The following is a 57,341-nucleotide window of genomic DNA, read 5'->3' on the forward strand; positions in this document are numbered from 1 at the left end:
CCCAACCTCCAACGCCCCAGCACCAATCACCGAGACCGCATCACAACCCAAAGCGCGTGAATCGAGCCAGGCAGGTAGAACAGAATGCACAGCAGGATGTTCAGGAAGAACTGCACGCCAATCCCAACCGTCAGAAGCACTGCAATCGGCGGGAGAAAAATGGCAAGGAGAATACGGATAAGGCTCGACACGGTGCTTCCCTGATCAATGGAGTGCTTTTGCACTTCGATGAACCGTAACAGCCGCGCTTAAGTTCCAGCGAACTCCACTCCCATGGGTGTTCTTCCGCGAACAAACTCGATCCTTGGCCCAAGATGAGGTCCCTCGTCGAGCCGTGAGGCATCCATGCTGATCGAGGCCATCCACTATCTGACGACGCCGGCATCGCGCGCGCAGAGGAGGCTCGGATATCTGAGTGAGAGCGTTCGGCTGCTGTCACGTTCGCGCCGTTGCCGTCTGGCGTGGGCGGATCACCTCGCGGCCGCCCGATCCGCTATCATGCAGTCTTGTGCGGATCTCGTCCGCCGTCGCACCGCCGTGATCCTAGGCTCGGGCCTTCTCGACGATGTACCCTTGTCGTATTTGGCCGAACGCTTCGAGCGTGTGATCCTGGTGGACATGATCCATCCCTGGCCAGCCCGATGGATGGCGCGCCGCCATGCGAATGTCAGCCTGCAGATCGTGGATCTCAGCGGATGCGCGAACTGGCTGAGAGGGGAGGGGGAGCGGCATGCCGATCCTCTTGCCGTATTCAACAGCGACGATGTCGATCTCGTCGTCTCCGCCAATCTACTCTCACAACTGCCGATCCTGCCCGTGGACTGGTTCGAGTCCCGTGGCATTCCGCTTCCCCATGGGTTGGGAGCCGAGATCGTCGCCACGCATCTCCGGGGTTTGGCGGGTCTGCGGGCACATGTCTGCCTCATCACCGATACCGAGGAGCTGACAGAAGACCGCGACGGCCGCGTCATCGAGCGGTTCGATCTTCTCCACGGCGTCGCTTTACCGCCTTCCGATCATTCCTGGATTTGGGAGATAGCGCCATTCGGAGAGATTAGACGCCGCCGCAGGCAGCGCCATCACGTCCGTGCCTATTGCGATTGGCGTGGATGAAAGAGCAGCAAGACTTTTGTCTGCGGCAAGAAAAAAGCCGCCCCACATGAGAGGGCGGCTTTTGCAAAACTTCATCCGGTTGTCCGCGCCTGGAATAGGCCGCGGTTCTTCGCGAACTATTCGACGGTGGAGGGTGTATCGTCGGCGTTCGTGCTGCCGCCCTCTGAGCCTTCCGGTCCCTCGAAGCGAGGACGACGGCGACGACGCGGCTTCGGTGCTGCCGGAGCTGAATCGTCCTTCGTCACCTCTCCGGCGAGATCGCGTTTCGGCTCCGCTTCGCCAGCGGGTTCGACAAAGCGTTCTGCCACCGGTGCAGTGGCCGGACGAGGAGCTGCCGTCAGGAAAGCCGGCAAGGCACTGACATCGTCTTCAGCGCGAAGATCGGGTTCCTCGCGGCGGCGGGAACGGCGCGGAGCCGTCTCCGAACGCCGGCTGTCACTGCGCGAGGATTCCGGGCGCGGGCTCTCCTGGCGCTGGTTTTCCTGGCGCTGGTTTTCCTGACGCGGTGGATCCTGTCTCACAGGCTCGTTTCTAAGCGCAGGCTCCTGTCGAGGATTGTCCTGGCGATAGGCCTCCTGCCGGGGAGCTTCCTGGCGAGACACGTCCTGAGACACCTGGTCCGGCTTCGGCGCGGTGTCGTTGCCCTGGAACTCGCTGCGCTGGCTTTCGTAGCGGGAGCTGTCGTTGCGGTTCTGAGCGCGGTTGAAGTCCGTGCGCGGCTGATCCTGGCGGCCGTAATCCTGCCGCGGCTGCTCGTGCCGGGGATTGTCCTGCCTCGGATTATCCTGCCGGGCATTCTCGCCACGGAAGGAATCCTGCCGGTTATACTCCTGGCGGCCACCGTCGCTACGGTGTCCCTCATAGCGCGAACCGTCTTGGCGCGAACCGTCTTGTCGGTTCCCGTCCTGCCGGCCACCGTCCTGGCGCTGACCGTCCCGATTGTTCTCGAAACGTTGGGGGCGGTCGTTACGATTCTGGAAGCGGTCGCGCCGCGGGCCTCGCTGGTCGGACTGGGAGTCCTGGCGGTGATCGGGGCGGGAATCTTGCCGGGAATCCTGCCGCGAGTCTTGGCGTGGCGCCTCGTAGGATTGAGGCTGCGGCTGCTGCGCCGGATCGCCGTATTCCTCGCCGTAACTGTTGCCGTAACCGTTGGCGGCATAGCCCTGGCTCGTGCCCTGGCCCTCGTCTTCGCCATCCTCGTCGTCATCGTAGCCGTTGCGGGCGTAACCGCCATTCTGCTGGCGGTTCTGCTCCTGGGCACCGGAGATGATGCGGAAATAATGCTCGCCGTGCTGGAAGTAATTCTCGGCCGCCACCGGATCGCCGCTCGCTTGCGCATCACGCGCCAGCTGGGCGTATTTGTCCGCGATGTGCTGAGCCGTCCCGCGGATTTTTACATCCGGCCCGTTGGACTCGTAGGAACGCGTCAGCGGATTGGGACCTTTGGGGCGGTTGCGACCGCGCATCCGTCTATTCTGGTTTGGTCTCATCGGTCTCGATTGACCCTCGTTCAAATCGGAGCGTCTGATGATGCGGCGGGGCTACGAGCGAAGGAGAATGAACCCGCTCGGGCTCTTTCCTGTCCTCGTAAGATCCGGTCGATGGTTCCGCGATCGATTGTGCCGTGCTCGCCGTATGTCCGGCCAACCGATTCCCACGCTCGCATCTCGGCGTCGATCGGATGTCTGGAACTCAGTTCATCAAGCTTCCACACGGAATCTCGTGCGTATCGGCTCGATGGTGGGGAGATCGTCTAAAAACATCGCGTGCTAGACGCCGCCGACATTTCTACCTCGATCCGCCTTAACGGACCGTTCGCGACCTGACTGTGACATTAGCGGCTCCCCAAGCCCACAACAAGCTTTTTTTCCGAGCCTTCTCGCGGTTTCCGGTGGTCAAAGGCCCGATAATATGACGACGCGGGCGTGACCGGCCAGATCGTGCCGGATCGAACCTTGCGCGAATCCCGCCTCATGGCCGATCCGGACGACGTCCTCCGCCTGATCGTAACCGACCTCGAACACCAGGGCCCCATCCCGCGCGAGCAGGCGCCGGCCATCCGCCGCCCCGCTCACCTCCGCGGTGATCTTCCTGTAGGCGGACAAGCCATCTTCCCCGCCATCGAGGGCGCCAATGGGATCATGGCAGCGAACTTCGCGGGAGAGCATCGGAATGGTGGCGCTCGGGATGTAGGGCGGGTTGGAGAGAATGACGTCGAACGGCTTGCCGAGAGCGGAGCACCAATCGCCGGCAAGGAAAGCGGCACGCCGTCCCACACCGTTCATCCGGGCGTTGCTACGGGCGCAACCGAGCGCTTCGTGCGAGCGGTCGACACCCACGCCGAATGCCTGTGTCCATTCGCTCAAGAGCGCAATGAGGATGCAGCCGGATCCGGTTCCGAGATCCAGGAGGCGTAGGGGCCGGTCGCGGGTAGCATGAAGCGACAGTGCGGCATCCACCATCGTCTCGGTATCGGGCCTGGGAACCAGGGTCGCGGCGTTCAGGATGAAGGGAAGACCCCAAAACTCCCACTCGCCGAGGATGCGGGCGACGGGCTCACCCGCGAGGCGCCGTTGCATTGCCTCGCCGAGCCGCTTGGCGCCCTGCTCGCCCAGAGTCTCCGCGCCGGAAAGGACGAGCTCGGTCTGAGTGATGCCTAGGACGTGAAGGAAGAGGAATCGGGCATCGCTGGCCCCGCCATCGATCCCGGCCTCGCGGAAAGCCGCCGTGATCCGGCTGAGCGCCTGCGAGCGAGACAGCCATGGGTCGATGCCTGTTCCATCCGCCCCGCCCCCGGTCACGCGAGAGTCACTCAGACCATCTTCCGTCACGCCATGCCTTCGGCGGCCATGAGTTCGGCCTGGTGCTCAGTGATGAGGGCATCCACGAGTTCGTCCAGCGCTTCACCCGCGAGAACCTCTTCCAGTTTGTAGAGGGTGAGGTTGATGCGGTGGTCGGTCACCCGCGCCTGTGGGAAATTGTAGGTGCGGATACGCTCCGACCGGTCTCCCGAACCGACCTGTGACTTGCGGTCTGCTGCGCGAACGGCATCTTTTGCCGTCCGTTCGGCATCGTAGAGCTTGGCCCGCAGGAGCGACATGGCGCGCGCGCGGTTCTTGTGCTGCGAGCGCTCTTCCTGGACGAAGATGACGATGCCGCTCGGCATATGGGTGATGCGGATCGCCGATTCCGTCTTGTTGACGTGCTGGCCGCCGGCACCCTGGGAGCGCATCGTGTCGATCTTCAGATCGGCATCGTTGACGACGATATCGACCTCCTCGGCCTCGGGTAGGACCGCTACGGTGGCGGCGGAGGTGTGAATGCGTCCCTGGGCCTCGGTATCGGGCACACGCTGGACCCGGTGGGCTCCGCTCTCGAATTTCAGCTTGGCGAAGACGCCCTTGCCCTTCACCTCGGCGATGACTTCGCGATAGCCGCCGACCGTGCCTTCGCTCTCGGAGATGACATCGACCTTCCAGCCCTTCAGATCCGCGTATTTCGCGTACATCCGGAACAGATCGCCGGCGAAGAGCGCGGCTTCGTCGCCACCGGTCCCGGCACGGATTTCGAGAATGGCGCTCTTCTCGTCGGCGGCGTCCTTGGGCAGCAGGATGACCTGGAGCGCCTTGTGTGCCGCCTCGAGCCCCGCTTCCGCATCGGGCTTTTCGGCGGCGGCGAGCGCACGCATCTCGGCATCGCCCCCCGGCTCGTCGATGAGAGCCTCGATTTCGGCAAGGTTCGTCGCGGCCGCGCGGTAGGCATGGATGGCCGCCACCACGCCGTCGAGTTCGGCGAGTTCCCGGGACAGCTGGACGAAGCTGTCGGAATCGGCCGAACCTGCGCTGAGCGTGGCGGTGACGATGTCATGCCGCGTCAGAATGGCGTCGAGACGGTCTGAAGGAATTGGGGTCATCGCCCGGAGGATACTCTCAACTGTGGAAAGGGAATGTCGAACGGACGTGCGAAAAGCTCAGCTGCCGGCGTAAGCGCCGTCACGCTCGCTAGATAGGCACGCCGTGGGCCTTGGCGAAGGCCGTCAGGACCGGCCGCAGGGAAGCGCTGTCGCTGGAACGCTCCATCTCGGCATCGATCACCGCCGCCACGGCGGACGCATCGATTCCGAGAACCATGGCCTTCACCGGGCCGATGGCGGCGGGCGACATCGACAGGTTGCGGAAGCCGAGGCCGATCAGGGCCATCGCCTCCAAGGGCTTGCCGCCGATCTCGCCGCAGATGGTGACGGGGCAGCCGGCGGCAGCCGCCCGCTCGGCGATGAGGCGGAACGCACGCAGGGCCGGCACGCTGAGCGTGTCGAACCGGTCGGCGACGCGGCGGTTTTCGCGGTCCACCGCGAAGAGGAACTGCATCAGGTCGTTCGAGCCCACCGACAGGAAGTCGGCGACCTTGGCGATCTCGTCGATCTGGAAGAGGAGTGAGGGCACCTCGACCATCACGCCGAGGCGGCAATCGCTCGGAAGGATATGGCCGTGGCGGCGCAGATGCGCCTTCTCCCGGTCGACGATGGCCTTGGCGCGGACGAACTCGTCCACCGTCGCCACCATCGGAAACATGATCTTGAGAGGCCGGCCGGACGCCGCCCGCAGCAGCGCGCGCAACTGCACCCGCAACAGGGCGGGGCGGTCGAGGCCGATGCGGATGGCGCGCCAGCCGAGAGCCGGGTTTTCCTCCTCGAGGGCCGGCATGTAGGGCAGGATCTTGTCGCCGCCGATATCCAGGGTACGGATCGTCACGGGCAGGTCGCCGGTGGCGGCGAACACCGCTTCGTAGAGCGATTGCTGCTCGGCGGCCGAGGGCATCCGCTGCGCCACCATGAACTGCAATTCCGTGCGGAACAGGCCGATGCCCTCCGCGCCGGTCTCATGGAGATGGGTGAGGTCGACCAGCAGTCCGGCATTCAGCTGCAGGCCGATGGCGACCCCGTCCCTGGTGACGGCGGGGAGGTCGCGGAGCGCCCGGTACTGTTCCTGACGGCGCGCGCGCAGGCGGACCTGCTCGGCATAAGCCGCCTCGATCTCAGGCCCGGGACGGACCTGGATCTCGCCGGTGACACCATCGACGATGATGGCGTCGCCTGCATCGCAGAGGGCCGTGGCATTGGCGATCTCGCCCACCGCCGGGATGCCGAGCGCCCGGGCGACGATGGCGATGTGGCTCGTCGGGCCACCTTCCTCCAGCACCACGCCGCGCAGGGAGGCGCGATCGTAGTCGAGGAGGGCGGCCGGGCCCATGGAGCGGGCGACGAGAATCGCGTTTTCGGGAAGCTCGCGATGCGTGCCGTTGCTCTCCGTTCCGATCAGCGTGCGCAGAAGACGGTTGGCGAGATCGTCGAGGTCGTGCAGGCGGTCGCGCAGATACGGATCGCTCTGACGCATCATCCGGGCGCGGTTGTCCGACTGGACGCGCTCCACGGCGGCTTCCGCGGTGAGGCCGGAATGGACCGCCTCGCGCATCCGGCGCAGCCAGCCCTTGTCGTGCGCGAACATGCGCACCGTCTCCAGCACCTCACGCGATTCGCCGGTGCCGATGCTGTCGCCGCGCTCCACGAGATCGTCGATGGCCGAGCGGACTTCTCCGATGGCCTCCTCCAGGCGCTCGACCTCGCGCTCCAGGTTTTCGGCGATGAGCTGCTTCACGATGATGCGCGGCTCATGCAGCACCACGTGGCCAAGGCCGATGCCATCGGCGAGCGCGACACCGCGCTGGCTCACGGCGCGGCGCGCGGCCGAGCCCGCACCTGGGGCCAGGGATTGCAATTCACCCGAAGCGATCATCTCGGACAGCACCATCGCCGTCGTCTGGAGCGCCTCGATCTCCTCCTCCGAATAGACCCGGTAAGTGAGGTTCTGCACCACGAGGACGCCGAGCGTATTCCCCGCCCGCAACAGCGGCACGCCGAGGAAGGCGTGATAGGCCTCTTCCCCGGTCTCGGGGCGATACGAGAAAGCGGGGTGGGACTGGGCGTCCGATAGCGAGAGCGGCTCGGCGGTCTTGGCGATGAGGCCGACGAGGCCTTCATCGGCCCGCATCCGGGTCAGGTGGACGGCCGAACGGTTCAGTCCCTCGGTGGCAAACAGTTCGAGGGTGTTGTCATCGCTCAGGACATAGACCGAGCAGACCTCGGCGATGACGTTCGCCGCGATGAGGGTGACGATGCGGTCGAGGCGAGCTTGTGGACTGACCGGCTCCGCCATCGCTTCGCGGAGGCGGCGCAGCAGCAGGCGCGGTCCTCCGGGCGCAGCAGGCATGGTCTCCTCGATCCGAATTCAGTCCCCGGTTCCGCACGCGCAAGTTTCATGCGCGGCGGAGAGGGCAGGCGCTCAAGCCTGATCGAGGCCGTATAGCGAGTGGAGCGTACGCACGGCAAGCTCCGTATAGGCCGCGTCGATCAGGACCGAGAACTTGATCTCCGATGTGGTGATCGCGCGGATGTTGATTCCCTTCTGCGCCAGGGCCCTGAATGCCTTGGCGGCGACACCCGCATGGCTGCGCATGCCAACGCCGATGGCCGAAACCTTGACGACATCGGTGGCGCCCTCGATCTGGGCGAACTCGATGATACCGCTCTGGGCATCGAGAATCGTGCGGGCGCGATCGTAATCGGCCGAGGGCACCGTGAAGGTCATGTCGGTGGTCGACTGGTCGCCGGACACGGTCTGGATGATCATGTCGACGTTGATGTTGGCATCCGCCAGCGGTCCGAAGATCGCGGCCGCGATCCCGGGGCTGTCCTTGACGCGGCGAAGGGTGATCTGCGCCTCGTCCTTCGAGAAGGCGATCCCGGTGATGATCTGCTGTTCCACGATGTCGTCCTCGTCGCAGATGAGGGTGCCTGTGCGGGCGTTGTCGGGCGGGTCGAAGCTGGAGCGCACCGTGGTCGGCACGCGATGGACCATGGCGAGCTCGACGGAGCGGACCTGGAGCACCTTGGCCCCGAGAGAGGCCATCTCCAGCATCTCTTCGAAGGTCACGCGCTCCATGCGCTTGGCCTTCTGCACCACGCGCGGGTCGGTGGTGTAGACGCCGTCGACGTCGGTATAGATGTCGCAACGCTCCGCGCCGATGGCGGCGGCGATGGCGACCGCGCTGGTATCCGAGCCGCCCCGGCCGAGCGTCGTCACGCGGCCGGTCTCGGTATGGATGCCCTGGAAGCCGGCGATCACGGCGACTTCGCCGCGTTGGAAGCCTGCCTCGAGATTCTTGGGATCGATGGCGGTGATACGGGCCGAGCCGTGGGCGTCCGAGGTCTCGATCGGGATCTGCCAGCCTTGCCAGGACCGGGCCTTGATCCCGTTCTTCTGAAGCGCCGCGGCGAGGAGACCAGCGGTGACGAGCTCGCCAGATGCGACGATGGCGTCGTATTCCGCCTCGTCGTAGAGCGGGTTGGCGTCCTTGACCCAGGCCACGAGTTCGTTGGTCTTGCCGGACATGGCCGAGACCACGACGGCGACGTCGTAGCCGGCCTCGATCTCGCGCGCCACGTGGAGCGCCACGTTGCGGATACGGTCCACGGTCGCCACCGATGTGCCGCCGAACTTCATTACCAAACGGGGCATGTCGGGTCCGCGTCGATCCATTCCAGGCTGGCCGCCCGCTGCGGGCACGACGTTGTCGGCAATCGCCGCAGCCGTGTCCCGCCGCTATACCGGCCGGTGCCTGGGCGGGTACAAGGGCCCTTCGGACGTGTCAACAATCGGGCATGCGGGCGGGATGGCTCGCATCCGAGTCGGAAGGTCAGGCGAATGAATCCAGCGGCACCCTCTTCCATCGACGCCGAGGAAGTCGCGCGCTTCGAAGGGATCGCCGCGACCTGGTGGGCCGAGGACGGGCCGATGAAGGTGCTTCACCGCTTCAACCCGGTGCGTCTCGCCTATATCCGCGACGCGATCTGCAGAACCTTCGGCCGAGACCCGCGCGCGCCCTATCCGCTGAAGGGGCTGACCATCGTCGATGTCGGCTGCGGCGGCGGCGTCCTGTCCGAGCCCCTGGCGCGGCTCGGCGCCAGCGTCACCGGGCTCGATCCGGCCCCCACCAACATCGCCGTGGCGCGATCCCATGCGGAGGCCGAGGGCGTGGCGGTGGATTACCGCTCACAGACCATCGAGGAGGTGGTAGCGGCGGGCGAGCTTTTCGACGTCGTCCTGATCATGGAGGTGGTGGAGCACGTGGTCGACATGCCGGCCTTCGTCGCGAGTGCCTGCCAGGCGGTCAAGCCGGGCGGTCTCCTGTTCGCCGCCACCCTCAACCGCACGATGCGCTCTTTCGCGCTGGCCATCGTCGGAGCGGAATACGTTCTCGGCTGGCTGCCGCGCGGAACCCATGACTGGAACAAGTTCGTGAAGCCGGAGGAATTGTCCCGCGCCATCGCGCGCGGCGGCCTCGCCGTCACCGATACGACCGGCGTCGTGTTCAATCCCCTCGACGGGAGTTGGCGACCGGCCCGCGACACGGCAGTGAACTACATGGTCGCGGCCTCGCGTCCGGCCTGAACCGGGCTCTACGAGCGCCGCTGACGACGAACGCTTGCGCTGCTGCCGCCAATCGGTGCAAGCGCGCTCAAGCAAAAGGCGCTGCGGCTCAAGGGAGGATCGGCATGAAGGCTTTGCTCTGCACCAGGCTCGGCGGCCCCGAGGATCTCGCGATCGCCGACTTGCCGGATCCAATGCCCGGACCCGGCGAGGCCGTGGTGCGGGTGACGCTGGCGGCACTGAACTTCTTCGATACGCTCATCATCGCAGGGCGCTACCAAGTGAAGCCCGATCTGCCGTTTTCACCCGGCGGTGAGGCCGTGGGAATCATCGAGGCCCTCGGGGAGGGCGTCGAGGGTTTCAGGATCGGCGACCGCGTCATCGTCCACCGCACCTACGGCACCTGCGCCGAGCGCATCGCGGTGGGCACCCGGCATCTCACCGCCGTCCCCGATGCGGTGAGCGACGAGCAGGCCGCCGGCCTCACCATCACCTATGGCACCTCGCTCCACGCCCTGCGGGATCGCGCGCGGCTCCAGCCCGGCGAGACCTTGGCGGTCCTCGGTGCCTCGGGCGGCGTCGGTCTCGCCGCGGTGGAACTCGGCGTAATTATGGGGGCCAAGGTGATCGCCTGCGCCTCCTCGCCTGAGAAACTCGCGGTGGCGCAGGCGCACGGCGCCGAGATGAGCCTCGATTACAGCGCGGACAATCTGCGCGAGGGGTTGAAGAAGCTCACCGAGGGACGGGGCGTCGACGTGATCTACGATCCGATCGGCGGCGAATACGCCGAGCCTGCGCTACGCTCGCTCGGCTGGAAGGGACGCTACCTCGTCGTCGGATTCGCGGCCGGCGATATCCCACGCATCCCCCTCAACCTCGCCCTCCTGAAGGGCATCGATATCCAGGGCGTGCATTGGGGCGTGTTCGTGGAGCGCGAGCCCGAGGCTCACCGGGCGAACCAGGAACAGCTCCTCGCCTGGGTGGCGGAGGGGCGCCTCAAGGCCAAGATCCACGGCACCTACCCAATGAGCGAGTACGAGAACGCGCTCGGCATCCTCAAGCGCCGCGAGGCCGTGGGCAAGGTCCTGCTGCGGCCCTGAGGGGGCAAGCCCTCCTCCCCAGCGGATCTCGTGCCTGCTCAAGATCCGTCGAGCTTGTGGGGAGGAGTTGGAGGTGGGGGTGGTGGGGTGACCCTCAGCTTGCGGAGGCTGGCGGAGCCACCCCTACTCCTGACCTCTCCCCACAAGGAGGAGAGGGACGCGCTCTGCCTGCAAAAGCAGATGGGTGAATCCGGTAGCCGCCAGCGGGGAGAGGGGATGTGTACCGCCCCTCAATGGAAATCCCGACTGCGGTAGACGCGCCGGTCGGGCGGGGCGCCGAAATCCGTGGTTTCCGGCGGGAGGGTGAGGCCGCCCTCCCGTAGGGTCCGCAATTCCTCCGTCAGGTCGCGAAACTGCTCGGCCAGGAGATGGACCACCAGCCCTGAGCGCTGGATGCGGCCGCGCACGGCAAGGAAGCGCGCACTCATGGCGATGCGCCGGTTGGCGTCGAACACCTTCTTCCAGACGATGACGTTGCAGATGCCGGTCTCGTCCTCCAGCGTCAGGAACACCACGCCCTTGGCGGTGCCGGGGCGCTGCCGGGTGAGGACGAGGCCCGCCACCGTGACGCGGGCATTCTGCGCCCATGAAGGGTCGTGGTGGGCCGCCGCCGGGATCGCGCCGATGCGGGCGAGGCGCGCACGGAAGAATGCCACCGGATGGCCTTTGAGCGAGAGGCCGGTGGAGACGTAATCCTCCGCCACATGCTCGGAGAGTGCCATGGCGGGCAGCTCCACCGCGGGCTCGGCCCGGAACAGCCCATCGTCGGCATGAAAGGCGAAGAGCGGCATCGGCGCATCGAGGAGATGGGTGCGCCGGTCGGTGGGGACGCCCCGCCCGGCGCTGGCCCGCATCGACGTTCCTTCCAGCGCTCGCACCGCCCAGAGCGCGGCGCGGCGGTCGAGGTCGAGGGAGCGGAAGGCATCCGCTTCCGCCAGGCGCTCGAGGGCGTTGCGGGGCAGCGTCAGGGCGGCCTGGAGGCCCTCGACGCTGGCATAGCCGTTGCCGCGCAGGGCCACGAGCCGGGCCATGGCGGCTTTCGGCAGGCCGCTCACCTGCCGCAGGCCGATGCGGACGGCGAAGCGGCGCTCCGGCCCACGCTGCTCCGAGGCCGGTTCCAGGGTGCAGTCCCATTCGCTGGCATTGACGTCGGGCCCGCGCACCTCGACCCCATGGGCGCGGGCATCCCGCACCAACTGGGCCGGCTGGTAGAATCCCATGGGCTGCGAATTCAGGATCGCGGCGAGGAAGACGTCCGGGTGCCGGCATTTCATCCAGGCCGAGGCGTAGACCAGCAGGGCGAAGCTCGCCGCGTGGCTCTCGGGAAAGCCGTAGGTTGAGAATCCCTCGATCTGCTTGAAGCAGCGCTCGGCAAAGTCGCGTGGATAGCCGCGCCCGACCATGCCCTCGATGAACTTGGTCCTGAAATTCACGATCAGCCCGTTATGCCGGAAGGTCGCCATGGCCCGGCGCAATCCGTCGGCTTCAGACGGCGTGAATCCGGCCGCCGTGATCGCGATCTGCATGGCGTGTTCCTGGAACAGCGGCACGCCGAAGGTCCGCTTCAACACCTCCTCGAGTTCGTCCTTCCGTCCATGCTCGGGAGAGGGGGATGGGAAGACCACTTCCTCCTCCCCAGAGCGCCGCCGCAGGTAGGGATGGACCATGTCGCCCTGGATCGGGCCGGGGCGCACGATGGCGACCTGCACCACGAGATCGTAGAATTCCTTCGGCTTCAGGCGCGGCAGCATCGACATCTGCGCCCGGCTCTCGACCTGGAACACGCCGACGGAATCGGCCTTCGAGAGCATCGCGTAGACGTCCGGCTGCTCCGGCGGGATGTCGGCCAGGGTCTCGTAGGCGACGCCGAAATCCTCGCGCAGGAAGTCGAGGCCGCGCCGGAGGCAGGTCAGCATGCCGAGCGCCAGCACGTCGACCTTGAGAAGGCCGATCGTGTCGATGTCGTCCTTGTCCCATTCGATGAAGGTGCGGTCCGGCATCGCCGCATTGCCGATGGGTACGGTCTCGTCGAGACGCCCCCGCGTCAGCACGAAGCCGCCCACATGCTGGGACAGGTGGCGCGGGAAGCCGATGAGCTGGATCGCGAGGTCCACCGCCTGCCGGATCGCCGGGTTGGCGGGGTCGAGCCCGGCTTGCACGATATGCTGGTCGGGCAGGCCGTCTCCCCATGAGCCCCACACCGTATCGGCCATCATGCCGGTGATGTCGGGGGTGAGGCCCAGCACCTTGCCGACCTCGCGGATCGCGCTGCGGGGCCGGTAATGGATCACCGTCGCGCAGATGGCCGCGCGCTCCCGCCCGTAGCGATCGTAGAGGTGCTGGATCACCTCCTCACGGCGCTCATGCTCGAAATCGACGTCAATATCGGGCGGTTCGTCGCGGCTTTCGGAAATGAAGCGGGCGAAGAGCAGCCGGATCTTGGTCGGGTCCACCGAGGTGATGCCGAGGCAGTAGCAGACCACGGAATTGGCCGCCGAGCCGCGGCCCTGGCACAGGATTCCCCGGTTCCGGGCGAATTCGACGATGTCGTGGATGGTGAGGAAGTAGCGGGCGTAATCGAGCTGGCGGATCAGGTCGAATTCGTGGGCGAGGGCAGTCTCGACCGTCTCCGGGATACCGTCCGGGTAGCGTAGCTCCGCCCGTTGCCGGGTCAGGTATTCGAGATGCCCCTGGGCCGTCCTGCCGGGGGGGACGGTCTCGTCGGGATACTCGTATTTCAGCTCTTCCAGCGAGAACTCGCAGGCTTGCGCGATCTCGACACTGCGCGCGATCGCCTCCGGGTGGTCCGCGAAGAGCCGGGCCATCTCCTCCGGTGGCTTCAGATGGCGCTCGGCATTGGCCTCCAGCCGGTAGCCGGCCTCGACCAGGGTGCAGCCCTCGCGGATGCAGGTGGCGACATCCTGCAGGGGGCGCCGGTCGGGATGGTGGTAGAGCGCATCCGACACCGCCACCATCGGCGCGCCGAGGCGTTTCCCGAACCCGGCCAGCCGGCCGAGGCGGCGGCGCTCGTCGCCACGGTAGCGGTGGCTGACGCCGAGGAAGACGCGGCCTGGCGCCGCCTCCGCCAGATCGGCGAGGTGACGGGCGAAGGCCTCGTCCGCCATGTCCGGCGGCGAGCCGTTTTCCGAAGGCAGAAAATCCTCGGGAGGCAGAAAATCCTCCGGAGAAATGGCGATGAAGATCTGGCCCCTTGCCGCCGCGAGCACCTCCGCGATGCCGAACCGGCACGCGCCCTTCTCCGAGCGGCGGTTGCCGTCCGTGAGCAACCGGCAGAGCCGTCCGTAACCGTCGCGGTCCATCGGATAGGCCACGGCCTCGAACCCCTCCTCGGTGACGAGGCGGACCCCCGGCAGGTAGCGGATCGTCGGTTCGCCCGCCTTCTCCCGGCGCTTGGCCTCGGCATGGCCGCGCACCACGCCCGACAGCGTGTTGCGGTCGGCGATGCCGATGGCGTGGAACCCGAATTCGGCACCCTGCGCCACCATTTCCTGCGGATGCGAGGCTCCGCGCAGGAACGAGAAATTCGTGGTCACCGCCAATTCGGCATAGGCGAGTCTTGCATAGATTAGAGATGTCATATGTCTCCAACCCTCCCCCCTTTGCGGGGGAGGGTGCCTGCGGAGCAGGCGGGAGAGGGGGCGACCTCTCCGGATACGGCGCTCCCCTCTCCCGACCCTCGCTGACGCGAGGGCCACCCTCCCCCGCAGAGGGGGGAGGGGAGGCGGCGCCGAACCCTCACGCGAACAATCCCTGCACGAACCAGCGTGCGGCCTGCTGCGCCGTGTGGAAGCCTTCCCGGTAGACCCAGAGCCTCCGGCCGGATTCGTCCTCGACCACGTAATAGTCCCGGGCTGGTGCGGGGGCGTGCCACCAGGCGTCGGCGATGCGCTCCGGTCCTTCGGCATGGGCGATTCGGTGCAGACGTCGGCGCCAGCGGAAACGCTGGGGCGGCCCGTCGGGGGCCAGCGAGAACACCTCGTCGGCTATTTCGCTGCGAGGGAAGAGGACGAGGGGACGGGACGGCACGGGGCCGCCCGGGCGCGCATTCCCCCGCCCGGCCCAGTCGAGGGCCACATGGTTCACCCGCCACGGTTCCAGGGCGTCGGCGCGTTCGGGGATATGGCTCGCTCGTGGGCTCACCCTTATCACCCTGGCCCTGATGCGCTGGCGCAGGGCATCGGCGAGGCGGGCGGTTCCGTTGCCTTCCGCGCGTCGATCGAGGCCCGTATCAGCGAGGGAGTCCTGGCGCGCTTCCAGCCGGCCGATGCCGGTCACGTCGAGCCGCACGGTCTCGAAGCCGAAACCGGCATCGAGGGCCGGGCCGAGCCGGTCGAGGCGCAGGTCCAGCAGCCGACCGATCTGGATGGGGCACAGGGTCGGTTCCGACAGGCCGAGATCGAGGGTCTTCTCGATGCCGTCGACCCGATGCAGGCTCAAGCGCAGGGATTGCGCGCCCATGCCCGATGCGGCGAGACGGGGGGCGATCTCCCGCATCAGCCGGATGGCAGTGGCGACGATGCCGGCCTGATGTCCGATCGGGTCCAGGAAGCCCTGGCTCGCGCCGAAGGCGGCAGGCTCGGCCAGGGAGACCAGCGGTTCGGGCCTCCTCCCCAATGCCTGATCGAGGCGCAGGAGCAGGGTCTCGCCGAAGCGTCGGGCGAGGGGAGGGCGGGGCGCGTCGGCCAACGCTCCGATCCGGCGCAGGCCGAGGCGACGCAGCGAGTCCGAGATGGACGACTCGATCCGCAATGCGGCGACGAAAAGCTCGCGCAGGGACGGTGCATTGTCTCCGGGCGGCACGATGACGGGCCTCGCCGAACCGCCGTGGCGGGCATGGGCGAAAGCGCAGGCGGGTGTGTCGGCCAGGGCCAGCCGGGCGGGAATCGCATTGGCCGACAGGCGACCGGAAAGGTCGGCCATCAGGCCTTCCTCACCGCCGAACAGATGGCTCGCCCCCTCCACGTCGAGGAAGAAGCCGGCAGCACCCTCTGCCGGTCCGAACGGCGCGACCACGGGCGTGTAGCGACGGGCCCAGAGGCAGAGCCGCGCGAGGGCGGCGGCATCGGCCTCCGGGTCGGCGGGGTGGACGGCGATGCCGGGGCCGATCCTCGCTCGGGCTCGCGCCAGGGGCTCTCCTGGGCGCAGGCCCAGGGCCCAGGCAGCGGCATCCACTGCCGTGATGCGCAGGCCCCCCGGGCCGATGGCGGCCACGACGGAGGGCGCGGCCGCTTCTGGCGCCGCGTGTTCAAGCCGTGTTCGAGCGCGCCTGAGGCGCGTCAGCGGCCACTGCTCCAGCCAGACCGAAACGATGCGCGGCATGATCCCACTCCAGAAGCCAATCCCCGGTCCGTCCGTTGCGGCAGCGGTCGAGCCGCGCCCGCCAGCAGGGCCGCTCGATGCAGCCGAAGCGGTCCCGCAGGGCCGCCCCCGACCCGATCCGCCAGCGGGTCGCGGCCATGTTCGGGTTTTCCGCCTGCGGCGGCCGCAGGACGAGGAGGAGGCGGGAGGCCGCCTCGCCCGCCAGATGCAGCCGCCGGCTCTGTTTCAGCGGCAGGCCGGCATCCACCAGCCCCGCCACTGCCCTCAGGCCCTGAGACCGCAGGGCTTCCTCCACGGCGCGGTAGGCATCCGCGTCGTTCTCCACCTCTAGGATCAGCAGGCGGCCCGGATCGAGGCCGAGCCCGGCGAGACCATGGCCGTAGGGCGTCGGATGGCCCTTGCCGATGACGAGGAGCGCCTCTCCCTCCACCCGCGCCAGGTGACGCGCCACGAGGGCGAGGGTGAAGCCCAGGGCCGCCGCCTCGTCGCCCTCGGCTTCCGGCGCGATCTCGTGCGGTCGCCCGAGAGTGAGGCCGTTGCCGGGAAGCCCCGAATCGATATGCGCGATTCCCAGGGGCAACGACTCGACGCGGAGGGCGTCGGAATGTCCTCCCCCGTGATCGCGCAGGGCGGCCATCGCAACCTTTCGGCGCCGCGCGAACTCGTCCGTGTTCGTCTCGCCCTCATCGCGCATTGTCCGTTGAGCCAAAGCCATCCTGTCCGCACCGTCGCCAGACGATAAGAACAAAACAAGAACACACTCAACAGGTTTCAGGGGTCTGAAAAATTTCCCAATGCAAACAGCCGTTTCCCCTGTGGACGGCTGTGGATGAATGTGGACGGCCGAGAATCGGAAGGGCGTTCGAGCCCCTCGTTGTGGACTTGACCCCATGGCCGGACCCGGCATTGTCCCTCCGCCGTGCCGGACCCCCGGCGCATCAGCCGGGAGAGAATGCCCATGCGCCTCGACCAAGCCGCCCAGTGCCAGGCCCTCCATCGCCCGACCGGAAACAGCCAGAAGGCCAACTCCCTGTTCGGCAAATCGCTGATTGGCCTGATGCTGCTCGTGGGCTCCTTCTCTGGGGCCGCCTTCGCGCAGGCGCCAGGCCAGGTCAGCCCCGGCCAGCCAGGCCGTGGGATGAGCGCCGCCCCGGCGACAGATGCCGCAGCGGCTCCGGGGCCCAGGGCCAGGACCAGGCGGGTCGTGACGCCGTCGCAGCCGATCCAGGTTTACGATGCGCGGATCGAGGGGGGAGACCTGCGGATCTCGGGCAGCGTGCGCAAGGCCGGCACCGTCGTCATTCTCGACGAAGACATCTCGGTGATGGCCGATTCGCGCGGGCGTTTCCTGTTCCGCCTTCCCTACCGGCCGGCTACCTGCGTCGCGGCGCTGAAGGCCGGTGAAGACGAGAGGGAGGCGGTGGTGGCCAATTGCGCACCCACGGGCGAGCCCGGCCCCAAGGGCGATGCGGGCCCCGCAGGCGAAACCGGGCCCCAGGGCATGGCAGGGCTTGTCGGACCGCAGGGGATTGCGGGCCCCGCGGGCGAGGCCGGGCCGAAAGGTGAGACGGGACCGAAGGGCGAGGCCGGGCTCAAGGGAGAGACTGGCCCCCAGGGACCGATCGGTCCCAAGGGCGATGTTGGTCCCAAGGGCGATGTCGGTCCCAAGGGTGAGGTTGGGCCAAAAGGCGATGTCGGCCCCAAGGGGGACACGGGTCCCAGGGGGCCTGCCGGTCCTCAGGGCGAGCCGGGGGCAGCTGGCATCACGGCCAGCGCCGCCAACTCTAGCTTGCGTCCCGTCCGCAACGAGACGTGTTCGACAAGCGGCTGCGAGTTGAGCTGTGCCAGTGGCGAGGCCTTCGTCTCGGCCTATTGCCTGTCCTCGGGCAGCCCGTCCTTCGCCAATGGCGGCGCCAGCGCGTCCTGCCCGTCCGATGCCAAGGGCATGGTCGGGTTCTGCACGCGTCTATAGTTCCGGATCGGCCTCATCGAGCCAGTCCATCATTCCGGCGGCCGCCGCGCGACCGCTGGAAAAGGCTCCCTGCAACAGGTAGCCGCCGGTGGGGGCTTCCCAATCCAGCATCTCGCCGGCGACGAAGACCCCCGGCCGCGCTTTCAGCATGAAGCGGTGATCGACGGCCTCGAAGGCGACGCCCCCCGCCGTGGAGATCGCCCGGTCGATCGGACGGGGAGCGAGCAAGCGCAACGGGGCCGCCTTGATCAGGGCCGCGAGATCGCCCGCCGAGGATGGAAGCGCGCGGCCGGCCGCCTCGCGCAAAATTCCCGCCGCCACGGGGTCGAGCCCCGCATCCTTGCGCAGACGCGTGGCGAGGGAGGCGCCCTGTTTGTGCGTCGCGAGGCGTCGCATCAGCGCATCCTCGCTGAGGTCCGGCCGCAGATCGAGCACGAGACGAGCTTCGCCGCGTTCCTCGATCGCGTCGCGGATGAGGCGTGAGAGGGCATAGACCGCCCCGCCCTCGATCCCGTCCGTGGTGATCATGGCCTCGCCGCGCACGGTCTCGTCGCCGAGCCTGAGCACGACGCGCTTCAGAGGGGTCCCGGCGAAGCGTTCGCGGAACACGTCCGACCACGGCACGCCGAAGCCGACATTGGCGGGTTTGAGCGGCGAGACGGCGATGCCTGCCCCGGTGAGAAGCGGGACCCAAGCCCCGTCCGAGCCGAGCCGTGGCCAGCTCGCTCCCCCAAGCGCCATCAGGGTCGCCTGGGGGGCCACCGTGACGCGTCCGTCCGGGGTCTCGAAAGCCAGGCTTCCATCCGCCTCCCAACCCAGGAAGAGATGCCGTGTGAGGATGCGGACGCGGGACGCATCGAGCCGCCCCAGCCATGCCCGCAGGAGCGGGGAGGCCTTGAAGCTCTTCGGGAATACACGACCGCTCGACCCGACGAAGGTCGGCTGGCCGAGCCCCTCGCACCAGTCCCGCAAGGCTTGCGGAGGAAACGCGTCGACCGCCTTCGCGAAAGACGCATGCGCAGGGTGGTAGCGGCGGTGGAACGCCTCCAGCGGCTCGCTATGCGTGAGGTTGAGGCCGCCCCGCCCGGCGATGAGGAACTTGCGCCCCACCGAGGGCATCCGCTCGTAGATCGTGACACGGTGACCGGCCTCGGCCAGAATCTCGGCGGCCGCCAGCCCGGCCGGGCCTCCGCCGATCACCGCGATGTCTCGTGACGTCAATCCTGTCATGAAAGTTGGGAGGCCGTGGCGGAGCCCGGCTGTCAAGGGCGGAGGTCGGTTTGTTGGCTCAACCTGCCTCGGCGGCGACCAGGGCGAAGGTGAGGACGTCCACCGAAGCCGCTCCTCCCCGCAAGAGCACCCGCGATGCAGCATTGGCGGTGGAGCCGGTGGTGGTGACATCGTCGATGAGCAGAACCCTTCGCCCCTGGAGCCTGGGCTTCGCCGATGCGGGGACCCGGAACGCGCCCTGGAGATTCGTCGCCCGCGCCGCGCGGCTGAGCCCGACCTGCGAGCGCGTCGCCTTCACCCGTGTGAGAAGCGAGGTCTCGCAGGGCAGGGAGGCGATGCGGCCGATGCCACGGCCGAGGAGGGCGGCCTGATTGAAACGACGGCGCCACAGCCGGGTCCAGTGCAGCGGCACGGGAATGAGGCAATCGGCCTCCCTCAGTAATTCGGCACCCGCCGATGCCATCATCCGCGCCATGGGGGCGGCGAGATCGAGCCGGTCCTCGTATTTCAGGCGGTGGACGAGATCACGCGCCACATCGTCGTAAAGCGCGACGGCCCTGGCCCGCCCGAAGACGGGGGGATCGGCGATGGCGCGCGGGGACAAGAGGGGGCCGAGCCCCAGATCGACGGGAAACGGCGTGCCCAGGCGCGGGCAATAGGGCTGTTCGATGAGGCGCAGGCTCGACCAGCAACGGGGGCACAGGGCATGCGGATCGGCGGTGGCGGCACCGCAGCCAGCACAGGTCGGCGGGTAGATCAGGCCGAGGGCGCCCGCCGAGATCGAACGGACACCCCGCCGAAGAAATTGGGCGGCGGACACCATAATGCGTGCTTAGGTCCAGTTCGTCGCTTCGCGAAGACCTTACGCGGAGAAGACCTTGCAAAGGGAAAACCTTGCGCAAGATTGTCCCGGCGAAGCGACGTCCGGAAAGCGGCGCCCTACTGTGCCGCGGGCTGCTGGCCCTGGTTCTGCTGCTTGTCCTTCTTGTTGGCCCTGTGGTGTCCGATGGCGCAGCCGGCTGCTGCCCCCATCTTGCCGTGTCCGGCCATATGGCCGGCGACGCCGCCCACGAGCGCGCCCTTGATGCAGCCCTTGGCTTCGGCGGCCCCATTCAGTGAGAGGGCCGCGAGGGTGGACAAGGCGATTCCCGTCAGAAGTCGAATCATGAATCCGGTCTCCGGTTTTCGTTATGATGCGCCAACCTCTCGCCGCTCTGCCCCGTTCCGGCTGGCAGGATCACGTTTTCGCGCCAGCTATAGGAGCGAGATGACCAGCCCACCGCCCCTCTTCGATACGGCCCTTGCCCGTCTCCGCCTCCTGCGCGCCACCCGTGCGGGCTATGCCGATTTCCTGCTGGCGCGACTCGCCGAGGATCTCGACGATCGTCTCGCTGCGGTGCTGCGCCCCTTTCCCGAGGCGCTCGACCTCGGGACGCCGAGCTCCGCCCCCGCCCGCCATCTTCTGCGCTCCGGCCGCGTCGGCGCCGTCACCCGTGTGGCGCCACTGGCAGAGGCCGGCGATGGTCTCGCCCTCATGGTCGGCGATCCGGAAGCGCTGCCGCTGGCGGCTTCCCGTTTCGATCTCGCCCTGTCGCTGCTGGCCCTGCAGCACGTCAACGATCTGCCGGGTGCGCTGGCCCAGTTGCGGCGGGTGTTGAAGCCCGACGGGCTGTTCGTCGGCTGTCTCCTCGGCGGGCGCACTCTCACCGAACTGCGCCAGTCCTTCGGGCAGGCCGAGGTCGAGATCGAAGGCGGAATCAGTCCGCGCGTGGCGCCCTTCGCCGAGGTGCGCGAGATGGGCAGCCTGCTCCAGCGCGCCGGCTTCGCCCTGCCGGTGACGGATGTCGACACGATCACCGTGCGCTACGCCGATCCCTTCGCCCTGATGCGCGACCTGCGCGCCATGGGCCTCACCAACGTGCTGACCGAGCGCCGCCGCACGCCTCTGCGCCGAGACACCCTGATGCGGATGGCCGCGATCTATGCCGAGCGGTTCGCCGATCCCGATGGGCGCTTACGGGCGACGTTCGAGATCCTGTGGCTCTCCGGCTGGGCGCCGCACGAGAGCCAGCAGAAACCGCTGAAGCCCGGCAGCGCCAAGTCCCGTCTCGCCGACGCCCTTGGCGTTCCCGAGATCACGCCCGGCAAGATCACGCTCGGCAAGATCACGCCCGGCACGACCAGCGATCCCTGAGGAGACGACGATGAAACAGCCCGGCCCGGACCATCCCATCACCATCAAGACGAGCCCTCTGCGCGTCCGCGTCATCCTAGACGGAACCGTGATCGCGGAATCCGGAGCCGCCCTCGTCCTCCGCGAGGCGGCTTACGGGCCTGTCTATTACCTGCCCCGCGCCGATGCGCGCTGGGAGCATTTCACCCGCTCGGCGCGCAGGAGCCACTGCCCCTACAAGGGCGAGGCCAGCTACTACACGCTGACGGTCGGCGATACGGTTCGGGCCGACGCGGTCTGGAGCTACGAGACTCCGTTTCCCGCCGTCGCCGAAATCAAGGATCATCTCGCCTTCTATCCGGACAGGGTCGACGCCATCGAGGTGAGCTGAGTTCCGTCATACGCGGGATTGTCCGGCCTTCTCCCAGAAGGCGGATTTCCGCCCGTGTGCCTTGCGCAAGGCGTCCCGATAGGCGGCGTGGTCCGGCGTGAGGTCGCCCGGTTCGAGCCGCTGCGCCAGGGCATCGAGGGCCAGGAGGTGGCGTGCGCCGTAACCGTAGGCGCTGGAGCGGCCCTTGCTCAGCATGTCGTCGATCATGCAGCGGTAGAGCAGGCTCGCCGCCTTCGGGCTCGCCTCTTCCAGAGCCTCCGCCGCGGGAGCGAGGATCTCATAGCGGTTGCCGTCCCATGTCGCGGCCTTGTCGATGACGAGGCGCGCGGCGCGATCGCGCTTGGGCCAGTGCACGAGGAAATGCAGGGCGCGGTAGGGATCGTCGTGAGAGGCCGCATGGTCGAAGGCACGCTCCAGCGCCTCTTCGTCCTCGAAATCGGGAAGCTTGGCGACGTAGTCGCGCAGCATCTCGCGGTCGAGACGGGCTTCAAAACAGGCCCAGCGCTTTGCCTGGGCCTCGTCCCTGCGGCCGAGAGCGTCGAGGATGCGGATTTCGAGGGAGGCCCGCTCACGCTGGGGCGCGTCCGGGTCGAAGCTTCCCGTCAGCATCTGCTCGCGGGTGACGACGACGATTCCGCGCTTCTGCGGCCGTCCGATCCAGTCGAGGGCCTCGGCGGCGCGGTTCGCCGAGAGCAGACGCTCCGCCACGGCCATCGTGTTGGGATGATCGGGGGAGATCGCCTGCTCCAGGGCGATAAAAGCCTCGACGTCGCCGCGCCGGTCGGCGAGGGCCTGGCGCATCCGCAGCAGGCGCATGCGCTCCATCTTCCGGTCCCAGCCCTGCGTGCTGAAGGCGGCCGAGCGGGTTGCCGGCTTGCCCGATTCCTTCGGTTCCGGCGGTGTCGCCGATGCGAGGGCCGCGTCGACCGGCTCCAAAGCGGTATCGGGCAGGCCCTCCACCACCGTGAGCAACAGGGCATCGAGGATGCCGAACCCGTCCGTCTCGAGGAGCGGCACCAGTCTCACGGCCAATTGGGCGGCCTCGGCCGGAGGGAGCCGAAGCGCCAGATCGGCGGCGGCATGCGTCGCCCGTTCGTAGACGCCCACCACCTGGCCGCTGGAATCGTCGACGCGCTCCAGCACGCCCTGCGCCCCGCCTAGGAAACGGATCAACCGGTTGAGGGCGGAATCCACGTCGAGGGGAGCCAGTTCCGAGACGATGGTGGAGATCGTGGCGTCGAGATCGGCGGCGAAGCTGCGCCGCTTCTGCCAGTCGATGTAACCGTGGGCCCGTTCGAGGGCAGTCAACCGTCTGTCGATCAGGGCGGCGACGGCATCGGGGCCCTGCAATCCGGCGATCGCGGCGGTGACGAGCTTCTTGAAGGCGGGGTTACGCGCAGTCTCGTCGAGGACGAGGCCGATCAATCGGTCGAGCCCCAGCGGCGCCAAAGTCTCGGGCGACGGCGTGGTCTTGCGCGTGACGCGCTTCGGCTTCTCCGCCGCGACCGCGCTCGGCTTGGGGGCCGTCTTTACCGCTGCCTTGCGCGCCATGCTTTCCGTCTCCCGCCTCCGACGGACAACCTGTGGCGGCAGGGTGCAGCCATCAAGGTCCGAGGAGATCGACCAGGAACGGGATCAGCGGCGCATCGGCGGGCGGCATCGGCTGGTCCTTGAGTTCGCGCGGGCGCACCCATTTCAGCGCCTGCCCCTCCATGGAACGGGCCATGCCCTCCCAGCGTCGGCAGACATAGAGCGGCATCAGCAGGTGGAAATCGGGATAGGCGTGGCTCGCGAAGGTCAGCGGAGCAAGGCAGGCCTCTTTCACCTCGATCCCGATCTCCTCGCGCAATTCGCGGATCAGGGTTTCCTCCGGCCGCTCGCCCGGCTCGACCTTGCCGCCGGGGAATTCCCAGAGACCGGCGAGCTGCTTGCCCTCCGGGCGCTGGGCCAGGAGGACACGACTATCCGTATCCACCAGGGCGACCGCCACCACGAGGAGGATGCGGAACGGAGGCGCCGCCACGGCGGAGTCTTGTGTCACGGCAGGATCGCGAAGCTGGCCGAGACCTCGGCGCTCGTCTCGATCGTGCCCGCCGCCAGCGGCACCGGCACGCCGGAGCGCTTGGACCGCATCGGAGCCGCCGCCATCGCCATCGGCATCCCGCCCCCCTGGGGCGTCGTCTGAATCAGCAGGGGCGCTCCGAGCTTCACACCGGCGGCCTCGGCGAGGCGTCCCGCCTGCGCCATCGCATCCTTCATGGCCGCCACCTGTACGGTCGCCTCCGCCGCATTGGGGTCCTTCAGGCCGAACGCCACGCCCTCGATCCGGTTGGCGCCCGCGTCCAAAGCCTTGCGCATCAGCTCGCCGAGCTTGCCCATATCGGCCAGGCGCACCCGCACGCTATTGGCGGCGCGGTAGCCGTCTGCCTTCTCGGTGGTGCTGCCGTCGGGTTGGCGTACCTCCCGCGTCGCCTGCGTGAGGGTGACCGCCGTCGTGCCGATATCGCTCTCGCCGACGCCGAACCCGGCCGACAGCGTGATGAGCGCGCGGGCGACGTTGCTCGCTCCGTCGAGGGCGGCAGCAGGCGTCGCGCCCTTGGCTTCGATCCCGATCTCAACCGAGGCGAAATCCGGTGGCGTCTCGGCGCGGGCGCGGCCGGTGACGACGATGCGGCTCTCACGCTTGTCGTGCTCGTCTGCCCATGCGGGAAGCGCCAGGGCGGCGAGCAGAACGGATGCGACGGCGATCCGGAACCGGCGCGGAGCGCGCTCGGACGAGCGGCTCATGAACGGTAATCCCCATTGATCTCGATATAGCCCTTGGTCAGGTCACAGGTCCAAACCCGCGCCGTGCCATTGCCCAGGCCGAGATCGACCGTCACGGCGACGTCCGATTCGCGCATGACGGCGCTCGCTGCCGCCTCGCTGTAATCCGGGTCGCGGGCGCCCTCGCGGGCGACGCGGACGTCGCCGAACCAGATCGCGAGGCGATCACGGTCGGCGGGCTCCCCGGCCTTGCCCACCGCCATGACGACGCGGCCCCAATTGGCGTCCTCCCCGGCGATGGCCGTCTTCACCAGGGGCGAATTGGCGATGGACATGGCGATGCGGTGGGCCGAGGCATCGTTCGTCGCGCCCTTCACGTTGACGGTGACGAACTTGCGCGCGCCCTCGCCATCCTTGGCGACGAGCTGCGCCAGCTCGATGAGCAGATCGTCCAGCGCCGCGCGGAAGCCCGACAGGCGGGCGTCGCCCGGATCGGTCACGGGTGCGTTGCCGGCGGCTCCGGTGGCGAACAGCATCAGCGTGTCGGAGGTGGAGGTGTCGCCATCCACCGTCACGCAGTTGAAGCTCGTCTGCGTGCCGGCGCTCAAAAGGGTCTGCAGCACGACCTGCGGCAGGGCCGCGTCGGTGAAGACGAAGCTCAGCATCGTCGCCATGTCGGGCGCGATCATGCCCGCGCCCTTGGCGATGCCGTTGATCGTCACCGTTGTCCCGTCGATCGTCGCCGTGCGCGTGCCGAGCTTGGGGAAGGTGTCGGTGGTCATGATCGCCTGCGCCGCCGCCGCCCAGGCTGCTGGGCCGGTCTCGGTCCGGGCCGCGCAATCGCTCAGCACACCTTCGAACTTGGTCGCGTCGAGGGGCTCGCCGATGACGCCGGTGGAGGCGATGAAGACCTCGTCGGGCCGGCATCCCGCCGCCTCGGCACCGATCTTCGCGGTGAGTTCCACGGCGTCCCGTCCACGCGCTCCGGTGAAGGCGTTGGCATTGCCGGAATTGACGATGAGGGCGCGGGCGCCTTCCCTCGCCAGGGCTTCGCGGCACCAATCCACCGGTGCGGAGGGGCATTTCGAGCGGGTGAACACGCCCGCCGCCTGTGTCCCCGGCTGCAACGCCAGATAGAGCACGTCGGTGCGCCCGGAATAGCGGATGCCCGCCTGCGCGGTGGCGATGCCGACGCCGGCGATGGGCGGCAGGTCCGGCACGGATTTCGGTGCGAGGGGCGAGACGGGGGGAGTTTTGGCGGATGACATCAGTCGGTCGGGCTCCGGCAATCCGCCGCTATCGATTCTCTGGCGGCGCGGCGGTGTTGCATCGCCCACCGCCGCCACGTCAACACCGGCGGGCGCTTTCGAGGGAACAGTCAAGCTCCTCGGGGATTTCCTGTATCCGACGCAACGGACATCTGCGGACGCCTTGTCCTGCAGTGCAAACGTGTCCTACGATGACGCGTCGCACAGAAGATACGTGCTGGAACTGGCTTGAGCCGATCCAGGCGCGCCCAGGCGGAAACGAGGAGTTTCGACCATGGAACCGACGGCTTCCACCGGTGGAGCCTACGGCGTTCAGGTTCTGATCGCTGGACGACAGAAACACTGGCGCGACGAGGTGGCATCGCAGATCCGGCGTGCCGGATACGCCGCCACGACCGTCGATTCCGGCGTCGATGCGATGACGGTTCTGGCCCTCGGCCTCCCGGTCGACGTGCTCGTCACCGATATCAGCCTCAAGGGCGAGTTGTGTTCGACCAAGCTTGTTCTCGAAGCGCGCGCCCTGCGGCCCGACCTGCGGATCGTCTTCGCCAACGAAGCTCCGCGCGACCCTCTGCCCGAGGTGATCGAGGACGGCCATGACGACGTCTACGTGACGAACGAGGTCAGAAACGACGCGGTCGCCAGCACCGTGCGCGAGGCTCTCGGAAACCGAGATTGACCTTTAGGACTCTTCCGATCGGGTAACGAGAAGGGCGGCCGAGACATCACTGTCTCGGCCGCCCTTCTCGTTACATCGCCACGGCTCCAAGGCACGCTATGCCGGCGTGCCTTTGGCGTCAGGGAGCCGTCTTGGTTTCCGCCGGCTTGGCATCGGGCGCCCTCGTCTCCGTCGACTTGGTGTCGCCGGAATTGGGCTTGGCCTGACCGAGATAGACATATTCCGGCGCGGCGCGGAGCTGATCCTTGTTGGTGTCGATCGTCGCCTTCATCGCCTTGTCGTCGACTCGGGCGAGCTTCAGGGCGCTCGGATCCACGGCCACGTATTTCGTACCGATGCCGAGGAATCCGCCGACGCCGACGACCCAGGCTTTGATCGTGCTGCTCTCGTCGAGAACGATGTCGGCGATCTCGCCGATCGTCTCGTTGGCGCCGTTCTGGATGGTCAGGCCGATCAGCTTGGAGGTGACCCGGTCGGACGGCGCCTGTGCGACGAAGGTCGGACGCAGGTCGTTGTTGAGAGTGGCGGGGGCCGCCGGAGCCGGAGCCGAGCCCGCATTCTGCGGATCCGCCGTCTGAGCACCGGCAATCGACGCTCCAGCGAAGACGAGGGGCGTTGCGAGGGTCGCTGCAAGCAACAGGATGCGCATAGGGGCGTGTCTTTCCGCTCTGGGTTCGGTGGTCGAACTCGGTCCTCGCTCAAGCTGAGCCCTTGCGAAAGGTTCCACCCACGATGCACCCGATAGTGGACAGTCCGGATCGCCGGACTAGTTTCCGTCAGGGCGAAAGCGGGCCGATTCCAGCCTCTGTCCGCCCAGGGAGCGACCCCCGATGACCCTACTTCGCCGACAGGCCCTGTTTCTTCTCGGCAGCGTCATCGCAACCGGTGCGCGCGCCGCGACCAGCGAGGGCAATGCGAGGGCCTTTGCCTTCGAGAAACCGGAAGGCGGGCTGATCGCTCTCAAGGATTTTGCGGACAAGCCGATCCTCATCGTCAACACCGCCACCGCCTGCGGCTTTGCCGGACAGTTCTCCGGGCTTCAGGCTCTGTGGACGCGCTTCGGCGGGCGCGGCCTGACGGTGATCGCCGTGCCGTCGCCGGATTTCGGCAATCAGGAGCCCCTCGACGGCGTTGCCATCGCCGAGGCGGCCCGCCGGAATCACGGCGTCACCTTTCCCGTCGCCGCCAAGACCCATGTGCGCGGGCCGCAGGCCCACCCGTTCTATCGCTGGGCCGCCGCCGAGAAGCCCGGTTCGACACCGAACTGGAACTTCCACAAATACCTGATCGGCCGCGATGGCGGCCTCGTCGGCGCCTATCCCTCGTCGGTGGAACCCAACGATCCTCGCATCGTCACTGCCATCGCCGGTGAACTGAGTCAGAGCTGATGCCCGAGGCCCGAGATCATTGCGGGATGTCGCGGGGCGGGCGAAGCGGCTCGACCCGCCGCGGGCGTGCCGCTTGTCGTCTCGTGCCTCCGCGCGACGAGCGTTCGTAGACCCCATCGGAACGTGAAGGAGCCGCGGACGGATAGTTCGACGCGAAGGGGTTGGCCGGTACGCGCTCGGGGCTTCCGAACAGGCTTCCGCCGGATTGCGCCCAGGCCGATGGGCCGGCCAGGATCGTCAGGAGGAGGGCTGCAGGCAGGTTCAGGCGCATCGCCGATTTCCTTTTCAGTCGGTCTTTGACGCCATAGCCCGGCTTCCCACATCCGGCGAGGCATCGTCCGATGCGCCGTCCTCCAGCGGCTCGAAAGGAAAAAACAGATGGACCCTCATGAGTTCGAGCATGACGGCGCGCGTTTCGAGGTGCGCTTCGAGCGTGTCGCCAAGGGATGGCTCGGCCATATCCATCGTGAGGGGGACGACGTCACGCATATCATGGCCTTCCCAGATGGCGCCGGCTACGATTCCGGCGATGTGCGCGGTTCGTTGATCGCCGGTTGCGAGGCGGCCGTTTCTCGCATCACGCAGGCTCCAGCCACCCGTCACTGAGTCGCGACGGAACCCGGGGACGGAACTTGGGGACGGAACCTGGGACAGCCCCGCTCCGTTCGCCATGCCAAGCACTTGGCGCCAAAACGTCGGCGCCTCGAGGAGGAACCAGCATGTCCGAGATCACCTATCGCATCGTCGAGCACGATGGCGGCTTCGCCTACAAGGTCGGCGACGTCTTCTCCGAGACCTTCCCGAGCCACGACGAAGCGCTGCAGGCCGCCCAGGCCGCCGCTGCCGAACAGCAGGTGCCGGGCTCCACCGAGGGTATCCGCTACCAGGACGGCAAGGGCGACTGGCACGACGAAACAGCTCAGGGCAACGACCGTCCCACGGCGAAGGTCGTCGATTAACTCACGCTCAGTTCCCGCCGGTCTCGTCCTGTCGTGGGACGGGACCGGTACGGATTTCCGGTCGGCTCGCTCTGAGACCGCTGCCTCAGCCCTGACAGAGATGCTTGCCGCTCAGCCGGATTTGGCGACCGGCTGTTTTTCGGTGGCGCTCCACTGCGCGGCCGCCACGTATCTCGTCGGGCCTCCTTCGCCGTTGCCGTTCTTACCGCTGTGGCAAGTTCGATTCCGGCCGGTGCCTTTTGCCTCGTAGAGAGCCATGTCGGCCGCTTCGACCAGCGCTACGGCCGTGGCGGCGGGGCCGCAGCTCGTCGCCACGCCGATGCTGACGCTGACGAAGCCGAGGTGATCGTTCCGGTTTCCGTGAATCAGGCCCTTCTCCGCGATGCTGCGGCGGAACCGTTCCGCGACCCCATAGGCCTCGTCGGGATCGCTGGTGTGCATCAGGACTGCGAATTCCTCGCCACCATAGCGGCTGACGAACGCACCCGACCCCGCAGCCGTCTTCGCCAGCAGGGCGGACACCTCACGCAGGCACGTATCGCCGGCGCCGTGGCCGTAATGGTCGTTGAACAGCTTGAAATAATCGACGTCGATCAGCATCACGGCGAAATGCCGGCCTCCGAGGCTCGCTTCCCAGAACTCGGAGAGCTCGCGCGCAAAAGCGCGCCGATTGGCGATGCCGGTAAGCGGATCGGTGGTGGAAAGATGGGCGAGGGTCGTGTTGTCCTCGGCCAGGCGCTTGGCGCGCAAGCTATCGCGCAGGTTGACCAAGTAGTCACGCCGGTTCGCGGCTTCGATCTTGTAGGTGGCGACGAGGCTGAAGAGGATGCCCGTCATCATGTCGAGGCCGAGGACGCCGCCCACCGGCGCTGCGATGTCCGGCTTCAGATACAGTCCCGCCGCCACCGCGATGGCCGTGATACCCGACAGGAAGCAGGCCCAGAAGAACCGCAGCGGTAGGGTGATGTTGGCGAAGAGGACGCTGAGCCAGATAGTCGCCGTTGTCAGCGAGACCAGCGGACCCGTTCCCATCCAGAAGATCAGGATGGGGATACCGGTGGCCGCAAGCATGCCGATCCCGCCAATGGCTTCGCGGACCGGACCACTGACCCACCCTACCGCCCAGATGATCAGCAGAGCCAGCGGCGTCATCGCCAGAACCCGCAACCCGACATTGAGAAGGGCGAGGTCCGGCGTCGTCACGAAACCCGCGACGTTGTAGACGTGGAAGACCACCATGCCGAGGACGATCGTGTAACGGATGTCCCGGACGCGCTTCTCGCGCGTGTCGTACTCGAAACGTGCTTCGAGCTCGGATTCGAAGGCGAGTTTGAGGGTCCTGGCATGCAACTGCCGATCGATAGCACCGAGCAGGCGCATGTCTTTGCCGGCACCGGGAAGATCGGGTGCCAAAGTTCCGCCTGCACTAAGCCGGCGTACCGGTCTTTCACTCACGCGATCCGCCCACGGCTCAAAGTCGTTCGCCCCGAATTCATTGTCGTCCAAGCCTCAGACAGCACCGTCTTCAACCTCGACATTGCCGTTCGGTCGCATCGTCACGTCGATAAAAACGCCAATACGCATTATGATCCCTAACAGTGCTGAACCCCCTTGAAAAAGATCGTTCAAATTCGAACGATCTTGCATGCAATCCCGGGGAAATTTCCACATTGCCGGAAGCCGGATGCGCAAGGGGCATTTGCGCTTTGCACCCGACCTCGTGCATCTCGCTAGGAGTCCCCTGCCGGCCGATGGCGCCAGGTGGGGTCGTCACGTTCGGAGATAGCCTTGCCGCCTCGTCAGACCGACCATGAGATCGATCCGCTCTTCGTCGAGCGTCGCTCGCCCCGCGCCTTCACCGGCGAGGCCGTGCCGGAAGCGGAATTGCTGCGGATGTTCGAGGCTGCCCGATGGGCGCCGTCCGCGTATAACTCGCAGCCCTGGCGCTTCCTCTACGCCCTGCGCGACACGCCCGATTGGCAGGTTTTCTTCGACCTGATCGTGCCCGGCAACCAGAAGTGGGTGAAGGATACCGGCGCCATCGTGATCCTGGTGTCGAATACGCAAATGAAGGTCGGCGACGAGCTCAAGCCGTCCTGGAGCCATTCCCTCGATGCCGGCGCGGCATCCGCAAACTTCCAGCTCCAGGCGATCCGCCAGGGCTGGCACGCGCACGGAATGACCGGGTTCGACCGGGAGCGTACGATCACGGCCCTGAACGTGCCGGAGACCTACCGGGTCGAGGCCGCCTACGGCGTCGGCCGTATGATCGAAGCGGGCAATCTCACCGAGGAGCAGACGGCGAAGGAGAGCCCGACCGGCCGTCGTCCGATCACGGATTTCGTGTTCGCCGGCGGATTCAAACCCACTGCGGCGTGAGGTCTCCGCCGTGCTGAAACCGGCTTCCGATTACGATGCCCTGGTGTCGGGCTTCGCCTGGGACATCCCCGAGCGGTTCAATATCGGCGTCGATGTCTGCGACCGCTGGGCCGGGATCGAGCCGGGACGCGCGGCGATCCACGACGTCTCGTCGTCGGGGGCGGTGACGACGACGACATTCGGAGGCTTGCGCGAGGCGTCGAACCGCCTCGCGCAAGCCCTCGTTGGGCTGGGCCTGCGCCCCGGCGACCGCGTCGGTGTGCTTCTGCCCCAATCGGCCGCCGTCGTGATCGCCCATGCCGCCGCCTACAAGCTCGGCGCCGTCGCCTTGCCGCTGGCGGGCCTGTTCGGCCCGGAGGCGCTGGAATACCGCCTGTCGGATTCCGGCGCCGCCGCGCTCATCACCGATGCGGCCGGACTGGCGAAGATCGAGGGCATCCGCCATGCTCTCCCGGCTCTGGCCCATCTCATCTGCCTCGACGGTGCCGTCGGCGGAGCCCTCGCCTATGCCGATCTGATCGCATCCGCTCAGGACCGCTTCACCGCCATCGACAGCCGGGCCGACGATCCGGCCCTGATGATCTACACGTCCGGCACGACCGGCCTCGCCAAGGGGGCGCTCCACGCCCATCGCGTGCTTCTCGGCCACCTGCCGGGCTTTGCCATGATGCACGACTTCCCCCCCAAACCCGGCGACCTGATGTGGACGCCGTCCGATTGGGCCTGGGCGGGCGGTCTCCTCAACGCGGTCCTGCCGAGCCTGCATCACGGCGTGCCGGTGGTGGCGCGGGCCACCGCGCGCTTCGCGCCGGAGACGGCCCTGGCGCTCATCGCCGAACTCGGCATCACCACGACCTTCCTGCCGCCCACCGCCCTCCGGATGCTGCGCGGCGTGCCCGACCCGCGCGGACGCTTCGATCTGTCCCGGCTCCGCAACATCGCCTCGGCTGGCGAGGCGCTGGGGCCCGAGACCTTCGAATGGGTCCGCAGTGAACTCGGCCTCACCATCGGCGAGGCCTATGGCCAGACCGAGTGCAACCTCGTTCTCGCCTCCTGCAAGACGGCCGGCATTGCGCGCGCCGGCTCCACCGGCCGCCCGGTGCCCGGCCACCGGGTGATGATCCAGCGCGCCGACGGCAGCGAGACGGCCATCGACGAGCCCGGCGAGATCTGCGTCGCCCGGCCCGACCCGGTGATGTTCCTCGGCTACTGGAACCAGCCGGAGGCGACCGCCGCGAAGTTTCGCGGGGAATGGATGCTCACCGGGGACACCGCCCGGCGGGATGCGGACGGCTACGTCCATTTCATCGGCCGCGAGGACGACCTCATCACCTCGGCGGCCTACCGCATCGGTCCGGTGGAGATCGAGGATTGCCTCCTGCGCCATCCGGCTGTCGCTTCCGCGGCGGCGGTGGGCAAGCCGGACCCGCTCCGCACCGAAATCGTCAAAGCCTTCGTCGTCCTGCGGGAAGGGATCGCCGCGAGCGACGCCCTGGCCGACGAGATCAGGGCCTTCGTCCGCTCGCGTCTCTCGGCGCACGAATATCCGCGCGAGATCGCGTTCCGCGAGTCCCTGCCGATGACGACTTCGGGCAAGATCATCCGGCGGCAGTTGCGCGACGAGGGCTGAGGTTCATCGACCGCGCGCAGGAGGGACCGGCGCGGTCGCTTCGACCGTCGGCGGCGCGATCACGCCCGGCGCTGGCAGGCCGAGGAGGAAGGCGAGATCGGGCGCGGCGCCCTCCGCGAGAAGATCGGCCAGCGTGTACCGGTCCAGCACCTCGAGGAAGGCGGCGAGGGCCTCGCCCAGCGCCTTCCGGAGTCGACAGGACGGGGTGATCGCGCAGGCCCCGTTCGCGAAGCATTCGACGAGGGCCAGATCCTCTTCCGTCTGCCGCACCACGGCGCCGACCACGATCTCGGCGGGGGGACGGGCGAGCCGCAGGCCGCCGCCGCGACCGCGCGTGGTCTGGACGAGGCCGATCCGGCCGAGCTGATGCACCACCTTCGTGAGATGGCTCTCCGAGATCCCGTAGGCGCGCGCGATCTCGGCGATCGAACTCACCCGGCTCTCGTTCAGCCCAAGATAGATCAAGGTGCGCAGGGCGTAGTCGGTGTAGCGGGTGAGGCGCATTCAACCCTCCTACAAGGTTTTAAAGATACATTCCGCTTGCATCTTCTAAAACACATCGGCGATAAGGTTCATATGAAATGAACCTTTGGAGCCTGTCTTTGTCCCAGCCCCTGACGCCCGCCACCATCGCTCTCATCAAGGCCACCGTTCCGGCCCTCGAAGCCCATGGACTCACCATCACGAAGCGGATGTACGAGCGCCTGTTCCGGGACGAGGCGATGCGCGACCTGTTCAACCAGTCGCATCACGGCGAGACCGGTTCGCAGCCGAAGGCGCTGGCCCTGGCGGTGCTCGCCTATGCGCGCCACATCGACGATCTCGGCGCGCTGAGCGGCGCGGTCGAGCGGATCGCCCAGAAGCATGTCGCCCTGAACATCCTGCCGGAACATTATCCCTTCGTGGCGGATGCGCTCCTCGGTGCGATCCAGGACGTGCTCGGCGATGCGGCCACCGCCGAGATCTGCGCCGCATGGGGGGAGGCCTACTGGTTCCTGGCGCATATCCTGATCGGCCGCGAGGCAGAGATCGCGCGCGATCTCGCGCACAAGCCCGGTGGCTGGAACGGCTGGCGGGACTTCGTCGTCGAATCGGTGACAGAGGAGAGCGAGACGATCCGTTCATTCGTGCTGGCGCCGCGCGATGGCGGGCCGGTCCTGCGTCACGAGCCCGGCCAGTATCTCGGTATGCTCATCGACCTGCCCGGCCAGGGCGTGCTCAAGCGCAACTACTCGATCTCCTGTGCGCCGAACGACCGGGCCTACCGCATCACGGTCAAGCGTGAGGAGCGGCCGGGCGAACCGGCCGGGATCGTCTCCAACTGGCTGCATGCGGAGGCAAAGCCGGGCACTGCCCTGCGCTTGGCGCCTCCCGCCGGCGATTTCTTCCTCGACCGTTCGACGACCGCCCCCGTCGTCCTCGTAAGCGGCGGTGTCGGCCTCACGCCGATGCTGAGTATGCTGGAAACGCTGGTCGAAACAGGGGCCGACCGGCCGGTCTGGTACGTCCACGGCTCCATCAGCGGGCGTTTCCATGCGATGCGCGAGCATGTCCGTGGCTTGGCGGCCCGAGCGCCGAACATCGAGGTCCGGACGTTCTACGCCGTGCCGGAGGACGGAGACCGCCAGGGCATCGATTACGATGCCGACGGCCTGATCACGGCGGATTGGCTGGCACGGGAGACTCCGCTCACCGAGGCGACCTACTATCTGTGCGGCCCCAAGCCGTTCCTCGCCTCCCTCGTCCACGGTCTCGCCCGGCACGGCGTTCCGGCCGAGCGAGTGCGGTTCGAGTTCTTCGGCCCCGCCGACGAACTCGTGGAGGAGCCCCGTCAGGCAGCCTGAGATGAGGCAGGCCTCAGGGCGAATCAGGGGCTGGGCGGGGCGGCCCCGTTCCTGGCTTCCTGCAATCGGCGAACCCATTGCCAGAACGGGTCGTCGCTCGCCTTGGCGAAACTGTCCGGCGGTGTCGGCACGATCTCCGAGACCGTCCTGGGGATCGTCACGCCGTAGGTCGTCGTCAGCCAATCTCGGAAGGGCGGATTGTCGACCTCCATCTCGTAATCCGGTTCGTCTTCCGGCTCCGCGTCGGGATGCGCGAGCCCGGTCCCCAACTCGTTGTGCCCGATGGCCAGAAGCCGCAGGAAATCGAGGGGCGTCTGCCCGAGAACGCAGAGACCATCTCCCTCGGAACCGAGATGGACGATGCGCTGATATCCGTCGTCATCGAGCCAGAAAGCCGCGTAGGAACCGTCCGCGCCGGTCCGGGCGAAGGGGATCAGGCGCGCGGCAGTGTCCGGGTTTCCGAACCAGCCCTCGGCATAGGAGCGGGCCTCGTCCTCACGCTCGACCCGAAACAGAACGACCGCGCCGCGGTAAGGCGCCTCCAGCGGCTGAAGCGTCCCGAACCTGTCGCCGGGCACACGCTGGCTTTCGTGCAGAAGGCCCCGCTCCTCGATCCAGTCGAACAGCGAGGCGATCTCCGGCGGCAGCGTGAAGCCGGCCGGCAGGCGTGCGCGCATCTCGTCGGTGAAGCGTCCCATCCGCTTTCTCCTTCCCGTCCCTCTATCCTGATTCCAAACCGACGCAGCCTGGAACACGTATAAAGACATCTTTATGTCTTGATTGCTTCGCGCCGGTTCGCCTGCTATAGGCCTCGCCATAACGAAGCGAGAGACGGAGAAGCGACCCCATGGCCCAGGATTACATCGTCAAGGACATCGGTCTGGCCGATTACGGCCGCAAGGAAATTTCCATCGCCGAGACCGAGATGCCGGGCCTGATGGCGACGCGCGAAGAATACGGTCCGTCGCAGCCGCTGAAGGGCGCGAAGATCGCCGGCTCGCTGCACATGACGATTCAGACGGCCGTGCTGATCGAGACCCTGAAGGCGCTCGGCGCCGACATCCGCTGGGTCTCGTGCAACATCTACTCGACGCAGGACCATGCCGCCGCCGCCATCGCGGCCGCCGGCATCCCGGTCTTCGCCATCAAGGGCGAGACGCTCACCGAGTACTGGGATTACACCTCCAAGCTGTTCGACTGGCATGACGGCTCGATGCCGAACATGATCCTCGACGATGGCGGCGATGCTACGATGTTCGTGCATCTCGGCCTCCGCGCCGAGAACGGTGACACCGCCTTCCTCGACAAGCCCGAGTCGGAAGAGGAAGAGATCTTCTTCGCGCTCCTGAAGAAGAAGCTCGCCGAGAAGCCCAAGGGCTGGTTCGCCGGCCTCGCCGATTCGATCAAGGGCGTCTCGGAAGAGACCACCACGGGCGTGCACCGCCTCTACAATCTCGCCAAGGAGGGCAAGCTGCTCTTCCCGGCGATCAACGTGAACGACGCCGTCACCAAGTCGAAGTTCGACAACCTCTATGGCTGCCGCGAATCGCTGGTCGACGGCATCCGCCGCGGCACCGACGTGATGATGGCCGGCAAGGTCGCCATGGTCGCGGGCTTCGGCGATGTCGGCAAGGGCTCGGCCTCTTCGCTGCGCCATGCCGGCTGCCGCGTGCTGGTCTCGGAAGTCGATCCGATCTGCGCCCTCCAGGCCGCCATGGAAGGCTATGAGGTCGTGACGATGGAAGATGCCGCGCCCCGCGCCGACATCTTCGTGACGGCGACCGGTAACAAGGACATCATCACCCTCGACCACATGCGGGCGATGAAGGACCGGGCGATCGTCTGCAACATCGGCCATTTCGACAACGAGATTCAGGTCGCCGGCCTGAAGAACATGCAATGGTCGAACATCAAGCCGCAGGTGGACGAGATCACCTTCCCCGACGGCCACCGCATCATCCTCCTGTCGGAGGGACGCCTGGTGAATCTCGGTAACGCCACGGGCCATCCGTCCTTCGTGATGTCCGCCTCGTTCACGAACCAGACGCTGGCCCAGATCGAGCTCTGGACCAACCCCGGCAAGTACGAGAAACAGGTCTACACCCTGCCGAAGGCCCTCGACGAGAAGGTCGCCATGCTCCACCTCGAGAAGATCGGCGTGAAGCTCTCGAAGCTCCGCCCCGACCAGGCCGCCTATATCGGCGTCTCCGAGAACGGCCCGTTCAAGCCCGACCATTACCGCTACTGACACCGCTTCCGGGAGCCGGCGCTGCCGGGCCCTTGTGAGCGACATCGAAGAAAGCCCGGCCTCGCGCCGGGCTTTTTTTTCGCTGCGGTGGCCATGGCGCACCCGTGGCACAAGTGTGTCCTTTCTGCGCCGATGGCCGGGCAACCGATCGGCGACATGGTGAAGATAAGCTTAACCCTCTTCCGGCAGGATTCCGGCTCGCGCTAGTGTGGGGTGATTCCTCATCTGGAGGTAACCCCGCAGCCGCCTTTCGGGCGTCTGGCGGGATGGGCGCAACTGCGCCTCAGCGACGGTTCGTAGGGGCGGTACGTGTCATGAGGGTCGATGAAACGGCACGCCTGAACGGGCGTGTCGGCGCTGCCGTCATCTCTGTCGCTGCCGGCGTGGCGGCGGGCGTCATGGTGGCCGGTCACGCCATGGCGGCGTCCGGCGAGGGCACGGCCATGCCGACGCCCACCGCCGCGACGCTCGGAGCCGGCTATGTCGGCGACCAATCCTCGTGGGTGATCGGCCTACCCTTGCACATGCACAATGCCACCGGCCTCGCGATCCTCATCGGCCTGATCATCTTCGCGACCATCCTGTCCCTGCTGCACCTGCGCGAGCGCGGACGCTGGACCCGGCGTGAGCGCGAACTCATCGCCGATCTCGACACCCTGCGCAGCTCCGAAGACCGGGCCGAGATGCTGCTCGGTGCCGAGCGGCAGGTCATCGTCACCTGGTCGGGGCGTGGCGAGCCCGTCATCGAGGGCGACCTCACCCTCGCCTTCGACGGCAACCGCGTGAAACCGGGTCCCGCCGGGCTGATCCTGGCTTTCGGAACATGGCTTCTGCCGGCGGATGCGGGCGCCATCGAAGCGTCTCTCGACGCTCTGCGCGAACGCGGTGCAGGATTCCGCATGACCGTCCGCGCCCAATCCGGACGGATCGTCGACGCGCACGGGCAGGCCCTGGCCGGTCGCGCCCTGCTGCGCCTGCGCGAGACCACCGAGGAGCATCGCGAACTCGCCGAATTGCGCGAAACGCTCGACGAGACCAAGCGCGGTCTCTCCGCCCTCGCGAACCTGCTCGACGCGATTCCCCAGCCGGTCTGGCGGCGCAACCGAGACGGCGGCCTCGCCTGGGTCAACACCGCTTATGTCGCCGCCGTCGAAGCCGGCAGCCGCGAGGCGGCGGTCGCCGAGGGGATCGAATTGCTCGACCGTCAGGCGCGGGATCTCATCGCACGCGGTGAAGGCGACCGCACCGCGTCCGGGGGCAGGGCGGCAAAGCGACTCTCCGCGGTGGTGGCCGGCGGGCGCCGCATCCTCGACGTCACCGAGGCGGCCATCGATTCAGGCCGCGTCGGAATCGCCGTGGATGTCTCCGAATTGGAGAGCGTCCGCGCCGACCTGCAGCGCCAGATGGACGCTAATGTCCGCACCCTCGACCAGCTCCCCACCGCCGTGGCGATGTTCGATGCGCGCCAGCGACTGATCTTCCACAACGCCGCCTATCGCCAACTCTGGAGCCTCGATCAGGCGTTCCTCGATTCCGGCCCCCTCGACGGCGAGATCCTCGACCATCTGCGGGCAGCCCGGAAGCTTCCCGAACAGGCGGATTTCAGAGCCTGGAAGGCCGACGTGCTCGCTGCCTACCGCGCCGTCGAAGCCAGTGAGACCTGGTGGCATCCGCCGGACGGACGTTCGCTGCGCGTCGTCGCCGACCCGAACCCGCAAGGTGGCCTGACCTACCTGTTCGACGACGTCTCCGAGAACGTGAAGCTCGAATCCCGCTACAACGCCCTGATGCGTGTCCAGGCCGAGACGCTGGACACGCTGAAAGAACCGGTGGCGGTGTTCGGCGCGGACGGACGCCTGACTTTCGCCAATCGCGCCTTCTCGACATTGTGGCGCCTGGATCAGGAGACCCTTGGCGAGCGTCCGCGCGTGGATGCGGTGATCGAGGTCTGCCGGAGGCTCTCGCCGGACGAGGAGCCCTGGCTCGACATCCGTGGCGCCATCACCGGCCTCGAGAGCCGGGCGGGCCTCACCTGTCGTCTGGAGATCGTGGATGGCACGGTGCTGGATTGCGCCGCACAGCCCCTGCCGGAGGGAGCGACGCTGCTCACGCTCATCGACGTCACGGCCAGCGTGAACGTGGAACGGGCACTGACCGACAAGAACGATGCTTTGGAACGGGCCTCTCAGCTCCGCGACACCTTCGTCCACCACGTCTCCTACGAGCTGCGTTCGCCGCTCACCAACATCATCGGCTTTACCCAACTTCTCGGCGACGAGACCGTGGGCGCGCTCAACGAGCGCCAGCGCGAGTATTCCGACCACATCATGCGCTCGTCGGGTGCGTTGCTCGTGATGATCAACGACATTCTCGATCTCGCCTCGATCGATGCCGGCTCGCTCGAACTCGCCCGCGAAGTCATCGATGTCCGGGCGACCGTAGAGGCGGCCACTCGCGGCCTGGAGGATCGCCTCGCCGAATCCGCCATCAGCCTCGATCTCGACATGCCCGACGACATCGGCAGTTTCGTCGCCGACGGAAAGCGCGTGCGGCAGATTCTGTTCAACCTGCTCTCGAACGCCGTCGGTTTCTCCTCCCCCGGCCAACTGGTTCGGGTCACCGCCCGCCGGACTGAGTCGGAACTCACGCTCACCGTGCGCGACGAGGGCCGCGGGATGCCGGAAGACGTCGCCGCGCGGGTGTTCGACCGGTTCGAGAGCCGTACGCTGGGAACCCGTCATCGCGGAGTCGGCCTCGGCCTCTCCATCGTGCGCTCCTTCGTCGAGCTCCACGGCGGCCGGGTGGAGCTCGCCTCCAAGCCCGGCGGCGGCACCCGCGTGACCTGCACGTTTCCCGTGGACAATCCGGAGCCCAAGCGCGCGGCGGCTGAGTAGCCGCATCCGCGTCATCCCTCGTAAAAACGCGGCCGCGCGGATTGCGCCGCTGGCCCGGACGCGTCGCACCCCTTAGGGTGCGTGACGATTTTGTTTAAGGATGCCCGCGTTAGATGAGCAGCCCGCCTTGCGTCCCGGCCATTCCATGGTCCGGCGTCGAGGCGGTCTAGCGAATGGCGCGGACGGAGGATGTGGCGGTGAGTGAGGACGGTTCGGGCGAGCCCCGGCGCGAGACCAAACCCGCCTGGGCCTTTGTCCTTCCCGACGAGGGCGCGACGGAGGATCTCGGCCGCTTCCTCGCCGAATTCCTGCAGCCGGGCGACATCGTCGCGCTGTCCGGAGGGCTCGGTGGCGGCAAGACCACCCTGGCGCGGGCGTTGATCCGCGAACTCACGGGCGATCCGGAACTCGAAGTGCCGAGCCCGACCTTCACCCTGATCCAGCCTTACGAAGCGAAGAATGGCCGGCAGATCGTCCATGCGGACCTCTATCGCTTGCGCGGTCCGGACGAGTTGGTGGAGCTCGGCTTCGACGAGATGACCGATACGGCGATCACCCTCGTGGAATGGCCCGAGCGCCTCGGTCAGCGCGATGGCCCGATCCTGACCGTGGACCTGTCGCTGCGGCCGGAATTCGGGGAAGGCTCGCGTTTGGCCCGCATCGACGGCCAGGGCGAGATGCGCGCCCGCATGAAGCGCGCCCGCGCCCTGCGCGCTTTGCTCGACCGCAGCGGTTGGGACGAGGCGGAACGCATCCTCATGCAGGGTGATGCGTCCTCCCGGCTCTATGAGCGTCTGGTGAAGCCGGACGGGACCAAGGCCGTGCTGATGATTTCCCCGGCCCGGCCCGATGGCCCGCCGGTGCGCAACGGCAAGCCCTACAGCGCCATCGTCAAGCTCGCCGAGAGCGTCCACGCCTTCGTCGGCGTCGACCGTGGCCTTCGCGCCCTCGGCTTCTCGGCGCCCCGCATCTATGGCGAGGATCTCGACGAGGGCCTGCTCATCATCGAAGATCTCGGCTCGGAACCGGTGGTGGATGCCAACGGGCCGCGCCCCGAGCGTTACGCCGAGGCGGTGCGCCTCCTGGCCAAGCTCCATGCCACCGAGCTTCCCGGGGTTCTCCCCGTCGCCGACGGCATCGACCACGTCCTGCCGCCCTACGATCTCGAAGCCCTGCTGTTCGAGACCGAACTCCTGCCGGACTGGTACTGCCCGTCGGTGCGGGGTGCCTCGCTGCCCACGCCCGCCCGCTCCGAATTCGTGGCGCTCTGGGCCGAGGTCCTGCGCGGGGTCGAGCCGGAGCGTCCGACCTGGACCCTGCGCGACTATCATTCGCCGAACCTGATCTGGCTGCCCGACCGCGAGGGGCTGGAGCGCATCGGCGTCATCGACTTCCAGGATGCCGTCCTCGGCCACCCGGCCTACGATCTCGCCTCGCTGCTACAGGACGCCCGCGTCGACGCCACGGCGGATTTCGAGCTGCGCCTGCTCGGCCTCTATGTGCGCGAGCGGCGCAACCGCGAGCCCGATTTCGACATGCAGGGCTTCGCGCGGGCCTATGCGGTGATGGCGGCGCAGCGCGCCACCAAGATCCTCGGCATCTTCGCCCGCCTCGACAAGCGGGACGGCAAGCCGGCCTATCTGGCGCATCTGCCGCGGATCGAGGGCTATCTCGCCCGCAATCTCGCCCATCCGGCGCTCACCCGCCTGCGCCTCTGGCACCAGGAGCACCTGCCGCATCTCGTGAGCGAGGCGGCTCCGGACGAAGGCGAGGCCTGACGTAGCTCCCGCCCGATAGCCGGGGGACGGGGCCGCGCTTTCGGGCTTGACCCGGGGAGCGAGTTCCCCACGATGCCGCCGCACCCGCTGGTGCTTCGCGATCATCGCCCCGGATGTCCCATCCGGGACGATGCCACAGCCCTCGCGCCCGAGACGCCGACGGAATGTCCGACAGCCCCGTGCCCGCCATCCATCAGGCCTTCGTCCTCGCCGCCGGCCTCGGCAAACGCATGCGTCCGATCACGGCGACGGTGCCCAAACCGCTGGTCGAAGTGGCCGGCCGCGCCCTGCTCGATCACGCGTTGGACAGGGCGGCGGAAGCCGGCATCATGGATGCGGTGGTCAACGTCCACTACCTCGCCGACCTGCTCGAAGGGCACCTGGCCCGCCGCCGCACCGCTCCGGCGATCCGGATCTCCGACGAGCGCGAGGCGCTGCTCGAGACCGGAGGCGGCGTGAAGAAGGCGCTGCCGCTACTCGGCGCCGCTCCCTTCGTCGTGCTCAATTCGGATTCGTTCTGGCTCGAAGGGCCCAAGCCCAATCTCGGCCGTCTCCTCGAAACCTGGGAGCCGGAGCGGATGGACATCCTGCTCCTCGTCGCGCCGACGGCGACGAGCCTCGGCTACGAGGGCAAGGGTGATTTCGTGATGAATGCCGGTGGCGCGCTCCAGCGTCGCGGCGAGCGCGAGGTGGCGCCCTTCATCTATGCCGGTGTCGCCATCCTCAAGCCGGAGCTCTTCGCCGACACGCCGGAAGGTTCGTTCTCCCTCAACCTGCTGTTCGACCGCGCCATCGAGCGGGAGCGGCTGTTCGGCCTACGCCTCGACGGCCAATGGCTTCATGTCGGCACGCCGGAGGCGATCGAGGCCGCCGAGGCGCGGGTGAAGGCGAGCGCGCAGGTACAGTGACGCGAACCGATCGGACTGACGGAATGACAGAGTCCCACGTCTTCACGATCCCGCCCAGCGCCCCTTTCCTGCCGACCCTCGCCGAGGCGCTGATCTCCGGTCAGCTCGTGGGGAATGTCTCCGGCGATCCGTTCGCGCTGGCCAGCGTCACTCTCTATCTCCCCACGCGACGCGCCACGCGGGCACTCTCCGCGATCCTGGCGGAGCGGGTCGGCAGTGCGCTCCTCCCGCGCCTGATCCCGTTGGGCGAGGCGGACGAGGCCGAACTCGACGTCGCCGCGAACCCCTTGCTGGAAGACGGCGCCGACCAACTCGCCCCGGCGATGCCACCCCTGGAACGCCGGCTGATTCTCGCCCGCCTCGTCCAGGCCTGGGCCGAGACCATCGATCGCAAGCTTCTCCCCATGGGCGACGATGTCCCCTTCGTCGTCCCCTCCTCGCCGGCGGATGCGGTCTATCTCGCCTCGGATCTCGAAAAGCTGATGGACGCCCTCACCGTGGAGGGTGTGCCCTGGACCGAGATCGCCGGGGCGGTGGAGGCCGAGTACTCGCAATATTTCGGCCTGACCCTGGATTTCGTGCGTATCGCAGCCGAGAACTGGCCCAAGATCCTGCACGACCGCGCCTTGAGCGATCCGGTGGCCCGCTCGCGCACCCTCATCCTCGCGGAGGCGACGCGGCTGCGGCGCGACAAGCCCGCGGACCCGGTCATCATCGCGGGCTCCACAGGGTCGGTGCCGGCGACCGCCAAGCTGATCGCCGCCGTCGCCGCCCTGCCGAGGGGCGCGGTGGTGCTGCCTGGGCTCGATCTCGATCTCGACGAGTCGGGCTGGAACGCCATCGAGACGGGGGAGGGGGCGGAGCGTGAGATCGCCCACGGCCATCCCCAGGCCATCCTGCATCGCCTCCTCGGCCCCGGCTGCCTCGATCTCGACCGTGGCGCGATCGCCTCTCTCGGACAAGCGACGCCACAAGGCCGAGCACGGACGGCCCTGCTGTCCCAGGCCCTGCGCCCGGCCGAGACCACCGACGCCTGGTCGGACCTGACCGCCGATGAGCGGCGCGAGACCGCCGAGACCGGCATGGCGGGCATCTCGGTGATCGAGGCGGCCGACGAGCGCGAAGAAGCCCTGGCCGCCGCCATCGCGCTGCGCGAGACGTTGGAGACGCCCGGCGCCACCGCCGCCCTCGTCACCCCCGACCGCAACCTCGCCATACGGGTGGCGGCCGAACTCGCGCGCTGGGGGATCGTCGCCGAGGATTCGGCCGGCGAGGCGCTCTCCGTCAGCCCGGCCGGGCGTCTGGCGCGCATGGCGGCCGAGATGGCGGCGGATTTGAAGCCGCATCGGGTGATCTCACTCCTGGCCCATCCGCTGGTCCACCTGTCGATGACGCGGGAGGAGGTCCGGCGCGGCGCGGCCGCCCTCGAGATCGGAGCCCTGCGAGGGCCGGCACCGGCTCCGGGATTCGACGGCTTGCGTCGTGTGCTCGCCGACCGGCGAAAGGCGACGGGACGCATCCCCCGCGCCCAGCGCCGCCTCACCGACATCGATTGGGATCTGGCGGCCCAAATCATTGATGGCCTCGAACAGGCGTTCGACGGATTCCTTCGCTCCGAGGAGGAGGGGAGCGCCGATCTGGTGGCCCTGGGGCGCAGCCATGCGGCGGTGTTCGAACGCTTGATCGCCCGGCCCGAGGGCGAGGACCCTGTGGAGGACAACACGCTCTGTGTCCTCGATACCCTGTTCGACGACCTGTCCACCTCGGAGCCCGGCCTCCTGCCGGGAATGCCCCTCGACTACCCGGCTTTCTTCACGGCGCTGGCGCGCGAGCGGGTGGTGGCCTGTGGCGGAGAGCGCCCCCATCCGCGCCTGCGCATCCTCGGCCTCCTCGAAGCCCGGCTGCTCGATGCCGACCGCATCGTTCTCGGCGGGCTCGACGAAGGCGTCTGGCCGATGAAGACGGTCACCGACGCGTTCCTCAACCGGCCCATGCGCGAGCGCATCGGCCTCAATCCGCCCGAGCGGCGGATCGGGCAGACCGCCCATGATTTCGTGCAGGCGCTCGGCTGCCACGATGCCGTCATCACTCGCTCGGCCAAGCGCGAAGGGGCACCGACGGTGCCGTCGCGCTTCATCCAACGGCTTCAAGCCTTCGCCGGCGAGGCCTGCTGGGACCGCGCCCGCGAGAACGGCCGGCGCTTCCTCGGCTATGCCGGAGCGCTCGACCGTGGGGAGGGGCCGGTCCCCCCGCGCCTGACCCAGCCGAAGCCGAAGCCCGACCCGTCCCTGTTCCCCCGGAGCCTCAGCGTCACCGAGGTCGAGACCCTGGTGCGCGACCCCTACATCATCTTCGCCCGGCACGTGCTCGGCCTCGATCCGCTGGAACCCGTTGCCGGCCGCCCCGGCGCCAGCGAGCGCGGAACGCTGATCCACGCGGTGCTCGGCGATTTCGCGCAGACCTATCCCGACATCCTGCCTGAGGACGCGGCCGAGCGTCTGCGCGCTCTCGCCGATAACGAATTCGCCGAGATTCGGCAGGACTTCCCGGAACTCTACGCCGAATGGTGGCCGCGCTACGAGCGCCTCGCCGCCGAGTTCCTGGACTGGGAGACCGAGCGCCGTCCGGCCCTGGATCGTGTGCGGGCCGAAATGTTCGGCCGTTGGGCGCTCCCCATGGGCAAGGACACGTTCACGCTTCGCGGGCGGGCAGACCGGATCGAGCAGCGTCGCGACGGAACCGCCTGCATCGTCGATTTCAAGACCGGACAGCCGCCGAGCAACAAAGAGGTCTTCGCCGGTTTCTCACCCCAGCTCACCCTGGAAGCGGCGATGCTGAAGGCCGGCGCGTTCGACGGCGTGACGCGGACCCGGGAGACGCCGGACCTGCTCTACGTCCATGCCACCGGCGGCCGGAAGCCGTTCGAGCCGCTCGCCGTCAAGCCGCCGCGCGGCGACCCGCGCACCCTGGACGCCATCGTCGAGGAGCATGAGCGGCGGTTTCGCGGTCTCGTCGCCCGCTTCATGGCGGGGGAGGCCGCCTATGTCTCACGGCCCTACCCGAAATATGCCAGGTCCTACGGCGATTACGACCACCTCGCCCGCGTGCTGGAATGGTCGCTGGCCGGGGAAGGCGAGGGGTGAGGACGTTCTTCCTTCCCGAGAATGCGGACCCGAGACGATCGAGGGTGCTTTGATGTCCCGCCCGAGGAAATCCGCGAATCGCGGGGAGTGCGCCTAAGCTGGAATCCGTTCCGCCCCATGGTTCGGGCAGAGATTCGCCTCCACGGTGATGTGCGAGAGGCCTTCCAGATCGGCGAGCTTCGCCTTGTACGCCGCCGGTGCCTGCGGGCGGTCGGACACCAGCGAGACGATCAGCCCGGTATGGCCAGGGCCGAGGCGCCAGAGGTGGAGGTCGGTGATCGTGTCGCCGTTCGTTTCCAGCCGCGTCCGCACGGAGTGGGCGAGATTCCGGTCCGGCACCGCATCGAGCAATGTCGCGCCGGCGGAGCGGATCAGGCTCCAGGACCATGCGACGATCACCGCTGCGCCGACCAGGCCCATGGCCGGATCGAGCCAGGCGATGCCGAGATAGCGGCCCGCCAGCAGGGCCGCGATGGCCAGCACCGATGTCAGCGCATCGGCCAGGACATGGACATAGGCCGCGCGTAAGTTGGTGTCCCCGTGATCGGCATGGCCGTGCCCCTCGTGATGGGCGTGGCCATGACCATGATCGTGGTGATGTCCGTGGTCGTGCCCGTCGCCGTGAAGCAGCCAGGCGCTTGCGAGGTTCACGAGGAGGCCGAGGATCGCGATCGGCAGGGCTTCGCCGAAGGCGATGGCCTGAGGATTGCCGAGGCGCGTGAGACTCTCGTAGCCGATGGCCAGCGCGATCATGGCGAGGATGATGGCACTGGCGAAGGCGGACAAATCCCCGAGCTTGGCGGTGCCGAAGGCGAAGCGCGGGTCGTCGGCATGAAGACGGGCGAAGCGATAGGCCAGGGCCGCGATACCGAGCGCCGCCGCGTGGGTCGACATGTGCCAGCCGTCGGCGGTGAGGGCCATCGAGCCGAAGATCGTCCCGCCCACGATCTCGGCGACCATCATCGCCAGGGTGAGGCCGACGACGAGAACGGTCCGGCGCTCGTTGCGCGCATGCGATGTCCCGAGGAAATCGTGGCGGTGCCGCCAAGTCTCGATGCTGTGGCTGTGCATGAACGGGGTGCCCTGAAAGAATCGTCCCGCCGAACATAGGGTGCTTTGGCGAGGCGATCATCCTTCTCTATGAAGAGACGGAGCCAAGCCCGGAGCAGACAGGTTGCCCTTCGTCGTTGACGATCTCACCAAGGCGAGCCAGCGCCGCGCCGCCGATCCCCTGGCCTCGGCCTGGGTCTCCGCCAATGCGGGGGCGGGAAAGACCAAGGTTCTCACCGACCGCGTCGTGAGACTCCTGTTGAACGGCGCGCCGCCGGCACGCATCCTGTGTCTCACCTTCACCAAGGCCGCCGCCGCGAACATGTCGATCCGGGTGTTCCGCACCCTCGGGCGCTGGGTCACCCTCGACGATGCCGCGCTGACGGCCGAACTCACCGAACTGACCGGCAAACCGCCCGCCCGCCGCCTGCTGAAAGTGGCGCGGCGCCTGTTCGCCCGTGCCGTCGAAACGCCGGGCGGCCTCAAGATCGAGACGCTGCACGCCCTGTGCGAGCGTCTGCTGCACATGTTCCCGTTCGAGGCCAACGTTCCCGCCCGTTTCCAGGTGCTGGACGAGAACCAGGCCTCCGACATGTTCGCCGCCGAGACCGACAGGGTGCTCGCCCTGGCGATGACGGCGAGGAACCCCGAACTCCGTGCGGCCTGGGACCGCGTCGGGCCGGAGGCCACGGGCGACACCCTGCGCTCGGTCCTGCGCGCGGCGATGCGGGCACGCTCCCTGTTCGACGGATCCGACGGGCTCGCCGCGCCGGTCGCGGCCTTGTCCGAGGCCCTCGGTCTGCGCGCCGCCGACACCGCGGAAGCGATCCTGGAGCGGATGCTTACCGGTGGGCTCGACCAGTGGAGCGAGCTCGCGCAGCGCTTGCGCACGGGAAAATCCACCGATGAGGGGCTGGCCGACAAGCTCGTGGCCGCCGAGGCGGCGAAGGACCCGATCGAGAAGCTCGATCTCTACCGTTCGGTCTTCTTCACCGAGAAGGGGACGCCGAAAGCCGACAAGAGCCTCGGCACCAAGGATGTCCCCGCCGAGGTCAAGGAGGCCCTTCTCGCCGAGCGGGACAGGCTCGACCCGCTCTTCGATACGCTGCGCGCGGCGCGGGCGCTGGAGCGGACACAGGCCCTGTTCGTCCTGGCCTCGGAGATCCACCGCCGGGTGGAGAGCCAGAAGGCGCGGCTCGGCGCCCTCGATTTCGACGACCTCATCCACAAGGCCCTCGATCTGCTCTCGCGGGTCGATGCGACCTGGGTCCTGTACAAGCTCGATCGCGGCATCGATCACGTCCTGGTGGACGAGGCGCAGGACACCAACCCGCGCCAATGGGATATCCTGCGCCGCATCACCGCTGATTTCGCCAGCGGCGAGGGCGCCCGCGAGGTTCTTCGCACCCGTTTCGCGGTGGGTGACCCCAAGCAATCGATCTACAGTTTCCAGGGCGCCGAACCGCGCGAGTTCTCGACCGTGCATCGCGAATGGCGGACGGCCTCCGAGCAGGCCGGTCTACCCTTCGAGGACGTGACGCTGAACCTTTCGTTCCGCTCGACGAAGGGCATCCTCCGCGCGGTGGACGCCACCTTCGCCGTGCCCGAACATTACCAGGGCTTGTCCTTCGACGATGCCGCCGTGGGCACCACGCATGAGACGGCCCGGCGGGACGCGCCGGGGGTGGTGGAGATCTGGCCCGTGGAAGTGCCCGCCGAGGAAGAGGAGCCCGATGCCTGGGCGGCACCGGTGGACGCCCCCGAAGCCAACGCGCCGTCCATCGTCACCGCCCGCCGGGTGGCGCGGGCGGTGAAGGCCTGGACCACGACCGGGGACGAGGGCGGCCGCGTCTGGCGTCCCGGGGACGTGCTCATCCTGGTGCGCAAGCGCTCAGCGGCGTTCGAGGAGGTGATCCGCGCCCTGAAGCTCTGCGGTGTGCCCGTGGCGGGCCAGGACCGCCTGGACATCACCGCCCATATCGCGGTGAACGACCTCGTCTCCATCGGCCGGGCGGGGTTGCTACCGGCCGACGATCTCACCCTGGCCGGTGCCCTGAAGACGCCGCTGGTCGGGCTCGACGACGACGACCTCGTTCGCATCGCTGCCGGCCGCGAGGAGGCGGAGACGCTCGAGGATGCCCTGGCCCGCCACGCCGAAGCGGGCGATCCGGCCGCGAGACGCGGGCATGCGGCCCTCACATTGTGGATCGACTTGGCGGCCCAGCACGGGCCGTTCGGGTTCTACGCGAGCCTGCTCGGGCCGCATGAAGGACGGATGCGGCTGGTATCCCGCCTCGGTGGCGAGGCAGGGGATGCCATCGACGTGTTCCTGATGAAGGCTGCCGAGGCCGAGCAGGCCTCCGAGGCTCCGTCCCTCGATTGCTTCCTCACCCGTTACGACATCACTCCGGGGCGCGGCGTCAACGGCCTCACCGTCAAGCGCGACCTCGAATCCGGTCGCAACGAGGTCCGGGTGATGACGATCCACGGCGCCAAGGGGCTCGAAGCACCCGTTGTGGTGATGATCGACGGATGTGAGCCGCTCGGGCGCAACGATCCGCAACTCCTCGCCATGCCGGGCGTGCGCGGCCAAGCCCTGCCGCCGGTCTGGGCCGGGTCGAAGTCGCAGGATACGCAGGCCGTCGCCGCCGCAAGGGCGGAGCATCAGGCCCGTGCCCGCGAGGAGCACAACCGTCTCCTCTATGTGGCCCTGACCCGCGCCGCGGACCGCCTCACCATCGCGCCCTATCGCGGCCACGAGGAGCAGGGCGAGAATGCCTGGTGCGAGATGGTGCGGAAGGGGTTGGAACAGGTCCTGGGGGCAGGCGAATCCATCGAAACCAGCTACGGCCCCGCACTCCTGTGGCGCGAGGGCACAGCGGAACCCGTCGCCGCCCGGTCCTCTGCGGGTGATGAGGCGATCTCGTCGATTCCCCCATGGTTGCGGCAAGTGGCGCGCAGCGAGGTCGAGGTCGCGCCACCGCTCAATCCCTCCGGCGCACTCGGAGCGGCGGATGGGCATCGCACGCTGCCGCGTCGGCAGGCGAACCCGCATGCCCGCCGCCGCGGTATCCTCATTCACTCGCTGATCGAACACCTTCCCCGCCTCGAGCGGCATCAGCGAGCGAGCGCTGCCTCCGCCTTCGTCAAGGCACGGGCGCCGTCCCTCTCGTTGGCGGAACAGGAAAGGTTGGTGACGGACGTCCTGCGACTGGTGGAGGATCCTGCCCTGGAGGCACTCTTCGCCAGCGATGCGAGGGCTGAAGTCGCGGTCTCGGGACGCGTCAGCGTCGGCGGCGAAGAGCGGGCGGTCTTCGGACGGATCGACCGCCTGAGCATCCGCCCCGACAGGATCGTGCTCGCGGATTTCAAGACGAGCCGGCCCCCGCCTGATCGCGCCCCGGTTCCGGGCGACGAGGCGGCGCAGGTCGCGCTCTATGTGGCACTCCTACGGGACATCTATCCAGGACGTCCCGTCGAGGCACTGCTGGTCTGGACCTCGGGGCCGGTCATCCGCCATCTCGGCGAGCCCACCATTTCGGCGGCGCTCGCCTCGCTGTCGAATCGTCCGGCTCGGCCCGGCATCAAGGCGTGAGCTTGAGGATCTGTCCGTCCGGGCCGTCCGTCACGGCATAGACCGACCCATCGCTAGCGACCTTCACGTCGCGGATGCGGTGATCGAGGGGGATGCGCTCCTCGGTCACCACCTTGTCGCCGTCGAGCTTCAAGGCGACGATGCCGCCGCTCGCCAAGCCGCCGACGAGGAAGGCGTCCTTCCAGGCCGGGAACAGGGTGCCGTTATAGAGTGCCATCCCGGACGGGCCGATGACCGGGTCCCAGTAATAGACCGGCTGGACCGTACCGCCTGCCTGGGTCTTACCTTCGCCGATCTTCTCGCCGCTATACTCGATACCGTAGGTCACCTCCGGCCAGCCGTAATTCAATCCGGGCCGGGGACGATTGAGCTCGTCGCCGCCGCGCGGCCCGTGTTCGACGGTCCAGAGGCGTCCCTGCCCATCCAGGGCCGCGGACTGCACGTTGCGATGCCCGTAGGACCAGATTTCGGGCTTGGCCTTCTCACCACCCGTGAACGGGTTGTCCTTCGGCGCATTCCCGTCGGTGTCGATGCGGAAGACCTTGCCGAGGCCGCTGGTGAGGTCCTGGGCCTGGACGCGCGGTCCCTTGTCCGAACGCTCGCCGACGGTGACGAACAGCTTGCCGTCCGGCGCGAAGACGAGGCGGGAGCCGAAATGCTTGTCGCCCTCATAGGACGGCGTCTGGCGGAAGATGACCTTTAGGTCATCGAGGCGGCCGCCATCTTTCTCCTCGATCAGCTTGGCGCGGGCCACCGTCGTTCCGTTGCCCTTATCGCGCGGCTCGGAATAGCTGAAATAGATGAGACGGTCGGAGACGAAGCTCGGGCTCAGCGCCACGTCGAGGAGACCGCCCTGGCCTCGCGCGTCCACCTTCGGAACGCCGGCGATGGGCTGGCCGAGCGTGCCGTCCTTGGCGACGATGCGCAGCTTGCCGGCTTTCTCCGTGACCAGCATGCGGCCATCCGGCAGGAACTCCATGGCCCAGGCACTGTCGAGGCCCTTGGCGACGACGGCGCTCTGCACCTTGGTGGCCTCGAGGGGCTTCGGCGCACGGGTCTGGTTGGGAAGCAGGGGCTTGTAGGTGGTGTTGGCGGGCTCCGTTTCGGCGGGCTCTCCCCCCTTGGCCTCGTGCTGGGGCGCCGCGAAGGACTCGCCTCCGATCCTCGGCTGAGGCGTTCCGGAATTGCCATCCTGAGCGAACGCACCGGTGCCGAGGCTCAGGGCGGCGAAGGAGGCAAGCAAGGTCGGAGAGATGCGCGTCACGTGGTGATATCCTCCATGGCCGGCTTTCAGGAAACCAGCTCTTGGCCTGTTGCGAAGCTCGATCGCCGGACGGCGGCCGAACTCATCTCGCACCGGCTTCATAGGGGCGTGCGTGATGGAACGCTCGCCTCAAGGATCGCCGATCACAGAGGGAGATGGGGCGAGGCGATGGCTTTGGCGAGGGGCAACGTGATTCATGCGCCCCACATCCCGCCGGGTCGAACATGGGTGGATGATGCATGCGGGAATCGGACGGCTGTCCCGCCTTGGGCATCTTACGCCTTGACCGTCCCGGTTCACGTCGCCAACTCTCGTTCTCAAGCTGGCGCAGGCAATGTCGCGCCGCCCGTGGAATGTGAAAGGGATCGTGATGGCGACGGTAAAAGTGACCGACGCGAGCTTCGAGCAGGACGTTCTCAAGTCCGTCGAGCCCGTGGTCGTGGATTTCTGGGCGGAATGGTGCGGCCCTTGCCGTCAGATCGGCCCGGCTCTCGAAGAAATCTCCGCTGACATGCAAGGCCGGGTGAAGATCGCCAAGGTCAATGTCGACGAGAATCCCGGCATTGCCGCCAAATATGGCATCCGCTCGATTCCGACCCTTCTCATCTTCAAGGGCGGTGAGCTCGCGAGCCAGAAGGTCGGTGCGGCTCCGAAGGGCGATCTGTCCCGCTGGATCCAGGCCAGCGCCTGAGCGCACTCGCTAAGCTTTCGAGGAAAAAGCCCGGCCGTTCATGGCCGGGCTTTTTTTATGTCCGGTGGAGCGCACCGGCCGGTGCTTGCCGTGGTTCGGAAACGAAAAAACCCGGCCATAAAGGCCGGGCTTCTCCGTTTCGAGACCTGTGTCGACGTTGCGACGTATCGGCTTAGTACGAGCCGAACTTGTAGTTCAGACCGGCGCGGACGACAGCGAACTCGGTCTCGCGAGCCGAGGGGCTGAGCGTGAGCACGTCCGTGGCAGGGTTGTAGACGGAGCGGGCGCCGCGGCCATCCTGCTCGAGGTTCACGTAGAGGCCTTCGACCTTCAGCGTCACGGCCGAAGAGCGGAAGAAGTTCAGGAACGAGTCGGTGGGGAGAGCGTACTCGATACCACCACCAGCGGTGTAGCCGGTGCGGAAGTCGTCGCCACCAGCGCCGCCGTCGCCGTAGGCGAAGCCGCCGGTGCCGTAGAACAGGACGCGGTCGAAGGCGTAACCGACGCGGCCGCGAACGGTACCGAAGAAGTTCATCTCGCTACCGGGGGTCCGGACAGCGGAGCCACCAGCAACACCCGGGGTGCCGGTGAAGCTTACAGCCGTACCGGGGAACAGACGCGAACGGTTGCTGAAATCGGTGTACTGAGCGTCAGCTTCGAGACCGACGACCAGGCCCGAGCCCGGGGTGAACTGGTAGTTGTAGCCGACCTGACCACCGCCAACGAAACCTTCGCTGTTGTTGCCGTTGCCGACCGACAGAACACCATTGGTGGTGCCCGAGTTCAGCACGGAGCCGGCCGGGAGGTTGTAGCGGTTGCTGTCGCTACCGGCGTCGAAGCCGTAACCGGCGTTGATACCGAAGTAGAAGCCGGTCCAGGTGAACACCGGCACCGGCACGAAGACCGGCGGCGCAGCGCGACGCGGAAGGTCAGCGGCGGTGGCCGCAGCCGTGAGGGCCGTGAAGGCCGCGAAAGAGGTAAGAAGCTTTTTCATCGTTGATCCCCAGCGAGTTGCCCGATCCACAATCAAACTAGTCGATTTTGGGCAGCTGAGATGTAGCGCAGGAGCCACACCCAATGCCCGATGCCACAAGTGTGGCTGCTTCGGTGAAAAGCGGGGATCGTTTCGGGGCTTCGGCGCCGGACAATAAGGACAGACGTTGTCTCCGTCACGCCGCATCGGCGCCCGAGACTCTCGATCGCGGCGGTTGTCCAAGAAAAACGATGTTTTAACCCTGTCGGAAGCTGGCGACGATCCCGCCGGAGGGTTCGCCAGACTTCGCAATCGCGACGAACGCCCGAGCCGGCGACGAATCCGCCGGCGCGATCAGGTCGGGGGCGTACCGTTGGCGGTCAGGACGTTGCCCGCGAGATAAAGCGAGCCGCAGATCAGGATGCGCGGCGGCTGCTCGAAGGCGAAGTCGGCGAGGCTTTCCAGGGCGGCCTCGACGCTGGAGGCCACATAGGCGGTGAGGCCGACATCGGCGGCGATCTGCGCCACCTCCTCGGCGGGGCGCGCCGCCATCTGACCTCCGATCGGGACCGCGATCAGACCGCGTGCCAGCCCGACGAAGTTACGCAGGAATCCCTCCGCGTCCTTCGTGCCGAGCAGGCCCGCCACCAGGACCAGCGGCACGTCGCTACGCTCGCCGAGATCCGCCATCGCGGTCGCGAGGATGCGGCCGCCGTCGATATTGTGGCCGCCGTCGAGCCAGAGTTCCGCGCCGGCCGGTGCCATGTCGGCGAGGCGGCCGCGGTTGAGGCGCTGCAGGCGACCCGGCCACTCGACTTTGTTCAGTCCGGTCTCGATGGCCTCGACGCCGATATCGCCGAATCCCGCGGCGCGCAGGGCGGCGATCGCCGTGGCGGCGTTGGTGAATTGGTGACGTCCGTTGAGTCGGGGCTGCGGCAGGTCGAACAGGTCGAGCTCGTCCTGGTAGACGATCCGACCGCGCTCGGCATGGACGGAGAAATCCTGGTTGCCGACCCGGATCGGCGTGGCGCCGATCTCTTCGGCGAAGCGGCAGAGGACCGAATCCGCTTCCTTGTAATCCTGGGCGGCAATGATCGCCGGGCAGCCGCGTTTGAAAATGCCCGCCTTCTCCGTCGCCACCGCCTCGACGGTATCGCCGAGATATTCCGCATGGTCGCGACCGATCGGCGTGACGACGGCCGCCGCCGGACGATCGATCACGTTGGTGGCGTCGACACGCCCACCGAGGCCCACTTCGAGCAGGAGCACGTCCGCCGGAGCTTCCGAGAACAGGAGGAGGGCCGCGGCCGTGGTGATCTCGAACACGGTGATCGGTTCACCGGCATTCGCGGCCTCGCAGCGCGCCAGGGCGTCGGCCAGCTGGTCCTCGGGCACGTAGCTGCCGCCGCCCACCGCGCCGATGCGGATACGCTCGTGGAATCGCACGAGATGCGGTGAGGTATAGACATGCGCGGCGAGACCGCCGGCTTCGAGGATCGCCCGCATGAAAGCGATGGTCGATCCCTTGCCGTTGGTGCCGGCCACATGAATGACCGGAGGCAGCTTGCGCTCAGGGTGTCCGAGCCGTTCGAGCAGGCGCTCGATCCGCCCGAGGGACAGATCGATCGTACGCGGATGAAGGGCCAGGAAGCGCGCCATCAGCGCGTCGGAAGAATCCATGGATCGGCTCGCCGTATCGCGCGTGGGCTCAAGCCGGTTCGGCAACGGCGCCCGCGCGCGCCGGTGTCGCCGCGGGCTGGTTCATCAGCAAACCGCAGAGCCGTGAGATCGTATCCTTCAGGGCATGCCGATGCACGACCTGATCGACCATTCCGTGTTCCTGCAAATACTCGGCACGCTGGAAACCGTCGGGCAGTTTCTCTCGGATCGTCTGTTCGATGACGCGAGGCCCGGCAAAGCAGATCAGGGCGCCGGGTTCGGCGAGATGGACATCGCCGAGCATGGCATAGGAGGCGGTGACGCCCCCCGTGGTCGGGTTGGTGAGTACGACGATGTAGGGAAGCTTCGCCGCTTTCAGCCGACGGACCGCCACCGTGGTGCGGGGCATCTGCATCAGCGAAAGGATGCCTTCCTGCATGCGCGCACCGCCGGAGGCCGAAAACAGAATGTAGGGCGTGCGCTTGTCGAGGGCCGTCTCGGCGCCCCGCACGAAGGCTTCGCCCGCCGCCATGCCGAGGGAGCCGGCCATGAAGGCGAAGTCCTGCACGGCCAATGTCATCGGCAGGCCTGAGACCCGGCCGAAGCCGATCTTGAAGGCGTCCGGCATCCCGGTCTTCGCGCGGGCATCCTTCAGGCGGTCGGCGTAGCGCTTCTCGTCGCGGAACTTCAGCGGGTCCGTCGCCACTTCCGGCAGCGGCACGTCGATCCAGGTGCCCTCGTCGAACATCATCTTGAGGCGCGCTTGCGCGCTCATCTTCAGATGGTGCTCGGAGCCCGGGATGACCCAATGGTTCCCCTCGACTTCCTTATGGAACACCATCTGCCCGCTATCGGGGCATTTGACCCACAGGTTCTCAGGGGTCTCGCGCTTGAACAGGGTCTTGATCTTGGGGCGCACGACCTCCGAGATCCAGTTCATGGGTTCAACCATCGTCGACTGACCATTCTTGAGGGAAGGGGTCTCGGATGAGCCGGAGACCGGCTCGCGGAATTATCGGTCCGGGGCAGCGCTCAGGCGGAACGCCCGCGCACGCCCTCGGCCAGTTCGCGCACGAGGGCGCTCACCGCTCCGGCGGCGTCCCGGCCATCCACGACGGCCCGGTGGACCACGTCGACCAGAGCCGACCCGACGACCACCCCGTCCGCGCCCTTGGCGATCTCGGCCGCTTGCGCGCCCGTCCGAACACCGAAGCCGACCACGACGGGCAACTCCGTATGATTGCGGATACGGCCCACCGCCTCGGCCACCCGGCCGAAATCCGGTGTCGCCGTGCCGGTGATTCCGTTGATCGACACATAATAGACGAAGCCGGCCGTGTTCGCGAGGACGGCGGGAAGGCGGCGCTCATCCGTGGTGGGCGTCGCCAGCCGAATGAAGGCAAGGCCCTTCGCCAGAGCCGGCAGACAGAGCTCGTCATCCTCTTCGGGAGGAAGGTCGACGACGATCAGCCCGTCGAGGCCCGCAGCGACCGCATCGTCGAGAAAGCGGTCGACGCCGTAGGCGTGGATCGGGTTGTAGTATCCCATCAGGATGACCGGCGTGGCGGTGTTGCCTTCGCGGAAACGACGGACGAGGCCGAGGGTCTTGACCAGGTCCTGTCCACCCTTCAGGGCGCGCAAGGCCGCCGCCTGGATGGCCGGACCATCGGCCATCGGGTCGGTGAAGGGGAGCCCGAACTCGACGATGTCGGCGCCGGCCTCCGGCAGCGCCTGAAGCACCTTCAAGGAGGTCTCGGCATCGGGATCGCCCGCCATCACGTAGGTCACCAAGGCGGCGCGCTTCTCCGCGCGGCAGCGGGCGAAGGTGGCCTCGATGCGGGTCGGCATGGAGCCGGAGGCGTCCGGCTGCGAAGAAGTCTCTGACAGCGAAAGGGTCATGGTGCCTGCGTCTCGCGGGCTACCCTCAGGGGAGGGGCGGCCCAGGAACAAGCCGTCGCGCCTACACCATCGCGGCCTGCCCGTGAAGCGCGACGCGTCGAGCCGGCCGGCATCCGATGCGTCCACGACGTCGCCGATGCGGATCGGGCGATGCTCCGTTTCGCGGCAAGAAAGCTTTAAGCTCCTTTCGAAAGCCGTCCTTCAATCTCACATGCGATCAAGGGGGTATGCGAGGGACCGGAATGGAGCGAGCGCGGGACGGTGGGCAACGATGCCCCGCTGCACCATGTCCGGGCCGGCGGCGATCCGCCCACGCTTCCGGACGGAGAGGTCGATGATCGCGCCGGAGGTCGTTCTCGTCCTGATCCCGTTGGTGGCCATCGCTGCGATTTACGCGGCTGCCCGCGCGCGGCGGCAACCGGCCGCGGACACGACCGAGATCGAGCGGCTTCAGGATAGCATCTGGCGGATCTCGGAAAGCGAGGAGCGCTACCGCGCCCTCGTTGAGGCGACCACCGACG

At 67.5% G+C, this 57,341-nt stretch carries 49 protein-coding genes (1 of these 49 running past the window's edge); 22 read left to right on the forward strand and 27 right to left on the reverse strand.

Annotated elements, in window-relative coordinates; all coding sequences use genetic code 11:
* Positions 1-26 precede the first annotated feature (26 nt).
* Entirely contained in the window at positions 27-191 is a 165-nt protein-coding gene (locus RQI43_RS22420; RefSeq protein ID WP_082470365.1) for a YqaE/Pmp3 family membrane protein, read from the reverse strand.
* A gap of 307 nt (positions 192-498) precedes the next feature.
* Here RQI43_RS22420 and RQI43_RS22425 point away from each other — a divergent pair, with 307 nt between their 5' ends.
* On the forward strand, positions 499-1,113 hold the full coding sequence (locus tag RQI43_RS22425) for a hypothetical protein (protein WP_405030692.1): 615 nt from the start codon (positions 499-501) through the stop codon (positions 1,111-1,113).
* A 116-nt stretch (positions 1,114-1,229) separates the two neighbouring features.
* Here the strand turns inward: RQI43_RS22425 and RQI43_RS22430 are convergent, their stop codons facing one another.
* From RQI43_RS22430 to RQI43_RS22450, 5 genes are all read right to left on the reverse strand, one after another.
* A complete protein-coding gene (locus tag RQI43_RS22430) occupies positions 1,230-2,579 on the reverse strand; it encodes a DUF4167 domain-containing protein (protein WP_311276650.1) in 1,350 nt (449 codons plus the stop codon).
* A gap of 429 nt (positions 2,580-3,008) precedes the next feature.
* Positions 3,009-3,914, reverse strand: a complete 906-nt coding sequence (gene prmC, locus RQI43_RS22435) for a peptide chain release factor N(5)-glutamine methyltransferase (RefSeq protein WP_405030693.1) — start codon at positions 3,912-3,914, stop codon at positions 3,009-3,011.
* Positions 3,915-3,940: 26 nt separating this feature from the next.
* Positions 3,941-5,026 carry a peptide chain release factor 1 gene (gene prfA, locus RQI43_RS22440; RefSeq protein ID WP_018042072.1) on the reverse strand — a complete coding sequence of 362 codons (1,086 nt, stop codon included), beginning with the start codon at positions 5,024-5,026 and terminating at the stop codon, positions 3,941-3,943.
* Between the two features lie 88 nt (positions 5,027-5,114).
* On the reverse strand, positions 5,115-7,379 hold the full coding sequence (gene ptsP, locus RQI43_RS22445) for a phosphoenolpyruvate--protein phosphotransferase (protein ID WP_056429002.1): 2,265 nt from the start codon (positions 7,377-7,379) through the stop codon (positions 5,115-5,117).
* A 72-nt stretch (positions 7,380-7,451) separates the two neighbouring features.
* Complete coding sequence (locus RQI43_RS22450; protein ID WP_207413138.1) at positions 7,452-8,687, reverse strand: aspartate kinase; 1,236 nt, start codon at positions 8,685-8,687, stop codon at positions 7,452-7,454.
* A gap of 186 nt (positions 8,688-8,873) precedes the next feature.
* Between RQI43_RS22450 and ubiG the strand changes: the two genes are divergently transcribed.
* Positions 8,874-9,620: a bifunctional 2-polyprenyl-6-hydroxyphenol methylase/3-demethylubiquinol 3-O-methyltransferase UbiG gene (ubiG, locus tag RQI43_RS22455; RefSeq protein WP_311276652.1), complete on the forward strand. Its 747-nt coding sequence runs from the start codon at positions 8,874-8,876 to the stop codon at positions 9,618-9,620.
* Positions 9,621-9,724: 104 nt separating this feature from the next.
* Complete coding sequence (locus RQI43_RS22460; RefSeq protein ID WP_311276653.1) at positions 9,725-10,699, forward strand: NADPH:quinone oxidoreductase family protein; 975 nt, start codon at positions 9,725-9,727, stop codon at positions 10,697-10,699.
* A 230-nt stretch (positions 10,700-10,929) separates the two neighbouring features.
* Here the strand turns inward: RQI43_RS22460 and RQI43_RS22465 are convergent, their stop codons facing one another.
* The 3 genes from RQI43_RS22465 to RQI43_RS22475 form a co-directional block, all read right to left on the reverse strand.
* On the reverse strand, positions 10,930-14,298 hold the full coding sequence (locus RQI43_RS22465; protein ID WP_311276654.1) for an error-prone DNA polymerase: 3,369 nt from the start codon (positions 14,296-14,298) through the stop codon (positions 10,930-10,932).
* A 157-nt stretch (positions 14,299-14,455) separates the two neighbouring features.
* Positions 14,456-16,039 carry a DNA polymerase Y family protein gene (locus RQI43_RS22470; RefSeq protein WP_311276655.1) on the reverse strand — a complete coding sequence of 528 codons (1,584 nt, stop codon included), beginning with the start codon at positions 16,037-16,039 and terminating at the stop codon, positions 14,456-14,458.
* Positions 15,966-16,676 carry an ImuA family protein gene (locus RQI43_RS22475; RefSeq protein WP_246748078.1) on the reverse strand — a complete coding sequence of 237 codons (711 nt, stop codon included), beginning with the start codon at positions 16,674-16,676 and terminating at the stop codon, positions 15,966-15,968. Before RQI43_RS22475 ends, RQI43_RS22470 begins: the two co-directional genes overlap by 74 nt.
* A 321-nt stretch (positions 16,677-16,997) precedes the next feature.
* Here RQI43_RS22475 and RQI43_RS22480 point away from each other — a divergent pair, with 321 nt between their 5' ends.
* Positions 16,998-18,011, forward strand: a complete 1,014-nt coding sequence (locus RQI43_RS22480; protein ID WP_056429023.1) for a collagen-like protein — start codon at positions 16,998-17,000, stop codon at positions 18,009-18,011.
* On the opposite strand, the gene RQI43_RS22485 is transcribed toward RQI43_RS22480, so the two are convergent.
* From RQI43_RS22485 to RQI43_RS22495, 3 genes are all read right to left on the reverse strand, one after another.
* A complete protein-coding gene (locus RQI43_RS22485) occupies positions 18,006-19,241 on the reverse strand; it encodes a TIGR03862 family flavoprotein (protein ID WP_311276656.1) in 1,236 nt (411 codons plus the stop codon). The genes RQI43_RS22480 and RQI43_RS22485 overlap by 6 nt on opposite strands.
* 58 nt (positions 19,242-19,299) lie before the next feature.
* Positions 19,300-20,064 carry a ComF family protein gene (locus tag RQI43_RS22490; RefSeq protein WP_311276657.1) on the reverse strand — a complete coding sequence of 255 codons (765 nt, stop codon included), beginning with the start codon at positions 20,062-20,064 and terminating at the stop codon, positions 19,300-19,302.
* A 116-nt stretch (positions 20,065-20,180) separates the two neighbouring features.
* A complete protein-coding gene (locus RQI43_RS22495) occupies positions 20,181-20,408 on the reverse strand; it encodes a hypothetical protein (protein WP_311276658.1) in 228 nt (75 codons plus the stop codon).
* A 100-nt stretch (positions 20,409-20,508) separates the two neighbouring features.
* Here RQI43_RS22495 and RQI43_RS22500 point away from each other — a divergent pair, with 100 nt between their 5' ends.
* Entirely contained in the window at positions 20,509-21,435 is a 927-nt protein-coding gene (locus RQI43_RS22500) for a methyltransferase domain-containing protein (protein WP_311276659.1), read from the forward strand.
* Positions 21,436-21,445: 10 nt separating this feature from the next.
* The gene (locus RQI43_RS22505; RefSeq protein ID WP_311276660.1) at positions 21,446-21,805 is read left to right on the forward strand and encodes a DUF427 domain-containing protein; all 360 of its coding nucleotides are present in this window, start codon (positions 21,446-21,448) and stop codon (positions 21,803-21,805) included.
* 6 nt (positions 21,806-21,811) lie between these two features.
* On the opposite strand, the gene RQI43_RS22510 is transcribed toward RQI43_RS22505, so the two are convergent.
* Genes RQI43_RS22510 through argJ form a run of 4 tightly spaced genes read right to left on the reverse strand, consistent with a single transcriptional unit; the run spans position 21,812 to position 25,839 of the window.
* Positions 21,812-23,356, reverse strand: coding sequence for a DUF6880 family protein (locus RQI43_RS22510; protein WP_311276661.1), 1,545 nt, complete (start codon positions 23,354-23,356; stop codon positions 21,812-21,814).
* Positions 23,357-23,408: 52 nt separating this feature from the next.
* The gene (gene mutT, locus RQI43_RS22515) at positions 23,409-23,846 is read right to left on the reverse strand and encodes an 8-oxo-dGTP diphosphatase MutT (RefSeq protein WP_311276662.1); all 438 of its coding nucleotides are present in this window, start codon (positions 23,844-23,846) and stop codon (positions 23,409-23,411) included.
* Positions 23,843-24,592, reverse strand: a complete 750-nt coding sequence (locus RQI43_RS22520; RefSeq protein ID WP_311276663.1) for an SIMPL domain-containing protein — start codon at positions 24,590-24,592, stop codon at positions 23,843-23,845. Before RQI43_RS22520 ends, mutT begins: the two co-directional genes overlap by 4 nt.
* Complete coding sequence (argJ, locus tag RQI43_RS22525) at positions 24,589-25,839, reverse strand: bifunctional glutamate N-acetyltransferase/amino-acid acetyltransferase ArgJ (protein WP_056429049.1); 1,251 nt, start codon at positions 25,837-25,839, stop codon at positions 24,589-24,591. The genes RQI43_RS22520 and argJ overlap by 4 nt, the downstream gene beginning before the upstream one ends.
* A gap of 274 nt (positions 25,840-26,113) precedes the next feature.
* On the opposite strand from argJ, the gene RQI43_RS22530 reads away from it, so the two are divergent.
* Positions 26,114-26,518 carry a hypothetical protein gene (locus RQI43_RS22530; protein WP_056429052.1) on the forward strand — a complete coding sequence of 135 codons (405 nt, stop codon included), beginning with the start codon at positions 26,114-26,116 and terminating at the stop codon, positions 26,516-26,518.
* A 118-nt stretch (positions 26,519-26,636) separates the two neighbouring features.
* On the opposite strand, the gene RQI43_RS22535 is transcribed toward RQI43_RS22530, so the two are convergent.
* Complete coding sequence (locus tag RQI43_RS22535; protein WP_056429055.1) at positions 26,637-27,167, reverse strand: PRC-barrel domain-containing protein; 531 nt, start codon at positions 27,165-27,167, stop codon at positions 26,637-26,639.
* A 181-nt stretch (positions 27,168-27,348) separates the two neighbouring features.
* On the opposite strand from RQI43_RS22535, the gene RQI43_RS22540 reads away from it, so the two are divergent.
* A complete protein-coding gene (locus tag RQI43_RS22540; protein ID WP_311276664.1) occupies positions 27,349-27,906 on the forward strand; it encodes a glutathione peroxidase in 558 nt (185 codons plus the stop codon).
* 16 nt (positions 27,907-27,922) lie between these two features.
* Here RQI43_RS22540 and RQI43_RS22545 read toward each other — a convergent pair whose 3' ends face one another.
* The gene (locus RQI43_RS22545) at positions 27,923-28,177 is read right to left on the reverse strand and encodes a hypothetical protein (protein ID WP_311276665.1); all 255 of its coding nucleotides are present in this window, start codon (positions 28,175-28,177) and stop codon (positions 27,923-27,925) included.
* A 107-nt stretch (positions 28,178-28,284) separates the two neighbouring features.
* Between RQI43_RS22545 and RQI43_RS22550 the strand changes: the two genes are divergently transcribed.
* Both RQI43_RS22550 and RQI43_RS22555 read left to right on the forward strand, forming a co-directional pair.
* Positions 28,285-28,512 carry a hypothetical protein gene (locus RQI43_RS22550; RefSeq protein ID WP_311276666.1) on the forward strand — a complete coding sequence of 76 codons (228 nt, stop codon included), beginning with the start codon at positions 28,285-28,287 and terminating at the stop codon, positions 28,510-28,512.
* 113 nt (positions 28,513-28,625) lie between these two features.
* Positions 28,626-28,865 carry a hypothetical protein gene (locus RQI43_RS22555; RefSeq protein WP_018042095.1) on the forward strand — a complete coding sequence of 80 codons (240 nt, stop codon included), beginning with the start codon at positions 28,626-28,628 and terminating at the stop codon, positions 28,863-28,865.
* Positions 28,866-28,976: 111 nt separating this feature from the next.
* Here RQI43_RS22555 and RQI43_RS22560 read toward each other — a convergent pair whose 3' ends face one another.
* Entirely contained in the window at positions 28,977-30,215 is a 1,239-nt protein-coding gene (locus RQI43_RS22560) for a GGDEF domain-containing protein (RefSeq protein ID WP_311276667.1), read from the reverse strand.
* On the opposite strand from RQI43_RS22560, the gene RQI43_RS22565 reads away from it, so the two are divergent.
* From RQI43_RS22565 to RQI43_RS22575, 3 genes are all read left to right on the forward strand, one after another.
* Complete coding sequence (locus RQI43_RS22565) at positions 30,210-30,461, forward strand: hypothetical protein (RefSeq protein ID WP_162239906.1); 252 nt, start codon at positions 30,210-30,212, stop codon at positions 30,459-30,461. The two genes, RQI43_RS22560 and RQI43_RS22565, sit on opposite strands and share 6 nt — an antisense overlap.
* Positions 30,462-30,653: 192 nt before the next feature.
* A complete protein-coding gene (locus RQI43_RS22570; protein ID WP_210348604.1) occupies positions 30,654-31,244 on the forward strand; it encodes a nitroreductase family protein in 591 nt (196 codons plus the stop codon).
* A gap of 10 nt (positions 31,245-31,254) precedes the next feature.
* On the forward strand, positions 31,255-32,874 hold the full coding sequence (locus RQI43_RS22575; protein ID WP_311276668.1) for an AMP-binding protein: 1,620 nt from the start codon (positions 31,255-31,257) through the stop codon (positions 32,872-32,874).
* 3 nt (positions 32,875-32,877) lie between these two features.
* On the opposite strand, the gene RQI43_RS22580 is transcribed toward RQI43_RS22575, so the two are convergent.
* Positions 32,878-33,378, reverse strand: a complete 501-nt coding sequence (locus RQI43_RS22580; protein WP_311276669.1) for an Rrf2 family transcriptional regulator — start codon at positions 33,376-33,378, stop codon at positions 32,878-32,880.
* Between the two features lie 98 nt (positions 33,379-33,476).
* Here RQI43_RS22580 and hmpA point away from each other — a divergent pair, with 98 nt between their 5' ends.
* Positions 33,477-34,718 carry an NO-inducible flavohemoprotein gene (gene hmpA, locus RQI43_RS22585; protein WP_311276670.1) on the forward strand — a complete coding sequence of 414 codons (1,242 nt, stop codon included), beginning with the start codon at positions 33,477-33,479 and terminating at the stop codon, positions 34,716-34,718.
* Positions 34,719-34,741: 23 nt separating this feature from the next.
* On the opposite strand, the gene RQI43_RS22590 is transcribed toward hmpA, so the two are convergent.
* The gene (locus RQI43_RS22590; protein WP_311276671.1) at positions 34,742-35,416 is read right to left on the reverse strand and encodes a hypothetical protein; all 675 of its coding nucleotides are present in this window, start codon (positions 35,414-35,416) and stop codon (positions 34,742-34,744) included.
* Between the two features lie 149 nt (positions 35,417-35,565).
* On the opposite strand from RQI43_RS22590, the gene ahcY reads away from it, so the two are divergent.
* The 5 genes from ahcY (at position 35,566) to addB (ending at position 45,689) form a co-directional block, all read left to right on the forward strand.
* The gene (gene ahcY, locus RQI43_RS22595) at positions 35,566-36,966 is read left to right on the forward strand and encodes an adenosylhomocysteinase (RefSeq protein WP_207413157.1); all 1,401 of its coding nucleotides are present in this window, start codon (positions 35,566-35,568) and stop codon (positions 36,964-36,966) included.
* Between the two features lie 314 nt (positions 36,967-37,280).
* Entirely contained in the window at positions 37,281-39,860 is a 2,580-nt protein-coding gene (locus RQI43_RS22600) for an ATP-binding protein (protein ID WP_311276672.1), read from the forward strand.
* A 173-nt stretch (positions 39,861-40,033) separates the two neighbouring features.
* Positions 40,034-41,638, forward strand: a complete 1,605-nt coding sequence (gene tsaE, locus RQI43_RS22605) for a tRNA (adenosine(37)-N6)-threonylcarbamoyltransferase complex ATPase subunit type 1 TsaE (RefSeq protein ID WP_311276673.1) — start codon at positions 40,034-40,036, stop codon at positions 41,636-41,638.
* Between the two features lie 164 nt (positions 41,639-41,802).
* Positions 41,803-42,546: a nucleotidyltransferase family protein gene (locus tag RQI43_RS22610; protein ID WP_056429086.1), complete on the forward strand. Its 744-nt coding sequence runs from the start codon at positions 41,803-41,805 to the stop codon at positions 42,544-42,546.
* A 23-nt stretch (positions 42,547-42,569) separates the two neighbouring features.
* Complete coding sequence (addB, locus tag RQI43_RS22615) at positions 42,570-45,689, forward strand: double-strand break repair protein AddB (protein WP_311276674.1); 3,120 nt, start codon at positions 42,570-42,572, stop codon at positions 45,687-45,689.
* Between the two features lie 93 nt (positions 45,690-45,782).
* Here the strand turns inward: addB and dmeF are convergent, their stop codons facing one another.
* Positions 45,783-46,760 (reverse strand): CDF family Co(II)/Ni(II) efflux transporter DmeF, encoded by a 978-nt coding sequence (gene dmeF / locus RQI43_RS22620; protein ID WP_311276675.1) that lies wholly within the window; start codon positions 46,758-46,760, stop codon positions 45,783-45,785.
* Positions 46,761-46,863: 103 nt separating this feature from the next.
* Here dmeF and addA point away from each other — a divergent pair, with 103 nt between their 5' ends.
* Complete coding sequence (gene addA, locus RQI43_RS22625; RefSeq protein WP_311276676.1) at positions 46,864-50,334, forward strand: double-strand break repair helicase AddA; 3,471 nt, start codon at positions 46,864-46,866, stop codon at positions 50,332-50,334.
* Here the strand turns inward: addA and RQI43_RS22630 are convergent.
* Positions 50,324-51,598 carry a PQQ-dependent sugar dehydrogenase gene (locus RQI43_RS22630; RefSeq protein WP_311276677.1) on the reverse strand — a complete coding sequence of 425 codons (1,275 nt, stop codon included), beginning with the start codon at positions 51,596-51,598 and terminating at the stop codon, positions 50,324-50,326. The genes addA and RQI43_RS22630 overlap by 11 nt on opposite strands.
* 370 nt (positions 51,599-51,968) lie before the next feature.
* Between RQI43_RS22630 and trxA the strand changes: the two genes are divergently transcribed.
* Complete coding sequence (gene trxA, locus RQI43_RS22635; protein ID WP_056429100.1) at positions 51,969-52,289, forward strand: thioredoxin; 321 nt, start codon at positions 51,969-51,971, stop codon at positions 52,287-52,289.
* A 172-nt stretch (positions 52,290-52,461) separates the two neighbouring features.
* Here the strand turns inward: trxA and RQI43_RS22640 are convergent, their stop codons facing one another.
* The 4 genes from RQI43_RS22640 to trpA all read right to left on the reverse strand — a co-directional run bounded on the left by RQI43_RS22640 (position 52,462) and on the right by trpA (position 56,769).
* The gene (locus RQI43_RS22640) at positions 52,462-53,283 is read right to left on the reverse strand and encodes a porin family protein (RefSeq protein ID WP_311276678.1); all 822 of its coding nucleotides are present in this window, start codon (positions 53,281-53,283) and stop codon (positions 52,462-52,464) included.
* A gap of 333 nt (positions 53,284-53,616) precedes the next feature.
* Positions 53,617-54,942, reverse strand: coding sequence for a folylpolyglutamate synthase/dihydrofolate synthase family protein (locus RQI43_RS22645; protein WP_056429106.1), 1,326 nt, complete (start codon positions 54,940-54,942; stop codon positions 53,617-53,619).
* Between the two features lie 28 nt (positions 54,943-54,970).
* Positions 54,971-55,873 carry an acetyl-CoA carboxylase, carboxyltransferase subunit beta gene (accD, locus tag RQI43_RS22650; protein ID WP_056429110.1) on the reverse strand — a complete coding sequence of 301 codons (903 nt, stop codon included), beginning with the start codon at positions 55,871-55,873 and terminating at the stop codon, positions 54,971-54,973.
* Between the two features lie 80 nt (positions 55,874-55,953).
* Entirely contained in the window at positions 55,954-56,769 is an 816-nt protein-coding gene (gene trpA / locus RQI43_RS22655; RefSeq protein ID WP_056429145.1) for a tryptophan synthase subunit alpha, read from the reverse strand.
* A 385-nt stretch (positions 56,770-57,154) separates the two neighbouring features.
* Here trpA and RQI43_RS22660 point away from each other — a divergent pair, with 385 nt between their 5' ends.
* Positions 57,155-57,341: the 5' portion of an ATP-binding protein gene (locus RQI43_RS22660; RefSeq protein WP_311276679.1), read on the forward strand. Its footprint extends 1,868 nt past the window's final position; 187 of the gene's 2,055 nt are visible here — the first part of the coding sequence; it begins with the start codon at positions 57,155-57,157; the stop codon falls past the right edge of the window.

Origin of the sequence: Methylobacterium sp. WCS2018Hpa-22 (assembly GCF_031843785.1) — a bacterium.
Taxonomy (GTDB): domain Bacteria; phylum Pseudomonadota; class Alphaproteobacteria; order Rhizobiales; family Beijerinckiaceae; genus Methylobacterium.

Coding starts and splice junctions, on each gene's coding strand:
- RQI43_RS22580 (WP_311276669.1), bottom strand. CDS start 33,378: ATGCGCCTCACCCGCTACACCGACTACGCCCTGCGCACCTTGATCTAT.
- ahcY (WP_207413157.1), top strand. CDS start 35,566: ATGGCCCAGGATTACATCGTCAAGGACATCGGTCTGGCCGATTACGGC.
- RQI43_RS22505 (WP_311276660.1), top strand. CDS start 21,446: ATGAAACAGCCCGGCCCGGACCATCCCATCACCATCAAGACGAGCCCT.
- RQI43_RS22450 (WP_207413138.1), bottom strand. CDS start 8,687: ATGCCCCGTTTGGTAATGAAGTTCGGCGGCACATCGGTGGCGACCGTG.
- RQI43_RS22430 (WP_311276650.1), bottom strand. CDS start 2,579: ATGCGCGGTCGCAACCGCCCCAAAGGTCCCAATCCGCTGACGCGTTCC.
- RQI43_RS22540 (WP_311276664.1), top strand. CDS start 27,349: ATGACCCTACTTCGCCGACAGGCCCTGTTTCTTCTCGGCAGCGTCATC.
- RQI43_RS22495 (WP_311276658.1), bottom strand. CDS start 20,408: ATGATTCGACTTCTGACGGGAATCGCCTTGTCCACCCTCGCGGCCCTC.
- RQI43_RS22535 (WP_056429055.1), bottom strand. CDS start 27,167: ATGCGCATCCTGTTGCTTGCAGCGACCCTCGCAACGCCCCTCGTCTTC.
- RQI43_RS22500 (WP_311276659.1), top strand. CDS start 20,509: ATGACCAGCCCACCGCCCCTCTTCGATACGGCCCTTGCCCGTCTCCGC.
- RQI43_RS22610 (WP_056429086.1), top strand. CDS start 41,803: ATGTCCGACAGCCCCGTGCCCGCCATCCATCAGGCCTTCGTCCTCGCC.
- RQI43_RS22425 (WP_405030692.1), top strand. CDS start 499: ATGCAGTCTTGTGCGGATCTCGTCCGCCGTCGCACCGCCGTGATCCTA.
- RQI43_RS22590 (WP_311276671.1), bottom strand. CDS start 35,416: ATGGGACGCTTCACCGACGAGATGCGCGCACGCCTGCCGGCCGGCTTC.
- RQI43_RS22550 (WP_311276666.1), top strand. CDS start 28,285: ATGGACCCTCATGAGTTCGAGCATGACGGCGCGCGTTTCGAGGTGCGC.
- RQI43_RS22470 (WP_311276655.1), bottom strand. CDS start 16,039: ATGCCGCGCATCGTTTCGGTCTGGCTGGAGCAGTGGCCGCTGACGCGC.
- RQI43_RS22600 (WP_311276672.1), top strand. CDS start 37,281: ATGAGGGTCGATGAAACGGCACGCCTGAACGGGCGTGTCGGCGCTGCC.
- RQI43_RS22490 (WP_311276657.1), bottom strand. CDS start 20,064: ATGGTGTCCGCCGCCCAATTTCTTCGGCGGGGTGTCCGTTCGATCTCG.
- RQI43_RS22530 (WP_056429052.1), top strand. CDS start 26,114: ATGGAACCGACGGCTTCCACCGGTGGAGCCTACGGCGTTCAGGTTCTG.
- RQI43_RS22475 (WP_246748078.1), bottom strand. CDS start 16,676: ATGGCCGCCCTGCGCGATCACGGGGGAGGACATTCCGACGCCCTCCGC.
- RQI43_RS22645 (WP_056429106.1), bottom strand. CDS start 54,942: ATGGATTCTTCCGACGCGCTGATGGCGCGCTTCCTGGCCCTTCATCCG.
- RQI43_RS22460 (WP_311276653.1), top strand. CDS start 9,725: ATGAAGGCTTTGCTCTGCACCAGGCTCGGCGGCCCCGAGGATCTCGCG.
- trpA (WP_056429145.1), bottom strand. CDS start 56,769: ATGCCGACCCGCATCGAGGCCACCTTCGCCCGCTGCCGCGCGGAGAAG.
- RQI43_RS22565 (WP_162239906.1), top strand. CDS start 30,210: ATGCAACTGCCGATCGATAGCACCGAGCAGGCGCATGTCTTTGCCGGC.
- argJ (WP_056429049.1), bottom strand. CDS start 25,839: ATGTCATCCGCCAAAACTCCCCCCGTCTCGCCCCTCGCACCGAAATCC.
- RQI43_RS22465 (WP_311276654.1), bottom strand. CDS start 14,298: ATGACATCTCTAATCTATGCAAGACTCGCCTATGCCGAATTGGCGGTG.
- addB (WP_311276674.1), top strand. CDS start 42,570: ATGACAGAGTCCCACGTCTTCACGATCCCGCCCAGCGCCCCTTTCCTG.
- ubiG (WP_311276652.1), top strand. CDS start 8,874: ATGAATCCAGCGGCACCCTCTTCCATCGACGCCGAGGAAGTCGCGCGC.
- dmeF (WP_311276675.1), bottom strand. CDS start 46,760: ATGCACAGCCACAGCATCGAGACTTGGCGGCACCGCCACGATTTCCTC.
- RQI43_RS22520 (WP_311276663.1), bottom strand. CDS start 24,592: ATGAGCCGCTCGTCCGAGCGCGCTCCGCGCCGGTTCCGGATCGCCGTC.
- trxA (WP_056429100.1), top strand. CDS start 51,969: ATGGCGACGGTAAAAGTGACCGACGCGAGCTTCGAGCAGGACGTTCTC.
- RQI43_RS22485 (WP_311276656.1), bottom strand. CDS start 19,241: ATGACAGGATTGACGTCACGAGACATCGCGGTGATCGGCGGAGGCCCG.
- tsaE (WP_311276673.1), top strand. CDS start 40,034: ATGGCGCGGACGGAGGATGTGGCGGTGAGTGAGGACGGTTCGGGCGAG.
- RQI43_RS22510 (WP_311276661.1), bottom strand. CDS start 23,356: ATGGCGCGCAAGGCAGCGGTAAAGACGGCCCCCAAGCCGAGCGCGGTC.
- RQI43_RS22640 (WP_311276678.1), bottom strand. CDS start 53,283: ATGAAAAAGCTTCTTACCTCTTTCGCGGCCTTCACGGCCCTCACGGCT.
- RQI43_RS22545 (WP_311276665.1), bottom strand. CDS start 28,177: ATGCGCCTGAACCTGCCTGCAGCCCTCCTCCTGACGATCCTGGCCGGC.
- RQI43_RS22480 (WP_056429023.1), top strand. CDS start 16,998: ATGCGCCTCGACCAAGCCGCCCAGTGCCAGGCCCTCCATCGCCCGACC.
- prfA (WP_018042072.1), bottom strand. CDS start 5,026: ATGACCCCAATTCCTTCAGACCGTCTCGACGCCATTCTGACGCGGCAT.
- ptsP (WP_056429002.1), bottom strand. CDS start 7,379: ATGCCTGCTGCGCCCGGAGGACCGCGCCTGCTGCTGCGCCGCCTCCGC.
- RQI43_RS22555 (WP_018042095.1), top strand. CDS start 28,626: ATGTCCGAGATCACCTATCGCATCGTCGAGCACGATGGCGGCTTCGCC.
- accD (WP_056429110.1), bottom strand. CDS start 55,873: ATGGTTGAACCCATGAACTGGATCTCGGAGGTCGTGCGCCCCAAGATC.